At 68.8% G+C, this 53,409-nt stretch carries 66 protein-coding genes and 2 tRNA genes (2 of these 68 only partly in view); 47 read left to right on the forward strand and 21 right to left on the reverse strand.

Annotation, left to right across the window (positions count from 1 at the left end):
- Positions 1-213: the 5' end (the start) of a glycosyltransferase 61 family protein gene (locus tag Q0833_RS03475; protein WP_298430303.1), read on the reverse strand. 939 nt of this gene lie to the left of the window's left edge; only the first 213 of its 1,152 coding nucleotides appear in the window; the start codon lies at positions 211-213; its stop codon lies off the left edge, out of view.
- Positions 214-426: 213 nt separating this feature from the next.
- Between Q0833_RS03475 and Q0833_RS03480 the strand changes: the two genes are divergently transcribed.
- From Q0833_RS03480 to Q0833_RS03495, 4 genes are all read left to right on the forward strand, one after another.
- Entirely contained in the window at positions 427-1,164 is a 738-nt protein-coding gene (locus Q0833_RS03480) for a VTT domain-containing protein (protein WP_298434949.1), read from the forward strand.
- Positions 1,165-1,211: 47 nt separating this feature from the next.
- On the forward strand, positions 1,212-2,624 hold the full coding sequence (locus Q0833_RS03485) for an FAD-dependent oxidoreductase (protein ID WP_298434952.1): 1,413 nt from the start codon (positions 1,212-1,214) through the stop codon (positions 2,622-2,624).
- A gap of 67 nt (positions 2,625-2,691) precedes the next feature.
- Positions 2,692-4,074: a HAMP domain-containing sensor histidine kinase gene (locus tag Q0833_RS03490; RefSeq protein ID WP_298430305.1), complete on the forward strand. Its 1,383-nt coding sequence runs from the start codon at positions 2,692-2,694 to the stop codon at positions 4,072-4,074.
- A 59-nt stretch (positions 4,075-4,133) separates the two neighbouring features.
- Positions 4,134-4,210 (forward strand) — tRNA-Arg (locus tag Q0833_RS03495).
- A gap of 30 nt (positions 4,211-4,240) precedes the next feature.
- On the opposite strand, the gene Q0833_RS03500 is transcribed toward Q0833_RS03495, so the two are convergent.
- Together Q0833_RS03500 and Q0833_RS03505 are read right to left on the reverse strand one after the other, a co-directional pair.
- Complete coding sequence (locus Q0833_RS03500) at positions 4,241-4,510, reverse strand: DUF1289 domain-containing protein (protein ID WP_298430308.1); 270 nt, start codon at positions 4,508-4,510, stop codon at positions 4,241-4,243.
- 38 nt (positions 4,511-4,548) lie between these two features.
- A complete protein-coding gene (locus tag Q0833_RS03505; RefSeq protein ID WP_298430310.1) occupies positions 4,549-5,667 on the reverse strand; it encodes a class I SAM-dependent RNA methyltransferase in 1,119 nt (372 codons plus the stop codon).
- A 113-nt stretch (positions 5,668-5,780) separates the two neighbouring features.
- Here Q0833_RS03505 and Q0833_RS03510 point away from each other — a divergent pair, with 113 nt between their 5' ends.
- Positions 5,781-6,023: a hypothetical protein gene (locus Q0833_RS03510; RefSeq protein WP_298430312.1), complete on the forward strand. Its 243-nt coding sequence runs from the start codon at positions 5,781-5,783 to the stop codon at positions 6,021-6,023.
- A gap of 10 nt (positions 6,024-6,033) precedes the next feature.
- Here Q0833_RS03510 and Q0833_RS03515 read toward each other — a convergent pair whose 3' ends face one another.
- Positions 6,034-7,062, reverse strand: a complete 1,029-nt coding sequence (locus tag Q0833_RS03515; RefSeq protein ID WP_298430313.1) for a ribose-phosphate pyrophosphokinase — start codon at positions 7,060-7,062, stop codon at positions 6,034-6,036.
- A 111-nt stretch (positions 7,063-7,173) separates the two neighbouring features.
- On the opposite strand from Q0833_RS03515, the gene Q0833_RS03520 reads away from it, so the two are divergent.
- The 4 genes from Q0833_RS03520 (at position 7,174) to Q0833_RS03535 (ending at position 10,172) form a co-directional block, all read left to right on the forward strand.
- The gene (locus Q0833_RS03520; RefSeq protein ID WP_298430315.1) at positions 7,174-8,055 is read left to right on the forward strand and encodes an HNH endonuclease; all 882 of its coding nucleotides are present in this window, start codon (positions 7,174-7,176) and stop codon (positions 8,053-8,055) included.
- Positions 8,056-8,111: 56 nt separating this feature from the next.
- Positions 8,112-8,705, forward strand: coding sequence for a 2-hydroxychromene-2-carboxylate isomerase (locus tag Q0833_RS03525; protein WP_298430317.1), 594 nt, complete (start codon positions 8,112-8,114; stop codon positions 8,703-8,705).
- Positions 8,702-9,415 (forward strand): alpha/beta fold hydrolase, encoded by a 714-nt coding sequence (locus tag Q0833_RS03530; RefSeq protein ID WP_298430319.1) that lies wholly within the window; start codon positions 8,702-8,704, stop codon positions 9,413-9,415. The genes Q0833_RS03525 and Q0833_RS03530 overlap by 4 nt, the downstream gene beginning before the upstream one ends.
- A gap of 298 nt (positions 9,416-9,713) precedes the next feature.
- Positions 9,714-10,172 carry an MmcB family DNA repair protein gene (locus Q0833_RS03535; RefSeq protein WP_298430321.1) on the forward strand — a complete coding sequence of 153 codons (459 nt, stop codon included), beginning with the start codon at positions 9,714-9,716 and terminating at the stop codon, positions 10,170-10,172.
- On the opposite strand, the gene Q0833_RS03540 is transcribed toward Q0833_RS03535, so the two are convergent.
- Positions 10,169-10,354: a DUF6324 family protein gene (locus Q0833_RS03540; protein WP_298430323.1), complete on the reverse strand. Its 186-nt coding sequence runs from the start codon at positions 10,352-10,354 to the stop codon at positions 10,169-10,171. The two genes, Q0833_RS03535 and Q0833_RS03540, sit on opposite strands and share 4 nt — an antisense overlap.
- A 46-nt stretch (positions 10,355-10,400) precedes the next feature.
- Here Q0833_RS03540 and Q0833_RS03545 point away from each other — a divergent pair, with 46 nt between their 5' ends.
- Entirely contained in the window at positions 10,401-10,883 is a 483-nt protein-coding gene (locus Q0833_RS03545; RefSeq protein ID WP_298430325.1) for a GNAT family N-acetyltransferase, read from the forward strand.
- An 84-nt stretch (positions 10,884-10,967) separates the two neighbouring features.
- A tRNA-His gene (locus Q0833_RS03550) sits at positions 10,968-11,044 on the forward strand.
- A 32-nt stretch (positions 11,045-11,076) separates the two neighbouring features.
- Here Q0833_RS03550 and Q0833_RS03555 read toward each other — a convergent pair.
- A complete protein-coding gene (locus Q0833_RS03555) occupies positions 11,077-12,405 on the reverse strand; it encodes an AarF/ABC1/UbiB kinase family protein (RefSeq protein WP_298430327.1) in 1,329 nt (442 codons plus the stop codon).
- Positions 12,406-12,459: 54 nt separating this feature from the next.
- A complete protein-coding gene (locus tag Q0833_RS03560; RefSeq protein ID WP_298430329.1) occupies positions 12,460-13,644 on the reverse strand; it encodes a MalY/PatB family protein in 1,185 nt (394 codons plus the stop codon).
- A gap of 346 nt (positions 13,645-13,990) precedes the next feature.
- Between Q0833_RS03560 and def (Q0833_RS03565) the strand changes: the two genes are divergently transcribed.
- From def (Q0833_RS03565) to Q0833_RS03595, 7 genes are all read left to right on the forward strand, one after another.
- Positions 13,991-14,509, forward strand: coding sequence for a peptide deformylase (gene def, locus Q0833_RS03565; RefSeq protein WP_298430331.1), 519 nt, complete (start codon positions 13,991-13,993; stop codon positions 14,507-14,509).
- Entirely contained in the window at positions 14,502-14,942 is a 441-nt protein-coding gene (locus Q0833_RS03570) for a hypothetical protein (protein ID WP_298430333.1), read from the forward strand. The genes def (Q0833_RS03565) and Q0833_RS03570 overlap by 8 nt, the downstream gene beginning before the upstream one ends.
- A complete protein-coding gene (locus Q0833_RS03575) occupies positions 14,939-15,388 on the forward strand; it encodes a peptide deformylase (RefSeq protein ID WP_367274935.1) in 450 nt (149 codons plus the stop codon). Before Q0833_RS03570 ends, Q0833_RS03575 begins: the two co-directional genes overlap by 4 nt.
- Positions 15,385-15,861 carry a peptide deformylase gene (def, locus tag Q0833_RS03580; RefSeq protein ID WP_298430335.1) on the forward strand — a complete coding sequence of 159 codons (477 nt, stop codon included), beginning with the start codon at positions 15,385-15,387 and terminating at the stop codon, positions 15,859-15,861. Before Q0833_RS03575 ends, def (Q0833_RS03580) begins: the two co-directional genes overlap by 4 nt.
- Positions 15,862-16,009: 148 nt before the next feature.
- Positions 16,010-16,924 (forward strand): methionyl-tRNA formyltransferase, encoded by a 915-nt coding sequence (gene fmt / locus Q0833_RS03585; RefSeq protein WP_298430337.1) that lies wholly within the window; start codon positions 16,010-16,012, stop codon positions 16,922-16,924.
- 2 nt (positions 16,925-16,926) lie between these two features.
- On the forward strand, positions 16,927-17,163 hold the full coding sequence (locus Q0833_RS03590; RefSeq protein ID WP_298430339.1) for a hypothetical protein: 237 nt from the start codon (positions 16,927-16,929) through the stop codon (positions 17,161-17,163).
- 55 nt (positions 17,164-17,218) lie between these two features.
- A complete protein-coding gene (locus tag Q0833_RS03595; RefSeq protein ID WP_298430342.1) occupies positions 17,219-18,778 on the forward strand; it encodes a GMC family oxidoreductase in 1,560 nt (519 codons plus the stop codon).
- A gap of 8 nt (positions 18,779-18,786) precedes the next feature.
- Here Q0833_RS03595 and Q0833_RS03600 read toward each other — a convergent pair whose 3' ends face one another.
- Positions 18,787-19,257 (reverse strand): cytochrome c, encoded by a 471-nt coding sequence (locus tag Q0833_RS03600; RefSeq protein WP_298430344.1) that lies wholly within the window; start codon positions 19,255-19,257, stop codon positions 18,787-18,789.
- 139 nt (positions 19,258-19,396) lie between these two features.
- On the opposite strand from Q0833_RS03600, the gene ispH reads away from it, so the two are divergent.
- Together ispH and Q0833_RS03610 are read left to right on the forward strand one after the other, a co-directional pair.
- Entirely contained in the window at positions 19,397-20,347 is a 951-nt protein-coding gene (gene ispH / locus Q0833_RS03605; protein WP_298430346.1) for a 4-hydroxy-3-methylbut-2-enyl diphosphate reductase, read from the forward strand.
- Between the two features lie 138 nt (positions 20,348-20,485).
- The gene (locus Q0833_RS03610; protein ID WP_298430348.1) at positions 20,486-20,614 is read left to right on the forward strand and encodes a hypothetical protein; all 129 of its coding nucleotides are present in this window, start codon (positions 20,486-20,488) and stop codon (positions 20,612-20,614) included.
- A gap of 54 nt (positions 20,615-20,668) precedes the next feature.
- Here the strand turns inward: Q0833_RS03610 and Q0833_RS03615 are convergent, their stop codons facing one another.
- On the reverse strand, positions 20,669-20,908 hold the full coding sequence (locus Q0833_RS03615) for an excalibur calcium-binding domain-containing protein (protein WP_298430350.1): 240 nt from the start codon (positions 20,906-20,908) through the stop codon (positions 20,669-20,671).
- A 219-nt stretch (positions 20,909-21,127) separates the two neighbouring features.
- On the opposite strand from Q0833_RS03615, the gene Q0833_RS03620 reads away from it, so the two are divergent.
- The 17 genes from Q0833_RS03620 (at position 21,128) to recO (ending at position 33,175) form a co-directional block, all read left to right on the forward strand.
- Positions 21,128-21,583, forward strand: a complete 456-nt coding sequence (locus tag Q0833_RS03620) for a DUF3429 domain-containing protein (RefSeq protein ID WP_298430352.1) — start codon at positions 21,128-21,130, stop codon at positions 21,581-21,583.
- Positions 21,580-22,167 carry a bifunctional 2-polyprenyl-6-hydroxyphenol methylase/3-demethylubiquinol 3-O-methyltransferase UbiG gene (locus Q0833_RS03625; protein ID WP_298430354.1) on the forward strand — a complete coding sequence of 196 codons (588 nt, stop codon included), beginning with the start codon at positions 21,580-21,582 and terminating at the stop codon, positions 22,165-22,167. Before Q0833_RS03620 ends, Q0833_RS03625 begins: the two co-directional genes overlap by 4 nt.
- Complete coding sequence (gene rnhA, locus Q0833_RS03630; protein ID WP_298430356.1) at positions 22,160-22,624, forward strand: ribonuclease HI; 465 nt, start codon at positions 22,160-22,162, stop codon at positions 22,622-22,624. Before Q0833_RS03625 ends, rnhA begins: the two co-directional genes overlap by 8 nt.
- Positions 22,625-22,667: 43 nt before the next feature.
- Positions 22,668-23,291 carry a trimeric intracellular cation channel family protein gene (locus Q0833_RS03635; protein ID WP_298430358.1) on the forward strand — a complete coding sequence of 208 codons (624 nt, stop codon included), beginning with the start codon at positions 22,668-22,670 and terminating at the stop codon, positions 23,289-23,291.
- Between the two features lie 18 nt (positions 23,292-23,309).
- Positions 23,310-23,870, forward strand: a complete 561-nt coding sequence (gene folK, locus Q0833_RS03640; protein WP_298430360.1) for a 2-amino-4-hydroxy-6-hydroxymethyldihydropteridine diphosphokinase — start codon at positions 23,310-23,312, stop codon at positions 23,868-23,870.
- 86 nt (positions 23,871-23,956) lie between these two features.
- Positions 23,957-24,310, forward strand: a complete 354-nt coding sequence (gene rpoZ, locus Q0833_RS03645; RefSeq protein ID WP_298430362.1) for a DNA-directed RNA polymerase subunit omega — start codon at positions 23,957-23,959, stop codon at positions 24,308-24,310.
- A 19-nt stretch (positions 24,311-24,329) separates the two neighbouring features.
- Positions 24,330-26,477 (forward strand): bifunctional (p)ppGpp synthetase/guanosine-3',5'-bis(diphosphate) 3'-pyrophosphohydrolase, encoded by a 2,148-nt coding sequence (locus Q0833_RS03650; protein ID WP_298430364.1) that lies wholly within the window; start codon positions 24,330-24,332, stop codon positions 26,475-26,477.
- A gap of 25 nt (positions 26,478-26,502) precedes the next feature.
- A complete protein-coding gene (locus Q0833_RS03655) occupies positions 26,503-27,192 on the forward strand; it encodes a DUF2062 domain-containing protein (RefSeq protein ID WP_298430366.1) in 690 nt (229 codons plus the stop codon).
- Positions 27,193-27,271: 79 nt separating this feature from the next.
- A complete protein-coding gene (locus Q0833_RS03660; RefSeq protein ID WP_298430367.1) occupies positions 27,272-28,015 on the forward strand; it encodes a pyridoxine 5'-phosphate synthase in 744 nt (247 codons plus the stop codon).
- Positions 28,012-28,437, forward strand: coding sequence for a hypothetical protein (locus tag Q0833_RS03665; protein WP_298430369.1), 426 nt, complete (start codon positions 28,012-28,014; stop codon positions 28,435-28,437). Before Q0833_RS03660 ends, Q0833_RS03665 begins: the two co-directional genes overlap by 4 nt.
- The gene (locus tag Q0833_RS03670) at positions 28,434-29,027 is read left to right on the forward strand and encodes a LysE family transporter (protein WP_298430371.1); all 594 of its coding nucleotides are present in this window, start codon (positions 28,434-28,436) and stop codon (positions 29,025-29,027) included. The genes Q0833_RS03665 and Q0833_RS03670 overlap by 4 nt, the downstream gene beginning before the upstream one ends.
- Positions 29,024-29,425, forward strand: coding sequence for a holo-ACP synthase (acpS, locus tag Q0833_RS03675; RefSeq protein ID WP_298430373.1), 402 nt, complete (start codon positions 29,024-29,026; stop codon positions 29,423-29,425). The genes Q0833_RS03670 and acpS overlap by 4 nt, the downstream gene beginning before the upstream one ends.
- A gap of 79 nt (positions 29,426-29,504) precedes the next feature.
- Complete coding sequence (gene lepB, locus Q0833_RS03680) at positions 29,505-30,293, forward strand: signal peptidase I (RefSeq protein ID WP_298430375.1); 789 nt, start codon at positions 29,505-29,507, stop codon at positions 30,291-30,293.
- Between the two features lie 67 nt (positions 30,294-30,360).
- Positions 30,361-31,041: a ribonuclease III gene (rnc, locus tag Q0833_RS03685; RefSeq protein ID WP_298430377.1), complete on the forward strand. Its 681-nt coding sequence runs from the start codon at positions 30,361-30,363 to the stop codon at positions 31,039-31,041.
- Positions 31,042-31,090: 49 nt separating this feature from the next.
- Positions 31,091-32,011 (forward strand): GTPase Era, encoded by a 921-nt coding sequence (era, locus tag Q0833_RS03690; protein ID WP_298430379.1) that lies wholly within the window; start codon positions 31,091-31,093, stop codon positions 32,009-32,011.
- A gap of 112 nt (positions 32,012-32,123) precedes the next feature.
- Entirely contained in the window at positions 32,124-32,456 is a 333-nt protein-coding gene (locus tag Q0833_RS03695; RefSeq protein WP_298430382.1) for a DUF1491 family protein, read from the forward strand.
- Positions 32,456-33,175, forward strand: coding sequence for a DNA repair protein RecO (gene recO, locus Q0833_RS03700; RefSeq protein WP_298430384.1), 720 nt, complete (start codon positions 32,456-32,458; stop codon positions 33,173-33,175). The genes Q0833_RS03695 and recO overlap by 1 nt, the downstream gene beginning before the upstream one ends.
- 5 nt (positions 33,176-33,180) lie before the next feature.
- On the opposite strand, the gene Q0833_RS03705 is transcribed toward recO, so the two are convergent.
- Together Q0833_RS03705 and Q0833_RS03710 are read right to left on the reverse strand one after the other, a co-directional pair.
- Positions 33,181-33,561, reverse strand: a complete 381-nt coding sequence (locus Q0833_RS03705) for an META domain-containing protein (RefSeq protein WP_298430386.1) — start codon at positions 33,559-33,561, stop codon at positions 33,181-33,183.
- A 106-nt stretch (positions 33,562-33,667) separates the two neighbouring features.
- Positions 33,668-35,359 carry an acyl-CoA dehydrogenase family protein gene (locus tag Q0833_RS03710; RefSeq protein ID WP_298430389.1) on the reverse strand — a complete coding sequence of 564 codons (1,692 nt, stop codon included), beginning with the start codon at positions 35,357-35,359 and terminating at the stop codon, positions 33,668-33,670.
- A 136-nt stretch (positions 35,360-35,495) separates the two neighbouring features.
- On the opposite strand from Q0833_RS03710, the gene Q0833_RS03715 reads away from it, so the two are divergent.
- Positions 35,496-36,254 (forward strand): sulfite exporter TauE/SafE family protein, encoded by a 759-nt coding sequence (locus Q0833_RS03715; protein ID WP_298430391.1) that lies wholly within the window; start codon positions 35,496-35,498, stop codon positions 36,252-36,254.
- 3 nt (positions 36,255-36,257) lie between these two features.
- Here the strand turns inward: Q0833_RS03715 and Q0833_RS03720 are convergent, their stop codons facing one another.
- Both Q0833_RS03720 and Q0833_RS03725 read right to left on the reverse strand, forming a co-directional pair.
- Positions 36,258-36,776, reverse strand: a complete 519-nt coding sequence (locus Q0833_RS03720) for a DUF3859 domain-containing protein (RefSeq protein WP_298430393.1) — start codon at positions 36,774-36,776, stop codon at positions 36,258-36,260.
- A complete protein-coding gene (locus tag Q0833_RS03725) occupies positions 36,761-38,356 on the reverse strand; it encodes a phosphoenolpyruvate carboxykinase (protein WP_298430396.1) in 1,596 nt (531 codons plus the stop codon). The genes Q0833_RS03720 and Q0833_RS03725 overlap by 16 nt, the downstream gene beginning before the upstream one ends.
- Before the next feature lie 308 nt (positions 38,357-38,664).
- Here Q0833_RS03725 and Q0833_RS03730 point away from each other — a divergent pair, with 308 nt between their 5' ends.
- From Q0833_RS03730 to Q0833_RS03760, 7 genes are all read left to right on the forward strand, one after another.
- Positions 38,665-39,366 carry a response regulator transcription factor gene (locus tag Q0833_RS03730; protein ID WP_298430398.1) on the forward strand — a complete coding sequence of 234 codons (702 nt, stop codon included), beginning with the start codon at positions 38,665-38,667 and terminating at the stop codon, positions 39,364-39,366.
- A 32-nt stretch (positions 39,367-39,398) separates the two neighbouring features.
- Positions 39,399-41,114, forward strand: a complete 1,716-nt coding sequence (locus tag Q0833_RS03735; RefSeq protein WP_298434958.1) for a sensor histidine kinase — start codon at positions 39,399-39,401, stop codon at positions 41,112-41,114.
- Positions 41,115-41,132: 18 nt separating this feature from the next.
- Complete coding sequence (locus Q0833_RS03740; RefSeq protein WP_298430400.1) at positions 41,133-41,579, forward strand: serine kinase; 447 nt, start codon at positions 41,133-41,135, stop codon at positions 41,577-41,579.
- Between the two features lie 88 nt (positions 41,580-41,667).
- The gene (rapZ, locus tag Q0833_RS03745) at positions 41,668-42,588 is read left to right on the forward strand and encodes an RNase adapter RapZ (RefSeq protein WP_298430402.1); all 921 of its coding nucleotides are present in this window, start codon (positions 41,668-41,670) and stop codon (positions 42,586-42,588) included.
- Entirely contained in the window at positions 42,585-42,977 is a 393-nt protein-coding gene (locus tag Q0833_RS03750; RefSeq protein WP_298430404.1) for a PTS fructose transporter subunit IIA, read from the forward strand. The genes rapZ and Q0833_RS03750 overlap by 4 nt, the downstream gene beginning before the upstream one ends.
- A 22-nt stretch (positions 42,978-42,999) precedes the next feature.
- A complete protein-coding gene (locus Q0833_RS03755) occupies positions 43,000-43,269 on the forward strand; it encodes an HPr family phosphocarrier protein (protein WP_298430406.1) in 270 nt (89 codons plus the stop codon).
- 14 nt (positions 43,270-43,283) lie between these two features.
- On the forward strand, positions 43,284-44,144 hold the full coding sequence (locus Q0833_RS03760) for a lysophospholipid acyltransferase family protein (RefSeq protein ID WP_298434961.1): 861 nt from the start codon (positions 43,284-43,286) through the stop codon (positions 44,142-44,144).
- A gap of 3 nt (positions 44,145-44,147) precedes the next feature.
- Here Q0833_RS03760 and Q0833_RS03765 read toward each other — a convergent pair whose 3' ends face one another.
- Positions 44,148-45,026: a 3-hydroxybutyryl-CoA dehydrogenase gene (locus Q0833_RS03765; protein WP_298430408.1), complete on the reverse strand. Its 879-nt coding sequence runs from the start codon at positions 45,024-45,026 to the stop codon at positions 44,148-44,150.
- Positions 45,027-45,190: 164 nt separating this feature from the next.
- Here Q0833_RS03765 and Q0833_RS03770 point away from each other — a divergent pair, with 164 nt between their 5' ends.
- Entirely contained in the window at positions 45,191-46,009 is an 819-nt protein-coding gene (locus Q0833_RS03770; RefSeq protein ID WP_298430410.1) for a DUF6473 family protein, read from the forward strand.
- Positions 46,010-46,080: 71 nt separating this feature from the next.
- On the opposite strand, the gene Q0833_RS03775 is transcribed toward Q0833_RS03770, so the two are convergent.
- The 7 genes from Q0833_RS03775 to Q0833_RS03805 form a co-directional block, all read right to left on the reverse strand.
- The gene (locus Q0833_RS03775) at positions 46,081-47,007 is read right to left on the reverse strand and encodes an FAD-binding protein (RefSeq protein ID WP_298430412.1); all 927 of its coding nucleotides are present in this window, start codon (positions 47,005-47,007) and stop codon (positions 46,081-46,083) included.
- Positions 47,007-47,765, reverse strand: a complete 759-nt coding sequence (locus Q0833_RS03780) for an electron transfer flavoprotein subunit beta/FixA family protein (RefSeq protein ID WP_298430414.1) — start codon at positions 47,763-47,765, stop codon at positions 47,007-47,009. Before Q0833_RS03780 ends, Q0833_RS03775 begins: the two co-directional genes overlap by 1 nt.
- Positions 47,766-47,877: 112 nt before the next feature.
- Positions 47,878-48,741, reverse strand: a complete 864-nt coding sequence (locus Q0833_RS03785; protein WP_298430416.1) for a hypothetical protein — start codon at positions 48,739-48,741, stop codon at positions 47,878-47,880.
- A gap of 154 nt (positions 48,742-48,895) precedes the next feature.
- Positions 48,896-49,468 carry a cob(I)yrinic acid a,c-diamide adenosyltransferase gene (locus Q0833_RS03790; protein WP_298430419.1) on the reverse strand — a complete coding sequence of 191 codons (573 nt, stop codon included), beginning with the start codon at positions 49,466-49,468 and terminating at the stop codon, positions 48,896-48,898.
- Between the two features lie 4 nt (positions 49,469-49,472).
- Positions 49,473-49,676, reverse strand: a complete 204-nt coding sequence (locus tag Q0833_RS03795) for a twin transmembrane helix small protein (protein WP_298430421.1) — start codon at positions 49,674-49,676, stop codon at positions 49,473-49,475.
- 44 nt (positions 49,677-49,720) lie between these two features.
- Positions 49,721-50,542: an SDR family oxidoreductase gene (locus Q0833_RS03800; protein ID WP_298430424.1), complete on the reverse strand. Its 822-nt coding sequence runs from the start codon at positions 50,540-50,542 to the stop codon at positions 49,721-49,723.
- Positions 50,543-50,646: 104 nt separating this feature from the next.
- Positions 50,647-51,186, reverse strand: coding sequence for an SH3 domain-containing protein (locus Q0833_RS03805; RefSeq protein WP_298430425.1), 540 nt, complete (start codon positions 51,184-51,186; stop codon positions 50,647-50,649).
- Between the two features lie 151 nt (positions 51,187-51,337).
- Here Q0833_RS03805 and Q0833_RS03810 point away from each other — a divergent pair, with 151 nt between their 5' ends.
- A protein-coding gene (locus tag Q0833_RS03810; protein WP_298430427.1) for a DNA topoisomerase IV subunit A crosses the window boundary here: on the forward strand, positions 51,338-53,409 show its 5' portion. The gene runs 238 nt beyond the window's last position; only the first 2,072 of its 2,310 coding nucleotides appear in the window; its start codon is at positions 51,338-51,340; its stop codon lies beyond the right edge, outside the window.

Raw genomic sequence — 53,409 nt, forward strand, 5'->3', positions numbered from 1 at the left:
ACCGCCATAGAGCCAGCGGCCCGTGCGTCGGGGCAGGTGGCCGCCGGGCGGCGCACCGGGCAGGGTCAGCACCCCGATCCGGGCCCGCATATCGGCCAGCGCCACGCGCGCGCCCTGGCGGTCGTACACGCCCGCCACCTGCCGCATGCCCCGGCCCTCGCCGGGCTGCGTCGGGCGCAGGCGCGCCTCGTCGAGGATCAGGAGGTCCGACACGGCGCCGATGCTAGGGTGGGCGAGGCGGTCGCGAAAGGCCGCACTGTTACAGATCGCGCCGCACGGCCTGTAACATTCGCGCTCCGAGGGGCGCTTCCCCACACGGGCCGACACGTGCCCGTGAGGTGGGATATCCAGACGCGCTTCATCCGTTCATGTCGGATCCCAAGCGAGGTGCCGCACCCGGCGCCCATGGACAAACGGATGGATATCATGGCCGATCAAACGATGACCGACACCAACCACAAGGCGGGCTGGACCCGCTTTCTGCCGCTCGCCGCCATCGGCGCGGTGGCGCTCGCGGGGGCGTTTTTCCTGCGCGACTATCTCAGCTTCGAGGCGCTGGCCGAGAACCGCGAGGCGCTTCTGGCGTTCCGCGACGCCAACTACCTCCTGACGGTGCTGGCCTTCCTGGCGGCCTATATCGTCATCGTCGCCTTCAGCCTGCCGGGTGCCGCGATCGCGACGCTGACGGGCGGCTTTCTCTTCGGGCTCTTTCCCGGCGTCCTCTTCAACGCGGGCGCGGCCACCATCGGCGCGACGATCATCTTCCTTGCCGCCAAATACGGCCTCGGCGATCGGCTGGCCGCGCGGATGGACGCGTCGGGCGGGGCCGTCAAGAAGATCAAGGACGGCATCCGCGAGGACGAGACGTCCTATCTCTTCGTGATGCGCCTCGTGCCCGCCGTGCCGTTCTTCGTGGCGAACCTGATCCCCGCCTTCGTCGGCGTGGGCCTCCTGAAATACGTGGCCACCACCTTCTTCGGCATCCTGCCGGGCGGCCTCGTCTACACTTGGGTCGGCGCCGGGCTGGGCGAGGTGTTCGCCCGCGGCGAAACCCCTGATTTCGGAATCATCTTCGAGCCGCAGATCCTCGGGCCGATCCTCGGGCTGGCCGTTCTGGCGCTCCTGCCCATCGTCATCAAGAAAATCCGGGGGGCGAAGCAATGAATGCGCTGACCCGTCCCGACGAACTGCTGCGCGCGAAGGAGCCCGCCATGGAAGAGATCAAGACAGACGTGCTGGTGATCGGCGCGGGCTCCGGCGGGCTGAGCTTTGCGGCCGGCGCCACCCAGATGGGCGCCGACGTGACGCTTCTCGAAGGCCACAAGATGGGCGGCGACTGCCTCAACTTCGGTTGCGTCCCGTCGAAGGCGCTGATCGCCGCGGGCAAGCAGGCCCACGCGATGCGCCACGGTGCAAAATTCGGTGTCACGCCGGTCAAGCCCAAGGTCGATTATGCCGATGCCAAGCGTCACGTTCACGACGTCATCGCCACCATCGCCCCCGTCGACAGCCAGGAGCGGTTCGAGGGCATGGGCGTTCGCGTCATCCGCGAATACGGCCGCTTCGTCGATGCCGACACCGTCGAGGCCGGGCCCTACCGGATCAAGGCGCGCCGCGTCGTCATCGCCACCGGCTCCTCGCCTCTCGTGCCGCCCATCGACGGGCTGAAGGACGTCCCCTTCGAGACCAACGAGACGATCTTCGACCTGATGGAGAAGCCCGCCCACCTGATCGTGGTGGGCGGCGGTCCCATCGGGATGGAGATGGCGCAGGCCCATGTCCGTCTGGGCTCGAAGGTCACGGTGCTCGAAGGTCAGAAGGCTATGGGCAAGGACGACCCCGAGATGGCGGAGGTCGTGCTGAAGCGCCTCCGCGAGGAAGGCATCGAGATCGTCGAGGGCGCGCAGGTCGAGCGGGTGTCCGGCAAGGCGGGGGCCATCAAGGTCCACACGTCTTCGGGCGACTTCGCGGGCACGCATCTCCTGATGGCGGTGGGACGGAAGGCCAATATCGACCGGCTCGACCTCGAAAAGGCGGGCATCGCCCATGACCGCGCGATCCAGGTCGGCGCGGACCTGCGGACGACCAACCGCCGCGTCTATGCCATCGGCGACGTGGCGGGCGGGTTCCAGTTCACCCATGTCGCGGGCTACCACGGCGCGACCGTGATCCGTCCGATCCTCTTCGGTCTGCCCGCCAAGGCGCGCACCGATCACATCCCTTGGGCCACCTATACCGACCCCGAACTGGCGCAGGTCGGCCTGACCGAGGCGCAAGCCCGCGAGAAACACGGCGACAAGCTGGAGGTTCTGCGCTTCCCGTACCACGAGAACGACCGCGCCATCGCCGAGGGCAAGACCGAGGGCCTCATCAAGGTGATGGTCGTCAAGGGACGCCCCGTGGGTGCATCCATCGCGGGCGCACAGGCGGGCGAGCTGATAGGGCTCTGGGCGCTGGTGCTGGCCAACAAGCTGAAGATCGGGGCCGTCGCCGCGATGGTCGCGCCCTATCCGACGCTGGGCGAGATCTCCAAGCGCGCGGCCGGCCAGTACTACGTCCCCCGCCTCTTCGAGAGCGACATGGTCAAGCGGGTCGTGGGCTTCGTCCAGAAATACATGCCCTGAGCCATCGCCCCTGTCCCGAAGGCGGGGCAGGGGGCATAACGGCATCGCAACCACGAACGGCGCGACCATGCTCACCACCCTGTCCGGGCGATTTCTGATCCTTACCGTCATCTTCGTGATGCTGGCGGAGGTTCTGATCTTCGTGCCCTCCATCGCGCGGTTCCGTCTGGATTACCTGACCGACCGGATGGAGCGTGCGCAGATCGCATCGCTGGCGCTTCTGGGCGCGTCCGAGATGATCTCGCCCGATGTCGAGGCCGAGCTTCTGGACAACGCGGGCGTCCTCAATGTCGTGCTGCGGCGGGACTCCATGCGCCAGCTGGTGCTGTCCTCGGACCTGCCCGGCCCCGTCTCCCGCACCGTCGATTTGCGCGACCCGCCGGCCTGGGTGCTGATCCGCGACGCCGTCAGCCGCTATTTCATGCCCGGCGGCGATGTCATCCGGGTCATCGCCGAGCCCGCGCGCGGCGGCGGCATGCAGATCGAGGCGGCGCTCGACACCACCGACCTCAGGGCAGCGATGATCGATTACGGGATCAACATCCTGATGCTGTCGCTGGCCATTTCGATCATTACCGCGGTGTTCCTCTTCCTTGCCGTTCGCCGGCTGATGGTCCTGCCGATCCGGGGGCTCGTGGGTCAGATGAAGCGCTATGCGGAGGCGCCCGAGGATGCGCGCCGCGTGATCGAGCCGCGCTCGGGCATCCGCGAGTTGCACGAGGCCGAAACGACGCTTCGCGACCTCGAGACCCAACTCACCGGCAGCCTGCGGCAGAAGGAGCGGCTGGCCCAGCTCGGCGGGGCGGTTGCCAAGATCAGCCACGACCTGCGCAACATCCTGACGACCGCGACCCTCCTGGCCGACCGGATGGAGCGGGTGGACGACCCGACGGTCAAGCGTGTCGGGCCAAAGATCGTCGCCTCGCTGACGCGCGCGGTGAACCTGACCGAGGGCACGCTTGCCTTCGGGCGCGCCGAAGAGGCGCCGCCCGCCCTGACGCGCATCGACGCCCAGACATTCCTCGAGGAGGTGTGCGAGGCCGAGGCCCTCGCGGCGGGCGAGATCGACATCCGCTTCGACGCGCCGCCCGGCATGTGGTTCCGCGCCGACCCCGAGCAGATGTACCGCGTGGTCGGCAACCTCATTCGCAACGCCCGCCAGGCCATCGCCGCCACCGGCCAGCCCGGCGTGATCGAGGTGAAGGCCGCCGAAGACCCGACAGCCTGGCATATCCGCGTCTGCGACACCGGACCCGGCCTGCCGCCGCGCGCGCAGGAAAACCTGTTCCAGGCGTTCCAGGGCAATGTCCGAAAGGGGGGCACGGGCCTCGGCCTCGTGATCGCGCAGGAGCTGGTGCGGGGGCATGGCGGCGAGCTGGCGCTGGAGCGGACGGACGAGGCCGGAACGGTGTTTTGCATCCGCCTCCCGCGCGAACTCGACGGGGCGTAAGGCGGGATCGGAAAGCCCTTGCTCTCGCCTGCCGCCGGGGCTATCTGCCGCCCCGTAGTGCGCTGGTAGCTCAGTTGGATAGAGTACTTGACTACGAATCAAGGGGTCGGGGGTTCGAATCCTCCCCAGCGCGCCATATCCCCCAGATCGACGATCCGACGCGCCGTCAGTCCGCGCGCGTGACGACCTTTGCCGGGCGCCGCCCCTTCTTCGCGGCCCGTGCCAGATAGGCCGACCGCCAGTGGCCGTAGCGCCCCATCGCGGCCTGTTGCGCCATCACGAGGGCGATGAACCCCTCGCGCGCGGCCTTGGATTTCGCCTGTTTCGCCAGCGCCTTCTGAGCCTTCGTCATCGAGCAGGCGAGGCAGTGCCGCCCGGCTGGTCCGGCACGCCTATAGGTGCAGATGCCGAGGCAGGGGGACTGGGTCTTGGCCATGATGACACAGATGGATTGCGCGGCAGCTCTGCCCAGCCTCAGGTTTTCTGACCCAACGCTTCGGTTCGCCAGAGGCGCACGCGCAGGCCACCATGGGCGATGGGCGGGCCGGGGGACAGGAGGGGCAGGCCGGTCGCCTGCGCCAGCGACGCCTCGGTCGTCACGATCCCGACGCGCCAGCCCGCGAAACGGTCCATTAGTGCGGCGCCCAACGCGCCGTGCAGGCCGTAGAGCGGTTTGCGATCCCCGACCCGCCGGCCGTAGGGCGGATTGACGATCACGAGGCCGGGCGGCCCATCCGGGGGCGCGATCTCGGACACGGCGCGCTTCTCGAAGGACACGAGTTCCGCGACGCCCGCCCGCTCGGCATTGGCGCGGGCGGCGGTGAACGCGCCCGCATCCCGATCGGAGCCGTGGAACCGAACGGCTGGAACGGCGGCATCGGCGGGCGCGCGCATCGCCGACCAGGCGGCCGCGTCGAAGGTCGCGAGGTCTTCGAACGCGAAGCTGCGCGCGCGGCCGGGATGCAGGCCAGCCGCGATCTCGGCAGCCTCGATTACGAAGGTGCCGGAGCCGCACATCGGGTCGAGTACCGGCTCGGCCCCGCGAAAGCCGCATTCGCGCAAGAGGAGCGCGGCCATCGTCTCGCGCATCGGGGCCTTGCCGACGGCCTGCTTGTGCCCGCGCTTGTGCAGGCCCTCGCCGGAGGTATCGACGCTGAGGACGACGAGATTGTCGTCGATCCGCGCCTTGACCGTAACCGGGGCATCGGCGGCGATGGGGGCGCCCAGCTCCTCGGCGATGGCGGTCTCGATCCGCTGCTGGGCGGCGCCGGCATGGTAGATCTTGGACTTCCGGTTGGTCGCCACTTCGACCCGCACGGGCACATCGGCGCGCAACACGTCGCCCCAGGGAAACTTGCGCGCCCGCTTGTCGAGCTGTGCCAGGTGGAACGCCCGGAACGAGCCGATCCGCGCCAGCACACGGCCTGCGCCGCGAAGCACGAGATTGGCGCGCCAGATCTCCGGCCAGCCCCCTTCGATCGTGACGCCGCCCGGCACCGTCGCGGGCGCGTCGAATCCGGCCTCGGCCACCTCGGCGGCCAGCGCGGACTCCAGCCCCGGCGGGGCCATCAGAAAGATCTCGAACCGGTCCATCGCGTGGCTCTAGCCCGGATGCGGGATGCCGTCAGCGGCAATCGACCGATCGGGATGTGGACTTCGCGGCCATGCGACCCATTTCGACCCCGAGGATCTTGAGGGATGGACCGATGAAAGCCCATGACATGACCGAATGGCACCGCGCGCAACTGGACGCGCAGCAGGCCCATGCGCGGGACCATCTCGACCGCCGCACCGCCGCCGCGCGCCAGTTCGGCACCACCGCCCCCGCCGGCGATCCGGACGATCCCGAGATGAAGCTTTGGAACATCGGCGGCTATTGGGCGATGCTGTTCTGCATCTGGTTCGTGTTCATCGCGCCGATCGTCCTGGTCCTGACGCTCTGGGACTGACGGGCGGCCCTCAGCCGTCGAGTGCCAGCCCCGGATAGAGCGGCTCGTAGATCGGCTCCAGCGTCTGCGTGTCGAAGAGGCTCGAGACGCTCGTGCCGTTCCAGATGTTCAGGATCGCCTGCGTGAACATCGGCGCCGTCGGCACGATGCGGATATTGGCGCATTCCTTCACCGGCTCGGTCGGCGCGATGCTGTCGGAGATCACGAGGCTTTTCAGCTGCGACTTGGTGATCCGTCCCACGGCCGGGCCCGAGAGGACGCCGTGGGTGATGTAGGCATGGACTTCGGTCGCGCCCGCGTCGATCAGGACATCCGCCGCCTTGCAGAGCGTTCCGGCCGTGTCGCAGATGTCGTCGACGATGATGCAGCGCTTTCCCGCGACCTCGCCGATGACGGTCATCTCGGCCACTTCGCCCGCCTTCTCGCGGCGCTTGTCCACGATCGAGAGGGGGGCCTTGATGCGCTGGGCCAGTTCGCGCGCGCGGGCCACGCCGCCGACATCGGGGCTGACGACCATGACGTCGTCCATCGCGCCCTTGAAGTGGTGCAGGATGTCGAGCGCGAAGATCGGCGAGGCGTAGAGGTTGTCGACCGGGATATCGAAGAAGCCCTGGATCTGGGCCGCGTGCAGATCCATCGTCAGCACGCGCTCGATGCCGGACCCTGCGATCAGGTTGGCGACCAGCTTGGCCGAGATCGGCGTGCGCGCCTTGGTGCGGCGATCCTGCCGGGCATAGCCGAAATAGGGGATCACGGCGGTGATGCGCGCCGCCGAGGAGCGCCGCAGCGCGTCCGCCATGATCAGGAGCTCCATCAGGTTGTCGTTCGCCGGGTTCGAGGTCGACTGGACGATGAACATGTCCTCGCCGCGCACGTTCTCGAAGACCTCGACGAAGATCTCGCCGTCGTTGAACCGTTCGACCCGCGCGTCGACCAGCCCGACCTGAACCCCCCGATGCATCGACATCCGGCGGGCAATCCCCTTGGCCAAAGGTCGGTTGGCGTTTCCGGAGATGATCTTCGGGTCGGGGCTTGGCATGGGCGCTTCTCTCGAATCGGGGGCGCGAAGGGGTGACGTTCGCGTAGCACCCGGTGGGGCTTGGGCAAAGAAGGGCTTGTCCGACGGGTGCAATCCCGTGACGAATGGTCCATGGCCCACGCCGTCCTCATCCAGAACCCGATCTCGATCTACGACGACGCGCATGGTGAGCGGTATCACTTCCCGCGCCGCTATCTCGGGCGACTCGAGGCGTGCGTCGGCGACTGGGTGATCTTCTACGAAGGCAAGGCGGGCGCGCTGGGGTACACCCATGTCCAGAAGGTCGCCGGCATCCGGCCGGACCCGGCCGATCCCACGCATTTCTACGCCGATCTCGACCTGTCGACGCTGCTCGGGTTCGAGGCCGGGGTCGTGCCGCGACAGCGCCCCGATGGCCGGCGCTACGAGACGGGCCTTCCCGCATCGGGCGGCAGCAACGTCTCGGCGGTGCGCTCGATCTCGCAAGCGGAGTTCGCCGCGATCGTGGAGGCGGGCCTCGCGCCACGCGCGGATGCCGACGCGCATCCCCGCACCGGACCGCTCTTTGACGGGTTGCAGGACGTGCCGCAGGCGCGTCTGGCAGGCGATCGCCTCCAGGTCCTGACCTCCCGACCGCTCCGCGACGCGCAATTCGCGCGGATGGTGAAGCGGGCCTATGACGGGCGCTGCGCGATCTCCGGGCTGCGGCTGCGGAACGGTGGCGGGCGCGCGGAGGTGCAGGCCGCGCATATCCGGCCCGTGGCCGACGGTGGGCCGGATGTGGTGCCGAACGGGCTGGCCCTTTCGGGGACGCTGCACTGGATGTTCGACCGTGGCCTCGTCTCGGTGGCCGAAGATCACCGCATCCTCGTCAGCCACAACAAGGTCGACGCCGAGACGGCGCGTCGACTCTTTGCGCCGGACATGAGGCTGCGCCTGCCCGCCGACCCCCGGATGCGGCCGCACCCCGACTACCTCGCCTATCACCGCGAGGAGGTGTTCGGCCGGGCGTGATTGCCTGCGGCCCCGGGCGCGCCTACCGTCCGCGGGAGCCCAACGGAGCCCGTGCCATGCAGATCGACTATTACCTCGCGACCATCTCGCCCTTCACCTATCTTGCCGGGACCGATCCCGCCGCGATCGCGGCAAGGCACGGCGCGACGCTCAACTACAAGCCGCTCGACATCATGGGGCTCTTCGCGCGCACGGGCGGGACGCCCCCGAAGGACCGCCACGAGAACCGCAAGGCATATCGCCTGCAGGAGATCCGGCGCACGGCCGCGGCGCGCGACATGCCGATCAACCTGCACCCGGCGCATTGGCCGACCAATCCCGCGCCGTCGTCCTACGCGCTCATCGCGGCGATGGCGGATGGCACCGGCGATGTGGCGGCCCTTCTGGCCGGGCTGACCCGTGCCTGCTGGGCCGAGGAGCGCGACATCGCCGATGACGCGGTGATCGCCGACTGTCTCGCTGCGGCGGGCTTCGATCGGGCGCTCGCGTCGCGCGGGATGATGGCGGGGGCCGAGCAATACGCGCGCAACCTCGAGGACGCGGTCGCCGCCGGGGCCTTCGGCGCGCCGTTCTTCATCGTCGGAGAGGAGCGGTTCTGGGGCGTGGATCGTCTGGACCAGCTCGACGCGCATCTCGCCGCCACCGCGTGAGGGAGCCGATCCTCGCGCTTCACTGCATGCTGGCCTCGGGGGCGGCATGGCGCGGCGTGCGCGCGGCCCTGCCGGAGCGGATGATGATCTGCCCGGACCTGCCCGGCCACGGCGCGGACGGCTGGGACGGCACCGGCGCCTATATGGACGCGGCGCTGGAGGTGGCGCGGCGCGCCATGCCCGAGGGGGCCGTCGACGTGGTCGGCCATAGCTATGGCGGCTGCGTGGCCCTGCGGATGCTGGCCGAGGACTCCGGCCGCATCCGCAGCCTCACCCTGATCGAGCCGGTGATGTTCGCGGCCGCACCCGAGGCGGAGCGGCTTGCCCATGCGCGCGACATGGCCGGCTTTCACGCGGCACTGGATGCCGGCGCGCGCGAGGCGGCGGCCCGCCAGTTCACCGGCCTATGGGGCGACGGGCGCGCCTGGGACGCCCTGTCGGACCGCCAGCGCCTCTACATCACGGAGCGCATTCACCTGATTGCCGCGTCTGGACCGGGGATCGTCGACGACATCCACGATATCCTCGACCGCCTCCCGACTGCACCGCCGCCCGTGACGATCGTGACGCGTCAGGATCCGCCCCCGATCACCGACGGGATCGCACGCGGTCTTGCGGCCCAATTGCCCGGCGCGGTGGTCCGGCGGCTGGGCCATGGCCACATGATCCCGATGGAGATGCCGGCAGAGACGGCGGCGCTGCTGCGCTAACCTTGCCTGCCTGAAACGAACGACGCCCCCGCCCGGAGGCGGGGGCGCTGTGACGATGAACCGCGGCGACCGTCCGGCATTCATTCCCGAGGACCTGTATGTACAGGTGGGCGCCAGGTAGCATGACCAGGGCCATACCAGAGCCAGCTCCCTCGGAATTGCTTAAGGCCACCGGAATTTAGCCGTGATGACAAGAAGCGCAGAAGCATCGTCCCGACAGCATCTAGGCCTCGCCGGCCCCTCGGACAAGTCGGCGGACGGGCTGGACAGCAGTTCACCTTTCGTTCACGAAAGGGACATGTTGCTGCGCGAGACCCAGACCCCGCTCCAGCCCGGTCGCCTTCTGGCGCGGGGCGTGATGCGGCATCTGCGCGACCATGATTTCATGTGCCTCGAGGAGTTCGCGCCCGAGCGCGGCAAGCGCGTCGACGTGATGGCGCTGGGCCCCAAGGGCGAGGTCTGGGTGATCGAGTGCAAATCCTCGCGCGCCGACTTCACGAGCGATCTGAAGTGGCAGGGCTATCTGGAATGGGCCGATCGGTTCTTCTGGGCGGTGGACGGCGATTTCCCGACCGAGATCCTGCCCGATGAGACGGGTTTGATCCTTGCCGACGGGTTCGGCGCGGAGGTCGTGCGGACCCCGGAGGCAACCAAGCTGGCGGCCGCGCGGCGCAAGGCGCTGGTGCTGAAATTCGCGCGGTGTGCCGCCCAGCGGCTGCACTGGGCGCGCGATCCGATGCTGACGGCGGGGGGCTAGCGGGCCTTCGCGACCATCGCGGCGGCGGCGCGGATCTCCTCGGCGATCTCCATCGCCTCGTCGGTGTCGAAATCCATCGAGATCTCGGTCCCGCCGCTTTCCACGAAGATGCGGACCATGCCCGTATCGGTCGGCCCGATCTGCAGGTTCGCTTCGGCGTCGCTCTGGTCGTTGATACCCATGCCGAGCCTCTAGACGAGGCGGCGGGCGTCGCGCAAGCCTGCGCGCATGGACGGAATCAGCCTTCGCGATCTCGAACCCGGCGATGCGGGTTGGGTGACGATGCGCCATGGCGAGCTCTACTGGACGGACGAAGGCTACGACATCGCGTTCGAGGCGCTGGTGGCCGGTATCCTGTCGGAGTTCATCCGCGACCGCCGCCCGCCCGAGCGGGCATGGATCGCGACGGATGACGACGGGCGACGCGTGGGATGCGTATTCACGACGCGCCCGGCCGCCGACACCGCCAAGCTGCGCATGTTCCTCGTCGAGCCCGAGATGCGTGGAACGGGACTGGCGCAGCACCTTCTGGATACGCTGATCTCCCATGCCCGCGACACCGGTGCGGTGCGGGTCGTCCTCTGGACCCACGAGAGCCACCGCGCGGCGGGAAAGCTCTATCGTCGCAACGGGTTCCGTCTTCTGGACGAGACGCCGGTGGTGGCCTTCGGGCAGCCCACGCTCGAGCAGAACTGGGTGCTGGACCTCTGACGGCGCAGGGCGCCGCGGACGTCGCGACGGGCGCGCGCTCCGGGCTTGCACGAGCGCCGAGGGAGCGTTATTGCCGCGCCCAGTGCCGCCGTAGCTCAGTTGGTTAGAGCGCCTGATTGTGGATCAGGAGGTCCCCCGTTCGAGCCGGGGCGGTGGTACCACCTCTTTCCGATGCGCACCGACACGCGACGCCTCAGGCGTCCGGCAGATGCGTCGCGAGGAGCTTCGCCACAGGAACGCGCGCCCGCAGCTTCGCCGCGATCAGAAACAGCCCCGCCAGCTTTCGTTGCAGGAACAGCGCGTCGATCGGCAGGGGCGGCGGGACGAACCCGCTCTCGCCCAGCGCGAGGCCCTCGGCGCGCAGCCGCTGCATGATGGCGCGATCGCCGAAATCGTAGGTTTCGCCCCGAAGCGGAGCGAACACCATCTCCATCATGACGCGGATGCGGGCAGCGTCGGCAGGCGCGGTCTCCGCGTCGTAGAAGCCGATCCGCCGGGCCACGGCATCGACCCGCTCCGCGTTGCCCGCCAGCCCCGCGCGCATCAGGTCGGCATAATCGGCGACGATGCCGGGTTGGAGGGCCCGCGTCGCCCCGAAATCCAGGAGGATCAGCCGATCCGCGGCCGCATTGTAGCGGTAATTGGCGAGGTTCGGGTCCGTCTGTATCAGCCCGAATTCGAAGAGCTCCCGCAGAAGAAGCGCGATGAGCCGCGTCGCGACCCGGTCGCGCGTCGTCTGGTCCGCCGTCTCGAGCGCGTCGAGCGGCGCCCCGTCGAGATAGGTCATCGTCAGGATGCGCGGCGTACTCCACTCCGGGACGGGCGCAGGGATCGCAAAGGCCGCATCGCCCCGCAGCAGCGCCGCGAAGCGCGACATATGCGCGGCCTCGGCGGCGTAGTCCGTCTCGGCATGGAGCTGCAACCGCGCCTCCTCGACATAGGGGGCGAGGTCGAAGCCCGCGGGCATCAGGCCCGACATCTTCACAAGGGCCGCGACATTGGCCACGTCGCTGTCGATGCTTCGGGCGACGCCGGGATATTGGACCTTGACCGCGACACCGCGCCCGTCGGCCAAGCAGGCGCGGTGGACCTGACCGATGGAGGCGGCGGCGATGGGGAGCACGTCGAAGGACCGGAGCGTCTGAACCCAGCCGCGCGGCCATTCGGCGTCGAGGACGCGCTTGAGCTGCGCGGGCGGCATCGTGTCGGCCTCGGCCCGCAACCGGGCCATGATGGCCGCCATCTCGGGCGGCAGCAGTTCGCCCGCATCCATCGAGATGAGTTGACCCATCTTCATCGCAGCACCGCGCATCCGCGCCAGCTCGTCGGTGATGCGTCTGAGATTGCCCGGCGTCAGGAGAAGATCGCGCGACGTCGGGCGCCGCCCCCGCGCAAGGTCCGCCGCCCCGCCCATCGCCATGTTGCCCGCGACCCCCGCGACCATGGCACCCAGCCGCGTCATACGCGACAGGCGACCGGCGGGCACGGGGACGGGGCGGCCGAAGGACGGGCGGTCGGGCATGGGGCCTCCTGCAGGATGCCCGTCAGCTAGGCCGCATGCCGGGCCGGGCGAGGTCTATTGCAGGTCGGCGAACGCCGCCTGCATCCGCTCGACCGCCCGCACGACATTCGCCCGCGGCGTCGCGATGTTGAACCGCAGGAAGCTGTCGCCGCCCTTCCCGAAGGTCGGGCCATGGTTCACGGCGATCTTCGCGTCACGCTCGACCCGCGCGGTGAACTCCTCGCGCGCCATACCGGTGCCGGAGAAATCGACCCAGCTGAGATAGGTCGCCTCGAGCGGTACGGAAGCGACGCCGGGGATTGCCGCGATTCCCTCGTCGAACAGCGCCCGGTTGCCGTCGAGATAGACCATCAGGTCGTCCACCCAGGCCGCGCCTTCGGGCGAATAGGCCGCCTTGGCCATCACCAGACCGAACGAATTGGCCGAGATGCCCAGGCCCAGCATCCGGGCCGCGAACTGCGCGCGCAGATGCGGATCGTGGACGATCACGTTGCCCGTATGGCCGCCGGACAGGTTGAAGGTCTTGTTGGTGGAACTCATCATCACAAGCCGGTCCGCGATCCCGTCGATCGCGGCCATCGGGATATGCGTCTGACCCGGATAGACGAGGTCGTGATGGATCTCGTCGGAGACGAGGATCAGGTCGTGGCGCTTGGCGAAGGCGGCGAAGCCCTCGAGCTCGGCGCGCGTCCAGACCCGGCCGTTGGGATTGTGCGGCGAACAGAGGATCATCATCTTCGCGCCCGTGCCCTCGACCTGCGCGTCCCAGGCATCGAAATCCGTCTCGTAGCGCCCATCCGCGAAGGGCATCTCGCATTCCACGACGACGCGCTCGGCCCCGCGGATCACGCGGGCGAAGGCGTGATAAACCGGCGTGAACAGGACCACCCCGTCGCCCGGATCGGTCCAGGTGTCGACGCAGAGCGCCGTGCCGTTGACAAGGCCGTGGGTCGTGAAGATGGCATCCGCGTCGATGCTCCATCCGTGACGTTCCCGCATCCACCAGCGGATCGCCTCGCGGTAGGGGCCGTCGTCGCCGTAATATCCGAGCACACCGTGATCGATCAGGTCGCGCACCGCGGCGGTGATGAAGTCGGGGACACGGAAATCCATGTCGGCGACCCACATGGCAATGCCATCCTCCGCCGGCACGCCGTAGATCTGCTCCATCTTGTCCCACTTCGTGCAGTTGGTGCCGCGACGATCGATGATCTCGTCGAACCGGGGGTCTGCATTCATGTGAGGATCTCCTGGCGGGTTGCGGGGCAGATGTGCCACCGGGCCTCGCCGGTCGCAAGCCGATGATCGAAACCATGGCCTTGCGTTTCAAACGATTTTTCAGTTCGTCCGCGACCTTTGTACGTGCGAAGAACGCTGGCGGCTGGTTCTGCGAGCAAGCGCCCGCGACCTCTGGCTGTACCACCGGCTCGGTGCCGTCGGGTCCGACCCACGCCGAAGCTCACCGTCCATGCGGGCGGCCTTGTCGTCCGCCCTGCGCCCCGAGGTCGATATCGAAGCCTCCGGTCGACGGATCGACACCGCGTTCCGGTTGCGCGACCGGGCCGCGCGGCCTACATCCGCCGACGTGAAACGGCCTATCCTCCTCCACCCCGATCCGCGCCTGAAGAAGGTCGCCGAGCCGGTCCCCGACCTCTCGGACGCGCTCCGCGCGCTGGCCGACGATATGCTCGAGACGATGTACGATGCGCCGGGCATCGGGCTCGCCGCGCCGCAGGTGGGGCAGGGGGTGCGGTTGATCGTGCTCGACTGCATCAAGGAGGAGGGCGAGGCGCCCCGTCCTCTCGTCATGTTCAATCCGAAGATCATCGCCGCCTCGGACGAGATGTCGTCCTACGAGGAAGGCTGCCTGTCGATCCCCGATCAATACGGCGAGGTCACGCGACCGTCCGAGGTGACCGTTAACTGGATCGACCGCGACGGCGCCGAGCGGTCCGAGGACATGGCCGGGCTCTGGTCGACCTGCGTCCAGCACGAGATCGATCATCTCGACGGGACGCTCTTCATCGACCACCTGAAGCCGCTGCGGCGTCAGATGATCACCCGCAAGATGGTCAAGCTGAAGCGCGAGCTGGCCCGTGGCTGAGGTCTTCCGCCCCCGGACGCGCGCGCGGCTGGCGGATGGCGAGGTCTGGGGCGTGCCGGTGAAGATGCACTGGATCGACGCCGCGGGGCAGGACGCTCCTCCAGCGGGCCTTCTGGCCGATGCGTGGCGGGTGGTGGCGGACACGCTGCCCGACGCGATGGCGATCGAGGGCGGGGCCGAGGGCGCGGCCTTCTGCATTCTCCATCGCGGCGAACAGGGCATCTGGCTGCTTATGGATTGGTGGGCGCATGCCGACATCCTCTGCCAGCGGCTTGCCCGCGCGGATGTCGGGGCGACGCTCTTCGAGAGCGTGGACGAGCGCCCGCTTCTCGCCTGCGTCTGGGAACTGGAGGTCATCGAGGCCGAGCGCCTCGCGTGGATCGAGCACATGATGCGACCCTCCCCCAACCTCGCCGCCTGGCGCGCGGCGTGATCCTCGGGATTCGCCTGTATCCCGATCCGGTTCTCGCCGAGATCTGCACGCCGGTGACGGGTGACGTCACGGGGCTGGCCCGCGACATGCTCGACACGATGTATGCCGCACCGGGGCGGGGCCTCGCGGGGCCGCAAATCGGCGTGACCGAACGCATCTTCGTCATGGACGCGACGTGGAAGGAGGGACTGCCCGATCCGCGTGTCTTCGTGAACCCGGTGATCACGGGAACCGAGGGCGAGCAGATAAACGAGGAGGGATGCCTCTCGATCCCCGACACGCCGCGACGTGTCCTGCGCCCCCGGCGCGTCGTGCTGGAATTCGACGGCCCGGGCGGCATCCGTCGCGAGGAGGCGTTCGAGGGCTTCGCCGCCGCCTGCGTCGCGCACGAGATGGACCATCTCGACGGCATCCTGATCCTCGACCATCCCGAGGCTCCGGAATGAGTGGCTTCGTCCCTTGGCCCGACCCTCGGCTGCGTACGAAAGCGGCCCCGGTCGGAACGGTCGATGACGAGGTGCGCGCGATCTGGCAGCGGATGCTCGATGCGATGTACGCGATGCCGGGCGTCGGGCTGGCCGCGCCGCAGATCGGCATCCTGCGGCGGATCGCCGTGGTCGATGCGGGCGAGGGGCCGATCCGGCTGGCCGATCCGATCGTGCTCCATTCGAGCGTCGAGATGCGCGAGCACGACGAGGCCTCCCCGAACCTCCCCGGCGTGTCGGCCCGGGTGAAGCGGCCCCGCGCGGTCACCGTTACCTATCTCGACGAGACCGGCACGCGGGTCCGCCGCGATTTTGTGAAGCTGGAGGCGACGAGCGTGCAGCATCAGATCGACCACCTGGACGGTCGGATGTACTTCGACCGGCTCAGCCGGACGAAGCGCGACATGCTGCTTCGGAAGGCGCGCAAGGCGTGACGGTCCTATGCGCCCACCGCCCGCTGCCATGCGCCCGCCGGCGGGTTCCGGCGCGTCCGCTGTCGCGCCCGCCCGCGGCAGGCCCGGCGCGCCCCGCCGGTCCCTCGCCCTACCTCGCCCCGACACCTGACTTCGGAGAGATCGCCGCATGAGGATCGTGTTCATGGGCACACCGGATTTCGCCGTGCCGGTGCTGGACGCGCTGGCCGGGGCCGGGCACGAGATCGCCTGTGCCTACACCCAGCCGCCCCGTCCTGCCGGGCGCGGCAAGAAGGATCGACCCTCGCCGGTGCAGGTCCGGGCCGAGGCTCTGGGGATCGAGGTCCGCGCGCCGCGCTCGCTTCGGGACGAGGCCGCGCAGGCCGACTTCGCGGCCCTCGATGCCGATGTCGCGGTCGTCGTCGCCTACGGTCTAATCCTGCCGCAGCCCGTCCTCGACGCGCCGCGCCTCGGCTGCATCAACGTCCACGCCTCGCTCCTGCCGCGCTGGCGCGGGGCGGCGCCGATCCACCGCGCGATCATGGCGGGCGACGCGCGCACAGGCGTGTGCATCATGGCGATGGAGGCGGGGCTCGACACCGGGCCGGTCCTGATGCGCGAGGGCACCGACATCGCCCCCTCCGACACCAGCGGCGACCTGCACGAGCGTCTGGCGGAAATGGGCGCGCGGCTGGCCGTCGCGACCTTGCCGCAGATCGAACGCCTTTCGCCCGTGATCCAGCCCGAGGACGGCGTCAGCTACGCCGCCAAGATCGACAAGTCCGAGGCCGCGCTCAACTGGAGCTGGGGCGCGGATGTCGTCCGCCGCCAGATCAACGGTCTGTCGCCCTTTCCCGGCGCCTACGTCACGCGCGACGGCGCGCGCCTGAAGCTGCTGCGCGCCGCACCCGCGCGCGCCGTGGCCGAACCGGGATGCGTGGCCGACGCGCCGGGCCTCGTGATCGGCACCGGCGACGGCGCGGTCGAACTGCTCGAGGTGCAACCGGCCGGGCGCGGCCCGGTTTCGGGCGCCGATTTCCGAAACGGCGCGCGGCTGGCACCCGGCGACCCGCTGGAGGGCTGAGCATGTTTCCCACCCTGATCGGAACCGTCGTGATCGCGGGCATCGTCGGCTACATCTCCGAACGCTCGGGTTTCACCCATAACGGCTACCTGCAGAGCATCATCATCTGCATCGGCGGCGCGTTCCTGATGTATTTCGTGACGCTGATGTTCGGGATCGGGTTCCGCTCCTCGGGGCTCAATGCCATCGCGGCGTCGATCGGCGCGCTGATCATCGTGCCCTTCCACTGGCGGCGCTGACGCCCGCGCGACGCAGGGCTTTTCGCGCGTGCCCGCGCGTGATCCTCTGGCCGCCATGGATCACGACGTCATCATCGTGGGCGCGGGCACGGCCGGCTGCCTTCTGGCCAACCGCCTGAGCGCCGATCCCGCCACCCGCGTCCTTCTGGTCGAGGCGGGCGGGCGCGACACCTACCCGTGGATCCACGTCCCGGCCGGGTATCTCTACACCATGAACAACCCGCGCACCGACTGGTGCCTCCGGACGGCGCCGGTGCCGGGGCTGGCCGGGCGCGCGCTGGCCTATCCGCGGGGCCGCGTCCTCGGCGGCTGCAGCAGCATCAACGGCATGATCTACATGCGCGGGCAGGCCGCCGACTGGGACGGTTGGGCGCAGGCCGGGCATCGCGGCTGGGGCTGGGACGACATGCTGCCCCACTTCAAGCGGCACGAAGCGCATGTCGACGGCGGCGACGAGATGCATGGCGGGACGGGCGAGCTGGCCATCGACCGCCAGCGGCTGCACTGGCCGATCCTCGACGCCGTGCGCGACGCGATGGTGGCCACAGGCGTGCCGGAGACGCGCGACTTCAATCGCGGCGACAACGAGGGCGTGGGCTACTACCAGGTGACGCAGCGGGGCGGGCGCAGGCTTTCGGCGGCGGGCGCATTTCTCAAGCCCGCGCAGGGCCGTGCGAATCTCGCCATCTCGGTCGGCGCGCAGGTCGCGCGTGTGGTGATCGAGGGCGGCATCGCGCGCGGCATCGAACTCATGGACGGGCGGCGGATCGGGGCGGCCCGCGTGATCCTGAGCGCGGGGTCCATCGGCTCGCCGCACCTGCTGGAGCTTTCGGGCGTGGGGGACGGCGACCGGCTTCAGGCCCTCGGGATCGAGACGCGTCACCACAACCCGGCCGTCGGCGCCGAGTTGCAGGACCACCTCCAGATGCGACCGGTCTTTCGCGTCCGCGGCGCCGAGACGCTGAACGATCGCGCCGCGACGCTGATGGGCAAGGCGCGGATCGCGCTGGAATATGCGCTGCGGCGGCGCGGGCCGCTGTCGATGGCGCCCTCGCAGCTTGGCGCCTTCCTGCGGTCCGGCCCCGAGGTCGCGACGGCGGATCTGCAATACCACTTCCAGCCGCTCAGCCTCGAAGCCTTCGGCGAGGCCCTCGACCCGTTTCCCGCCGTCACCGCCAGCGTCTGCAACCTGCGGCCGCGGTCGCGCGGCCATGTCCGCGCCGTCAGCCCCGATCCCGCGACCCCGCCCGAGATCCAGCCGAACTACCTCGCCGACGAGGCCGACCGCATCGTCGCCATGCGCGCGATGGAGCGGACCCGCGCCCTCTTCCGCGCAGCACCGCTGGCGCCGTTCCAGCCCGAAGAGGTCCGCCCCGGCGACGTCCATACCGAACGCGAGGCGCTTCTGACCGAGGTCGCGCGCAACGCGTCGAGCATCTTCCACCCCGTCGGCACCTGCGGCATGGGGCGCGTCGTCGACGACCGGCTGGCGGTGATCGGGGTCGGCGGGCTGCATGTCGTGGATGCCAGCGTCATGCCGTCGATCGTATCGGGCAACACCAACGCGCCGACCCTCGCCATCGCCGAAAAGGCCGCGGCGATGATGACGGCGTGAGGACGCGGTCAGCGCTCGGTGTGGCGCGCGTCGATCTCGTCATGGGCGGCGATGATCTCGGCGGGCCAGGTCGACTTGATATAGGCAAGCGTCGCGGCGATCTCCTCGTCGGACAAGACGTCGCCGAAGCCTTGCATCGCGCTCCTGTAGCCGCCACCGACCAACTCCTCCGACCCAAGCCGCGTGATCGCAATCAACATCTCGGACGGATGGTGCCAGGTGTGACCGTTCTCGTCATGCGGGGGCGCGGGCAGAAGACCGTCCGCATCGCGAACGCGCCAGTCGGGTTGCCCTTCGAGGTCGGCGCCGTGGCAAGCGGCGCATTGCGCGTCGTAGATGACCTCTCCGCGCGCGACGACCTCCGGGTCGTCATACGCCAGCCGCGACCCCGCATCGACATCGGCCGGGACCGGGCGGAGCAGGAAGGCCGCGACCGCCGCGGCGGCGGCAAGGGCGATCAACAGAAGGCGGCGGGGCATGGCGATCTCCGGGTCAGGTGCGCGGCGCATCGCAACCTTCCCGCAGGGGAGGGGAAGTCACGACACCGTGAGCGGTGCCCGTCGCTTTACCCGATGCCGCGCATTGCCTACATCCCGAAGGGACCGACGGAGCGCCGCGATGAGTAAGCCCCCACTGACCCTCTACATGGCCGCGCCGCGCGGGTTCTGCGCGGGCGTCGACCGGGCCATCAAGATCGTCGAGATGGCGCTCGAGAAGTGGGGCGCGCCGGTCTATGTGCGCCACGAGATCGTGCACAACAAGTTCGTGGTCGACGGGTTGCGCGACAAGGGCGCGGTCTTCGTCGAGGAGCTGGACGACTGCCCCCCCGACCGCCCCGTGATCTTCAGCGCGCATGGCGTGCCGAAGGCGGTTCCGGCCGAGGCCGCAGCGCGCGAGATGCTCTTCGTCGACGCGACCTGCCCCTTGGTCTCCAAGGTCCATATCGAGGCCGCGCGGCATTCCGAGGCGGGGCTCCAGATGGTGATGATCGGCCATGCCGGCCATCCCGAAACCATCGGTACGATGGGCCAGTTGCCGCCGGGCGAGGTGCTGCTGGTCGAGACGCCCGAGGATGTCGCGACGCTCACGCCCCGCGATCCCGACCGGCTGGCCTTCATCACGCAGACGACGCTCTCGGTCGATGACACGGCCGAGGTCGTGGCCGCCCTCAAGGCCCGCTTCCCGGCGATCGTGGGTCCGCACAAGGAAGACATCTGCTACGCCACGACCAACCGGCAGGAGGCCGTGAAGGCCATGGCGCCCAAGGTCGACGCGATGCTGGTGGTCGGGGCCCCGAACTCCTCGAACTCAAAGCGGTTGGTCGAGGTCGGGGCGCGGGCAGGCTGCGGCTACGCGCAACTCGTGCAGCGGGCCTCCGACATCGACTGGCGCGCACTCGACGGCATCGCATCGGTCGGCATCACCGCAGGCGCGAGTGCGCCCGAGATCCTCATCGAGGAAGTCGTGCAGGCCTTCCGCGACCGCTACGACGTCACCGAGGACCAGGTTGTCACCGCCGAAGAGAACGTCGAGTTCAAGGTGCCCCGCGTGCTGCGCCAGGCGGGCTGAGGGTCGGGCGCGCGGAGCCTCACGCGCACCTCGCCGAGCCGTGACGGAACGTGGTTTGAACGTGTGGGGCGGGTGCGACATCTTGTCTGGCAAGAGCTCTGGCATCCCGCCGGGCACATCCCAGGAAAGGCACCTGCCATGCCCTATTCGCTTTGCATCCCCGCGCTCCTTCTCGGCGCGCTGCTTCTGACCACCATCGCCGTCCCGACGGTCTCCGTCCTCGCCGGAGCGCAGGCCCCGGCCGTGCGCATCGACATGCTGATGTGACGTCGTTCCCGGTTCTCGCCGCCCCCCGGCGGGGACCGGTAATGCCCGACCCGCCTAGCGCTCGCAGGCGATGCCATCGCCGTCGCGATCCAGACGATACTCGTCCCAACCCACGACCCGGACCGGCCCACGGACGTAATAGGGCCCGTTCCCGCTGCCGCCGGCACAGTCGACATCGCTGACGCCCGCCGGCACGCAGACCAGCTCGTAGCTGCTGTGACAGGACTGCGCGACCGTGCCGCCGAGCGGGATCGCGGCGAAGATCGTGGCCACAGCCATGCGTGCGAAGTTCATATTCATTAACGATTAGTTAATGGCGCGCGCGGGGCCAGAGAAGAGAGCCGTCGCGGATCGCTTGGAAACGAGCTGTTAACCATTTCCAGACGGTGCCGACGAGTTCACCCCGAAGAACCGCACCGCCAGAGGCCCGACTGCATCGCCCTGGATCGCGCTTACACCGCCGCGAACCGGCGCGGGGTTCCACGCCGCCGCGCCCCGTGGCATCCCGGCCCCATGTTCGAAGCACCGATCCCCCGATCCGCCCTGATCCTCGGCCTCGCCGGTCTGCTGCCGTTCTTCTGGGGCGTGGTCACGATGTTCGTCCCCGCCGCATACGCGCTGACCTACGAGTGGCTCGGCGGGCGGTTCGTGGCGCCGTTCGTTGGCCTGCAATACGGCACCATCATCCTGTCTTTCATGTCCGGCGTGCTCTGGGGCTTCGCGACCCGCGCCGAAGGGTCGGTCGCGGCCACGGGCTACGCGCTGTCGACGCTGCCCGCGCTTTGGGCGTTCTTCATGGTCGGCGGGGGTCCCGTCACGGCGGCCATCGCGCTGATCGCAGGGTTCGTCGGCCTCCTCGGGCTGGACTGGCTCTTCTGGAACCAGGGGCTCGCGCCGCGCTGGTGGATGGCGCTCCGGCTCCTTCTCACCACCGGGGTCGTGGCCTGCCTTCTGCCGGTGGCGCTGTGACCGACCGCGAAACCATCGCGGTCTACGACGCCAAGGCGGAGGCCTATGCCGATGCCTTCGGCGGCCCCGTGCCCCGCGATCTCGAGGAATTCGCGCGCCACCTGCCGTCCGGCGGTCGCGTGCTCGACCTCGGATGCGGCCCCGGCGCGATGGCCGGATGGCTGGCTGACAAGGGTTTCGCGGTCGAGGCCTGGGACGCCTCCGCCGAGATGGTCGGCCGGGCAGGGCTTTGGCCCGGAGTCGAGGCGCGGCAAGCCAGCTTCTCGGACCTGATGGCCGATGACGCCTTCGACGGCATCTGGGCGAGCTTTTCGCTGCTTCACGCCCGGCGCGCCGACCTGCCCGATCTGATCGCCCGCATCGCCCGCGCCTGCCGTCCAGGCGGCACCGTCTACGTCGCCATGAAGATCGGGACGGGCGAGGGGCGCGACGCTCTCGGGCGCTTCTACTCCTACGTCACGGAGCCCGAGCTGACCGGCTGGCTGACCGATGCGGGCCTGACCCTCGGGCCAGTGCGCACCGGCCGCGCCAAGGGTCTCGCCGGGACGCTCGACCGCTATATCACGGTGATCGCCCATGCCTGATCTCTTCGCCTATACCGACGGCGCATGCTCGGGGAATCCGGGGCCGGGCGGCTGGGGCGCGATCCTGATCGCCCGCGACGGTGACAGGGTCGTCAAGGAGCGCGAGCTCAAGGGCGGCGAGGCCGACACGACGAACAACCGCATGGAGCTGATGGCCGCCATCGCGGTGCTCGAAGCTTTGTCGCGGCCTTCGACCCTGACGGTCATCACCGACAGCGCCTATGTGAAGGGCGGGATCACCGGCTGGCTGCATGGCTGGAAGCGGAATGGCTGGAAGACCTCGACCCGGAAGCCCGTAAAGAACGAGGATCTGTGGCGCCGCCTGGACGAGGCGGCGGCGCGCCACGACGTGACCTGGGAATGGGTCAAGGGCCATGCCGGCCACCCCGAGAACGAGCGGGCCGACGCGCTGGCCCGCGCCGGAATGGCGCCGTTCAAGCCGGGACGTACGGGGTGAGCGCGCGCCGGGCCCGCCTGGGCAGGGCAGGGGCGAGGTCCGCGTGACCGCGCTCATCGCTCTCGATCTCGCCTCTGTCCTCGTCTTCGCGATCACCGGCGCGCTGACGGCGGCGCGCGCCCAGCTCGACCCGATCGGCTTCATCTTCATCGCCTGCCTGACGGCGGTGGGCGGCGGCACGACCCGCGACCTGCTGCTCGGGCGGGATCCGGTCTTCTGGGTGGCCGACCCGCTGCCCGTCGCGACCGCCGGGGTCGCCGCGATGGCGGTCTTCTTCACGCATCACCTGCTGGTGTCGCGGCTGACGGTGCTGATCTGGCTCGACGCCGTGGCGCTCTCGGTGGCGGTCGCGGCGGGCGTCGGCGTGGCCCAGGGGCTCGGGCACCCGATCTGGACGCAGGTCGTGATGGGGATCGTCACGGGCTGCATGGGTGGGCTCTTGCGGGACGTGGTCTGCAACGTGCTGCCGCTGGTCCTCAAGCAGGGCGAACTCTACGTCACCGCGGCCTTGGCGGGCGGCGGCGCGGCGGTGGCGGCGCGCGAGCTTACCGGCTCGCCCATTGTGGGGCTCGCAGCCTGCGTCGCGGTGACCTTCGCGCTCCGTGCCGGGTCGATCCGCTTCGGCTGGCGTCTGCCCAGCTTTCGCGCGCGACCGCCGCGACCCTGACGGCGAGGAGGGACCACAATGACGTTGCACCTCGTCGCGCTGGGCGCCAACACGGGCGCGACACCCGCTGCCAACGCCCGCGTCCTCTTGCGCGCCGTGGGCCGGATCGGCAGGGCTGTCGCCCTGTCGCGGGCCTGGGCCACGCCCGCCTGGCCGCCCGGCGCGGGGCCCGATTTCGTCAACGCCGCCGCGGTGATCCACGCGCCGATCCCGGCCGCCGCGATGCTGGCGCGGCTGGCCCGCGTCGAGGCGCGGGCGGGCCGGGTCCGGGACCGCCGCTGGGGGCCGCGCGTGCTCGACCTCGACCTCATTGCCTCGGGCCAGCTCGTGCGGCCCGACCCGGTCACGGTCCGGCACTGGATCGGGCTCGACCCGGATGCGCAGGCCCGCGACGCGCCCGAGACGCTGATCCTGCCGCATCCGCGCCTGCAGGACCGCGCCTTCGTTCTGGGTCCCCTCGGCGATGTCGCGCCCGACTGGTGTCACCCGCTGACGGGGCGCAGCGTGGCGGCGATGTGGGCCGCGCTGCCGGGCCACGCGCGCGCTGCCGCCCGGCCGATGCCCTGGCCCGGAGTTTGATGCGGCGACGGGGCCGCGGGGGCTTGCGGTTTTCCGAACATGCTCATAAGTCAAGCCCTCTCCGATCCGCTTGAGAAGGTGCTGCCATGGCCCGCGTTACCGTCGAAGACTGCGTCGACAAGGTTCCGAACCGCTTCGACCTCGTGATGCTCGCCGCGCATCGCGCCCGCGAGATCGCGACCGGCAGCCCGCTGACCGTGGACCGCGACAATGACAAGAACCCCGTCGTGGCCCTGCGCGAGATCGCCGAGGAGACGCAATCCGCCGAGGACCTGCGCGAGCGCCTGATCGAGTCGAATCAGACCCAGATCGAGGTCGACGAGCCGGAGGAGGAGAGCATGTCGCTGCTGATGGGCGTCGAGAAGGACGCCCCCGCTCAGGACGACATGTCCGAGGAGAAGCTGCTGCGCGCGCTGATGGAGGCGCAAGGCCAGCAATAACGACCGGGAGGCGCGCGCGATGATCGAGGTCGAGGACCTGATCGCGCTGGTGCGCGCCTACAACCCCCGGACGGATACCGCCTTGATCCGCGCGGCCTATGATTACGGCCGCGAGATGCACGAGGGTCAGTTCCGACGCTCGGGCGAGCCCTATTTCACCCATCCCGTCGAAGTCGCGAGCCTGCTGACCGAGCAGCGGCTCGACGATGCGACCATCGTGACCGCGCTGCTGCACGACACGATCGAGGACACGCGCGCCTCCTATGCCGATGTCGCCGACCGGTTCGGCGACGAGATCGCCAAGCTCGTCAACGGCGTCACCAAGCTGACCGGGCTGGAGCTGACCTCGTCGGAAACGAAGCAGGCCGAGAACTTCCGCAAGCTTTTCATGGCGATGTCCGAGGACATGCGCGTGATCCTCGTCAAGCTGACCGACCGGCTGCACAACATGCGAACGATCCGGCACATGGAGCCGCACAAGCAGGCGCAGAAGGCCCACGAGACGATGGAGATCTATGCGCCGCTGGCCGGTCGCATGGGCATGCAATGGATGCGCGAGGAGCTGGAGGACCTGGCCTTCGCCGTCCTCAATCCCGAGGCGCGGACCTCGATCCTGCGCCGCTTCGTCTCGCTCCAGAAGGAATCCGGCGACGTCATCCGCCGCATCACCTCCGATATCGAGCTTGAGCTGGAACGCGCGGGGCTCGAGGCGAACGTCATGGGTCGCGCCAAGCGCCCGTTCTCGATCTGGCGCAAGATGGAGGAAAAGGAGATCGGCTTCAGCCGCCTCTCGGATATCTGGGGCTTCCGGATCGTCACCACCTCCGAGGGCGACTGCTATCGTGCGCTGGGCGCTGTCCACCAGCGCTGGCGTGCCGTACCGGGTCGCTTCAAGGACTATATCAGCCAGCCGAAATCGAACGGCTACCGCTCGATCCACACCACCGTGTCTGGCCGCGACGGCAAGCGGGTCGAGGTCCAGATCCGCACCCGCGAGATGCACGAGGTCGCCGAACGCGGCGTCGCGGCGCACTGGTCCTACCGCGACGGCGTGCGGGCCGAGAACCGCTTCGCCGTCGATCCCGCCGAATGGCTGGCGCATATGACCGAGCGGTTCGAGGAAGCCGCCGACCATGCCGAGTTCATGGAATCGGTGAAGCTCGAGATGTATACCGACCAGGTCTTCTGCTTCACGCCCAAGGGCGACGTCGTGAAGCTGCCGAAAGGCGCGACCCCGATCGACTTCGCCTATGCCATCCACACGCGGATCGGTCACCGGACGGTGTCGGCGCGGGTCGACGGGATGCGGGTGCCGCTCTGGACCCGGTTGCGCAACGGCCAGTCTGTCGAGGTCATCACCGCCGAGGCCCAGAGCCCGCAGGCCACCTGGATCGACATCGCGGTCACGGGTCGTGCCAAGTCCGCGATCCGCCGTGCCCTCAAGGCCGAACGTCGTGGCGGGCATGTGCGGCTGGGGCGCGAGCTGGCCCGCGCGGCCTTCGCCCATGCCGGCAAGCGCCTGTCCGACAAGGCCACCGACACTGCGGCGCGCGCCATGGGCCACGAGGATGGCGAGGACCTGCTGGCGGCGATCGGCGCGTCGGAGGTCAGCGCGCGATCGATGATCGATGTCCTCTTCCCCGAACTGTCGCAGACCCGGCCCATCCCCGATGTCGGGCCCGAGAAGGCGATCGTCGGCCTCGACCCGCGTTCGCATTACGACCGCGCGCCCTGCTGCCAGCCGCTTCCGGGCGAGCGGATCGTCGGCATCACCAATCGTGGCCGGGGCGTCACCATCCATGCCATCGACTGTCCGCGCATGACCGAATTCGAGGACCAGACCGAGCGCTGGGTCGACATCCATTGGTCGCCCGGTCACCACGCGGCGCGCAATGCGGTGACGCTCGACATGACGATTTCGAACGATCCGGGCGTGCTGGGACGAATCTGCACGTTGATTGCCGAGCAGAACGCCAATATCTCGGACCTGCGCTTCAAGGACCGCAAGCCCGACTTCTTCAGCCTGCTGATCGATGTCGAGGTCCGCGACAGCGAGCATCTGCATGCCGTCATCATGGCCTGCGACAGCGACAACGATGTGGCCCAGGTCCGGCGGCATCGCGCGCATTCGACCCGCCTGGCGACCGACAAGTCCGTCCCCGCCTGAGACCGAGGAGGCCGCGGAGAGCCCAGTGTTCAAGCGCCGTGACAGATTGCCGGTCTGGCAGACCGTTCTCCATGCGCTCTGGCCGCGGGGGGGATGGAAGCGGGCGGCGCTCTACGTCAAGCACCGGCTGCGCCGCCTGCCGGACACGCCGCGCAAGATCAGTCGGGGCATCATGGCGGGCGTCTTCACGACGTTCACACCGTTCTACGGGCTGCATTTCGTCGTGGCCGCGCTCGTGGCATTCATCCTGCGCGGCAACATCATGGCGGCGCTTCTGGGGACGTTCTTCGGCAATCCGCTGACCTATGTGCCGATCGGGGTGGTGTCGCTCAACCTGGGGCACTGGATGCTCGGAACCGAGATCCGGGGCGAGGTCGATGAGAATATCTTCGGAAAGTTCCTCCGCGCCGGCGAGGACTTCTTCTGGAACGCCTGGTACGCGCTGCGCGGAATCCCGGTCGACTGGACCGCGACGCAGATCTTCTGGAACGACATCTTCTTTCCGTGGCTCGTCGGCGGTCTGATCCCCGGCATCTTCACCGGCATCGCGGCCTATACGGTCAGCTTGCCGCTGATCGAAGCCTATCAGCGCCGGCGGCGCGGCGCGTTGAAGAAGAAGCTCGACGAAATCCGCCGCAAAGCCGCTGCCCGCGCCGCCGAGAAGGCCGCCGCCAAGGGCGCCAAGGGCGAAAAGCCGGGGCAGGGCGCTTCCTGAGACGGGGGCTGCGAGCGCGCGGGCCCCTTTCCCCTCGCGCCGCGCCCGCTATGGTCCGGTGCAAAGACCGGAGACGCCCATGCCCCCCCTTCGCCTCGGCATAAATATCGACCACGTCGCCACGGTGCGGAACGCGCGGGGCGGCGACAACCCGGACCCGGTGCGCGCCGCCCGCATGGCCGAGGCGGCCGGGGCCGACGGCATCACGGCGCATCTGCGCGAGGATCGGAGACATATCCGCGACGCCGACATGGCCGGCATCCGCGCCGCGATCGGCATCCCGCTCAACTTCGAGATGGCCGCCACCGACGAGATGGCGCGCATCGCGACCGAGACCCGGCCCCACGCGATCTGCCTCGTCCCCGAGAAGCGCGAGGAGCGGACCACCGAAGGCGGGCTCGAGGTGGCGGGCGACGCGACCCATCTGACCGCCTATATCGCGCCCCTGGCCGAGTTCGCGCGCGTCTCGCTTTTCGTGGCCGCCGATCCGCGCCAGATCGAGGCCAGCGCCCAAGTCGGCGCCGCCGTGGTCGAACTCCATACCGGCGCCTATGCGGATGCCGTGGCCGAGGGCGCCCATGACGTCGCCGCCGCCGAGCTGGAGCGTCTGACCGCCGCCGCGGCACAGGCCCACGACCTCGGGCTCGAGGTCCATGCCGGGCACGGGCTGACCTATGACAACGTCGCCCCGATCGCCGCCATCCCCGAGGTGGTCGAGCTGAACATCGGGCATTTCCTGATGGGCGAGGCGATGTTCGTCGGCCTGCCCGCCGCCATCGCCGAGATGCGCCGCCTGATGGACCTCGCGCGGGGCGCGGCATGAGGGCGGGCGTCCTTGGCGGGCTCGTCGCGCTGGCCCTGATCGCCCCGCCCGCCGCCGCACAGGTGGTGGGCGATTGCGACAGCTGGATCGCCAGCGCCCGCAACGTCGTCTGGGACGACGCCACGCGGACCTTCGCGAATGGCGCCATCCGGCTGGTCCTGCTCGACACGACCGAACCCGCCGCCGCGGCCTTCCACATCATGGTGACCTTCCCGCCGCCGGACGACCCGTTCCTCGACTGTCGCCTCGTCTCGGCAGGCGAGGGTCTCGGCTTCACCAGCCTCTCGCTGGAGCGGGCGCACGCGACCTACGATCCCGCGCGCGGCCTGACGGTCGAGGTCCCCGGACTGACCTACGAGGGCGACGCGCTCCTCGTGACCTTCACTGTCAATCAGGCCGCCGGCACCGTGACCGTACCATGACCGCGATCCTTCTGGCCTTCGCGCTCGTCACCTACGCTCCCGGTCCCGCCAATCTTGCCGTTTCCGTGCTCGCCATGGGGCAGGGGACGCGCCCGGCGATCCGCATGGCGTTGGGGCTGGCGCTCGGACTGGCCGCCTGGGGCGTTGCGGCGGCGCTGGGTCTCGGCGCAATTCTCGCGGCCTCCGAAGTGGCGATGACCGCCCTGCGGCTTGCGGGCGGCGCGATCCTCCTCTGGCTCGCGTGGTGCGGCCTTCGTGGCGCGCGTGGCCCTGCCGCGGCGCCCGCGGCGATCCGCGCGCCGCTTCGCACGGGTCTTCTGCTCAACCTCTCGAACCCGAAGGCCGTGCTCGCGTGGCTCGCGGCGCTTGCCGTCGGGCTCGATGCCTCGGCGGGCGCGGGCCCGCTGGTCCTCGCGACCGTGGCCTGCGCGGCGATCGGTCTTTCGAATTATCTCTTCTGGGCGCTCCTGATGTCGCACGATATTCCCCGCCGTCTCTACGCCCGCGCCCGCCGGGGCATCGAGACGGGCGTGGCGCTGATCTTCGGCGCGGCCGGGGCCGAACTGATCCGGCAGGGGGTCACGCGATGATCCTCGGGATCGGCACCGACCTCGCCAATATCGAGCGCATTCAGGGCGTGCTGGACCGCTTCGGCGACCGCTTTCGCAACCGCGTCTTCACCGCGACCGAGCAGCGCAAAGCCGAAGGGCGCAAGGACGTGGCCGGCACCTATGCCAAGCGCTGGGCCGCCAAGGAGGCGTGCTCCAAGGCGCTGGGCACCGGCCTGCGGATGGGGATCGCGTGGAAGGACATGCACGTCACCAACCTGCGCACCGGCCAGCCCGTGATGCAGGTCACGGGCTGGGCCGCCGAGCGGCTGGAGCGGATGACACCTGACGGCTACGAGGCGGTAATCCACGTCTCGCTGACCGACGACCACCCCTGGGCGCAGGCCTTCGTGGTGATCGAGGCGCGCCCCTACGCCTGATCCGTCGCGTTCACGCTGCGGCCCGGTTGACATCCCACGGCCCCGAAGGCACCCCCGAAGCCATTCGGAGGAACGCGCGATGGCAGCCAAGGCAGAGAAGAAGGAAGGCATCCTCGAGACGGTCAAGACCGTGCTCTGGGCGCTGGTGATCGCGGGGGTCTTCCGTACGCTCTTCTTCCAGCCGTTCTGGATTCCATCGGGCTCGATGAAGGATACGTTGCTGATCGGCGACTTCCTCTTCGTCAACAAGATGGCCTACGGCTATTCGCGCCATTCCTGCCCGTTCTCGATGTGCCCGATCTCGGGACGCATTCTTGGCTCCGAGCCGCAGCGTGGCGACGTCATCGTCTTCCGCCATCCGGTCAACGGCACCGATTTCATCAAGCGGCTGATCGGCCTGCCCGGCGACACCGTCCAGATGCGCGACGGCGCGCTCTGGCTGAACGGCGCGCCGGTTCCGACCGCGCCGGTCGAGCCCTTCATCGAGATCAAGGCCCCGCAAGGGCCGCAGCGCCTGACGCCGCGCTGCGCCAACGAGCCGGTGGGCCTGGGTGGCGACTGCATCAAGGCGCGCGCCCTCGAGAGCCTGCCCGGCGCCGACGAGGCGCATCCGATCCTCGATATCGGCACCAGCCAGACCGACACCACGCCCGTCTTCACCGTCCCCGAGGGGCAGTATTTCTTCATGGGTGACAACCGCGACAACTCGCGGGACAGCCGTGTGCCCCGCTCGGTCGGCGGCGTCGGCTTCGTCCCCTACGAGAACCTGATCGGTCGCGCGGATCGGGTGATCTTCTCATCGGCGGGCTCGCGGATGCTGTTCTTCTGGACGTGGCGGATGGACCGCTTCTTCGAGAAGATCGTGTGACCGCCGTGGTGGCCTCGGTCGCCGCGCGCTCTGTGGGGCTGCCGGACCTCGGCAGGACGGTCGCGCCGTGAAGCTGTCGCGCGATCTCGCCGCGTTTCAGGACCGGCTCGGATACGCGTTCACCGACCGCGAACTCCTCATCCGTGCGATGACCCATGCCTCCTTCGGCTCCGAGACGCGACCCGACAACCAGCGGCTGGAATTCCTCGGGGATCGGGTGCTCGGGCTCGTGATGGCCGAGGCGGTGATGGCCCAGGACGACACCGCGGCCGAGGGCCAGCTTGCGCCGCGCTTCAACGCGCTTGTCCGCAAGGAAACCTGCGCCGAGATGGCGCGCACCATCGATCTGGGTGCGGTCCTCAAGCTGGGCAAGTCCGAACAAGTCACTGGCGGGCGGCGCAAGCTGGCGCTTCTGGGCGACGGGATGGAAGCGCTGATCGCCGCGATCTATCTCGACGGCGGACTGGCCGCGGCGCGCGAGGTGATCCTGCGCCTCTGGGGCGACCGCGTGGCCACCGTCGAGGATGACGCCCGCGACCCGAAGACCACGCTGCAGGAATGGGCGCAGGCGCGCGGCATGGCCCCGCCCGATTACGAGGTCGTGGATCGCACCGGGCCCGATCACGCCCCGGTCTTCCGCATCCGTGCCGTGCTGGAAGACGGTCAGGCCGCCGAGGGCGAGGCCACGGCCAAGCGCGCGGCCGAACAGGACGCCGCGCGCCACCTGCTCGCGACGCTGAAGGACTGAAGGCGCGGTCCCCGTTCCATTCGGCGCGCAGGCGGCCTACATGGCCCCCATGACAGATCAGACCAAACGCGCGGGCTTCATCGCCCTCATCGGCGAGCCGAATGCCGGCAAGTCCACGCTTCTCAACCGGATGGTGGGGGCGAAGGTCTCCATCGTGACCCACAAGGTCCAGACGACCCGCGCGCGTATCCGCGGAGTCGCGATGGAGGGCGCGGCCCAGCTCGTCTTCGTCGACACGCCCGGCCTCTTCCGGCCGCGCCGCCGTCTCGACCGGGCGATGGTGGCCGCCGCGTGGTCGGGTGCGGCCGATGCCGATGTTGTCGTCCTCCTGATCGAGGCGCATCGCGGCCTGACCGAAGGCGTCGAGGCCATCCTTGCGGGCCTCGAGGCGCGCGCGCCCGACGCGCCGGTCCTCCTGGCGGTCAACAAGATCGACCGGGTCCAGGCCGAGGTGCTGCTGGCGCTGACCCAGAAGATGAACGACCGCTATCCCTTCGCGGGCACCTTCCTCATCTCCGCCGAAAAAGGGCACGGGGTCGCGGACCTCCGCGCCGACCTCGCCGAGCTCGTCCCCGAGGGGCCGTGGTTCTACCCCGAAGACCAGATCGCCGATGCGCCGCTGCGCTCTATCGCGGCCGAGATCACGCGCGAGAAGCTGACCCTCCGCCTCCACCAAGAGCTGCCCTACCAGCTCACCGTCGAGACCGAGGGCTGGGAGGATCGGCCAGACGGCTCCACCCGGATCGACCAGGTGATCTATGTCGTGCGCGACGGGCACAAGGGCATCGTGCTGGGCAACAAGGGCGAGACGACCAAGGCCGTCGGCAAGGCGTCCCGGCTCGAGCTGGAGGAATTCCTCGGCCACCGCGTCCACCTCTTTCTGCAGGTCAAGGTCCGGCCCAACTGGCTCGACGAGGCCGAGCGCTTCGACGCGATGGGTCTCGACTTCAAGGATGGCGGCACCGCGTGACGGCGCGTCGCATATCCGGTGGGCCGGCTCCCGAGGGGGTGCCATCGATGTTCGTCAAATATGCCGGGGGGCGCGGGGGGCTGGCCCCCCGCCGCGCCGCCGCGCGCCGTCCGTGACCCCGCGCCTCACCGCCGCCTTTTGGGTCGCCGCCTATCGCAAGCGGCTGGACCTGCACGGCATCCCCTGCTTTGTCACGCGGCATGGCGACGACAGTTCGGGCTCGGTGCTCGTCAAGCTCAACACGCTGGACGGGCGGGCCTCGGTCCATCAGCGCAGCTTCGACCTGATGACGGGGAACCGCGCGTGGATCGTCCTCGCCGAGGGGGCCGAGGCCGAATGCGACGCCGCCTGCGCGCGCCAGGTCGGCTTCGACCCCGACCTCTGGGTGCTGGAGGTCGAGGACCGGGCCGGGCGGCACATGCTCGATGCCGAGGGCATGGGCTGATGGAATGGCGCGACGAAGGCATCGTCCTCGCCGCGCGCCCCCATGGCGAGACGGCGGTGATCCTCGAGCTGTTCACCCGCGCCCACGGCCGCCATCTGGGCGTCGTGCATGGCGGCGTGTCGCGGCGGAAGGCGCCGATGCTGCAACCGGGCAACCAGCTCGACGCCGTCTGGCGCGCCCGGCTCGACACCCATATTGGCACCTGGACGGTTGAGCCGACCCGCGCCCGCGCGGCCGCGATCCTGACCGATCCGCTGCGCCTGTCCGCCCTGACATCGGCCTGCGCGCTCTGCGCCTTCGTGCTGCCCGAACGCGAGGCGTTGCCCGACTTTCAGGCCCGCACCGAAGCGCTCTGCGACGCGATCGCGGACGGCGAAGGATGGCTGCGCGATTACGTCTTCTGGGAAATGGCGCTGCTCGACATCTCGGGCTTCCGCCTCGATCTGTCGGCCTGTGCGGCCGGCGGCGGAGCGAACGATCTCGCCTATGTCAGCCCCAGGTCGGGCCGGGCAGTCAGCCGGGCAGGGGCGGGCGAATGGGCCGACCGCCTGTTGCCGCTGCCCGAGATGATGATCGGTGGCATGGCGAGCCTCGACGGCGTGCGCGCGGCGCTGGACGTCACGGGGCATTTCCTCGCGCAGCGGCTGGCACCGTCGCTGGGCGAGAAGCCCCTGCCGCCGGCGCGTGCCCGCTTTCTCGACGCGCTGACCCGCGCCTGACCGCGCTACTCCGCCTCGAACGCCGCCAAGAGCCCGTCCTCCCCCGAGAGAAGCAGCACGTCGCCCGCCACCTCGACCAGCGTGGCCGCCCGGAGCATGGCGAAATAGGCCGCCTCGATCTCGAGGTCGGCACAGGCGCGCCGCGTCGCCGCGATCTCGCCGATCTCGATCCACGGATAGGCGATCCCCTGGGACGCGCGAAAGCCGTTGCACGGCCCGTCGCCGGTCACGACGCCCTCTTCGGGAAAGCGCAGCGTGGCGCGGGCCGACGGATCGACGCCACCCATCTCGACCAGCACATAGGTCGCGGACCGGTCGGCATAGCCCGAGATCGTCTCGTCCGGGCAAAGCCCGATCGGAACACCGAAGGCAAGAAAGCACAGCATGGGCGTTATCTAGCGGAACGGCACGCGCACGCCCATGACGGGCCAATCACGGCTGCGTCAGGGCAGGGCGCGGAGGCGGGCATCCACCGGGCGCCCGCCGAAGTTCCTAGGCCAGCAATCGGCGGGCGATGACCTGCGCCTGGATCTCCGCGGCGCCCTCGAAGATATTCAGGATGCGGGCGTCGCAGAGAAGGCGGCTGATCGGATATTCCAGCGCGAACCCGTTGCCGCCGTGGATCTGCAGGCCATTATCGGCTGCCGCCCAGGCCGTCCGCGCGCCCAGAAGCTTCGCCATCCCGGCCTCGATGTCGCAGCGCCGGTCGGCATCCTTCTCGGCGGCCGAATAATAGGTGAGCTGCCGCGTCACCATGATCTCCACCGCCATCATCGCCAGCTTGTCGGATACGCGCGGGAAGGCGATCAGCGGCTTGCCGAACTGGTTGCGCGTCTCGGCGTAGGCGAGTGCGGCGTCCAGCGCCGCCTGCGCCACGCCGATGGCCCGCGCAGCCGTCTGGATGCGCGCGCTCTCGAAGGTCTGCATAAGCTGCTTGAAGCCGTTCCCCTCGGCCTCGCCCAGCAGGTTGGCGCCATCGACGCGGAAATCGTCGAAATTGACCGTGTATTCCTTCATTCCGCGATAGCCGAGCACCTCGATCTCGCCACCCGAAATGCCCGGATCCTGCCACGGGGCGTCGTCGGTGCCCGGCGTCTTCTCGGCGAGGAACATCGACAGGCCGCGGTAGTCGTCGGTGCCCGGAACGGTGCGCGCCAGCACCGTCATCACGTGGGTTCGCGCGGCGTGGGTGATCCAGGTCTTGTTGCCGTTCAGCACCCAGTCGTCCCCGTCGCGCACCGCCTTGGTGCGCAGGCTGCCGAGGTCGGAGCCGGTATTCGGCTCGGTGAAGACGGCCGTGGGCAGCGTCTCGCCCGAGGCCAGCTTCGGCAACCAATGCGCCTTCTGCGCGTCCGTGCCGCCCGCCAGCACCAGTTCGGCCGCGATCTCGGAGCGGGTCCCAAGGGAGCCCACGCCGATATAGCCGCGCGACAGCTCCTCCGAGACGACGCACATCGCGGCCTTCGGCAGGCCCAGCCCGCCGAACTCCTCGGGGATGGTCAGTCCGAACACGCCCATCTCGGCCATCTCCTCGATGACCTCCATCGGGATCAGCTCGTCCCTGAGGTGCCAGTCATGGGCATGGGGGGCGACCCGGTCCTGCGACCAGCGGCGGAACTGGTCGCGGATCATCTCCAGCTCGTCGTCGAGGCCGGTCGCCCCGAAGGTCGCGTTCGCCGTCCCGTCGCGCATGAGGGCCACGAGACGGGCGCGCGCGGCGGGGCTGTTCGCTGCGGTGCAGAGCGTTTCGACGGCCGGTGTGACCCAGCCGTCGCGCGCCTCGGCGCCGAGGCCCAGGTCGCCCAGCCGGACGATTTCGCCCTGACTCATAGGCAAGCCACCCCGGATCTGCGCGAGGTACTCGCCGAACGCGATCTGCAGAAGCAGCCGCTCCATCTCATCCAGCGTCCCCGCCGCATCCAGCCGGTCGGCCCACTGCTGCATCTGCCGCAACGCCTGCCCATAGGTCGCGAGCCACGCAAATCCGTGGGTCGCGGCCTGTTCGGCCTCGAGCCGCGCGGGGTCGATCCGGCCATCGACCGTGACCCGCTCCGCGACCGCGATCCGGGCCAACGCCACCAGCGCCTCGACCGCCGCGGCACCCTCGGATGTCAGGGCGAGCAGGTCGGGCAGCAGCACGGGGTCGGCGGCATCAAGGGGCATGGTCTGGCCATCATGGGGCATGGGGATCTCCGCCGCGCAGGGAATCTTTTGTTTGCAGTTGCAGCGTAACTTAATTCCAGCGCGGAACGCCATCAAGGAATAATATGTCTAGCTGTCGGCGCTGGCGACGGCGCGTGCGGCGGCGTAGAGGAAAGGCATGGACGCCCTCACGCCCTTCCTCTGGACCATCGCCGTGGCGATCGCCTTCGGGGCGGGGCTCATCAAGGGCTCGATCGGGTTCGCCCTGCCGCTCGTGATGGTATCGGGCCTCTCGACCTTCCTCGATCCGCGGCTGGCGCTGGCCGGGCTGATCCTGCCGGTCCTCCTGACGAACGGAATGCAGGTGCTGCGCGCGGGTCTCGCGCCCGCTCTCGAGGCGACGCGGCACCATTGGCGCTATGTGCTGATGGTGGTGCTGGCGATCCTGATCGCGGGGCAGGCGGTGACCCTGATCCCCCGACAGGTCTTCTACTTCGTGCTCGGCATTCCGGTGGTGATCCTCTCGATCGTGCAACTGGCCGGATGGGTCCTGACGATCCCGCCCGCGCGGCGCGTGGCGGCGGAGTGGGGCGTCGGGCTGATCTCGGGGACACTGGGGGGCCTCGTGGGGACATGGGGGCCCACGACCGTGCTCTACCTCATGGCGATAGAGACGCCGAAGGCCCGCCAGATGGTTGTGCAGGGCGTCATCTACGGCATCGGGTCCATCGCGCTTCTGGCGGCGCACCTGGCCTCGGGCGTGCTCAACAGCCGGACGATCTGGTTCTCGGTGGCGATGCTGGTCCCGGCCGTGATCGGCATGGCGCTGGGCTTCCGGATCTCGGACCGGATGGATCAGGCGCGCTTTCGCAAGGTGACGCTCGTGGTGCTGGTGGTCGCGGGGCTGAATCTGATCCGCAAGGGGTTCGGGTTCTGACCGTCAGGACATGAACTGGAAGCAGACCTGTTCGACCGGACCGCGCGCGCCCTCGTCGGTCACCTCGAACGGCACCGATACGACCGGCACGCCATCGATCTCGATCGCGAAGGTCCAGGGGCCGGTGACCTTCTCGTAGTCATGCTCGAAGGTGAAGAGGTTGAGGTTCGTCGTCCCCGCGACGATCGTGTCGGTCCACTCCTCGCGCTCGACCCCGCGCGGCCCCATCGGCGGATGCGTCACGACAACGGTGACCACCTGTGTCAACGCGCCGTCCTTCAACGCCGTGCGGAACCCGAAGCTCAAATCGTCCATCGTCGGCACGCGCCGCGCGTTCAGGTCGAAAGCGGTGCCGTACTCGATCTGTCGGATGACGCCCGCCTCGGTGCCCGGCGCTTCGATCAACTCGCCGGTGGTGATGCGGGGGCAGACGATCCCCGCCTCGACGAGGCGGACCTGTGCCGCCGCGGCCGAGCCCGAAAGGGCCAGCGCGGCGGCAGCTGCGATCACCCGATGGCGCATGCCGCGACGTCGTCATCGATATGGGCGACATACTGGCCGAAATTCTCGGCGAACATCTCGACCAGCTTGCCGGCCTGCATGTCGTAGGCGTCCGCATCAGCCCAGGTTCCGCGCGGGTCCAGCAGGGCCGCGTCGACGCCGGGACAGGCGACCGGAACCTCGAAGCCGAAATTCGGATCGCGGCGAAACTCGCCCTGCGCCAGCGTGCCGTCCAGCGCCGCCGTCAGAAGCGCGCGGGTCGCCTTGATCGGCATCCGGTTGCCTGTGCCATAGGCGCCGCCCGTCCAGCCGGTGTTCACAAGCCAGCAATCGGAGCCATGGGACGCGATCTTGGCCTGCAGGAGCTTGCCGTAGACCTCGGGCCGGCGTGGCATGAAGGGCGCGCCGAAGCAGGTCGAGAAGGTGGGCTCGGGCTCCGTCACGCCGCGTTCGGTGCCCGCGACCTTGGACGTGAAGCCCGACAGGAAGTGATACATCGCCTGCGCCGGCGTCAGGCGCGCGATCGGGGGCAGCACGCCGAACGCGTCGCAGGTCAGCATGACGACATTGCGCGGATGGCCCCCCAGTGCCGTGTCGGAGGCGTTGGAGATGTAGTCCAGTGGGTAGGCGCAGCGCATGTTGGCCGTCAGGCTGTCGTCCTCGAAATCCAGCGCGAACGTGTCGGGGTCGAAGACCATGTTCTCGATCACCGTGCCGAAGCGGGTCGTCGTGTCGTAGATCTCCGGCTCGGCCGCGCGGCTGAGATTGATCGTCTTGGCGTAGCACCCGCCCTCGAAGTTGAAGATGCCGGTCTCCGACCAGCCATGCTCGTCATCGCCGATCAGCGTCCGGTCCGGCGCGGCCGAGAGCGTCGTCTTGCCCGTGCCGGACAGACCGAAGAACACCGCGGAGTTGTCGGGGTCGCCCGTCGCGTGGTTGGCCGAGCAATGCATCGGCATGACGCCCTTCTCGGGCAGGATGTAGTTCAGGAGCGTGAAGACCGACTTCTTGTTCTCGCCCGCGTATTCCGTGCCCGCGATCAGGATTTCCTTGGCGTCGAGGTTCATCGCGATGACGACCTCGCTCCGGCAGCCGTGGCGGGCGGGGTCGGCCTTGAAGGACGGGCAGTTGATGACGGTGTAGTCCGGCACGAACCCGGCAAGCTCCGAAGCATCGGGGCGACGCAGAAGATGGCGGATGAAGAGATTGTGCCACGCCAGTTCAGTGACCACGCGCACGTCCAGCCGATGCGCCGGGTCAGCCCCGGCATAGAGGTCCTGCACGAAGTAATCGCGCCCCTTCATATGCGCCAGCATGTCGGCCCGCAGCGCGGCAAACCCGTCCTCCGACATCTCGGCGTTGCAATCCCACCAGATCGTGTCGGCCGTGCCGGGCGTCCGGACGATATGTTTATCCTTGGGCGAGCGACCGGTGAACGTGCCCGTCGTCACAAGGAACGAGCCGCCCTGGCCCAGCGTGCCCTCGTCGCGGGCGAGGGCCTCCTGAATGATCGCGGGCTCCAGCAGGTTGTAATAGACGCGCCCGAGCCCCGTGATGCCGTGGGCCTCAAGCGTATGCTCGGGATTGACGCGCTGGGTCATGGTCCTGCTCCTCCCGAACCCGTGTCGGATGACCGCGCGGCATGAACGCAACCGGTCGGGGACGGGTTCCTCGGCCATCCCCTAGCATCGACGGCCCGAGGGGGGCAGTGGTCGTTAGCGCAACCATCTCATCCGATAGCGTAAACATGCCGCGCCGGCGCTCGGCGGTTTAACGCTGCCTTAATTGCACGAGGGCCACAGTCGTGCCTGCGAATCGGGTGATTCGCGAAAACCCTTGATTCTGTCGGCCCTATGGGGAGAGTTGGAAAAAAACACGGCAGTATAACAGGCAAAATGAGGATATTGGCATGTCGCGGATCGCGCTCGTCGACGACGACAGGAATATCCTGACGTCCGTTTCCATGACTCTGGAGGCCGAAGGCTTCGAGGTCGAAACCTACAATGATGGCCAGTCGGCGCTTGACGCCTTCTCGAAGGAATTGCCCGATCTGGGCGTCTTCGACATCAAGATGCCCCGCATGGACGGCATGGACCTGCTGCAGCGGTTGCGCCAGAAATCCAGCGTGCCGGTGATCTTCCTGACCTCCAAGGATGACGAGATCGACGAGGTACTCGGCCTGCGCATGGGGGCCGACGACTACGTCCGCAAGCCCTTCTCCCAGCGCCTGTTGGTCGAGCGGATCCGCGCGATCCTGCGCCGCCAGGAGGCGATCGCCTCCGACGAGACGGACACGCCCGAAGATACGCAGGTCATGCAGCGCGGCGAGCTGACGATGGATCCGCTGCGTCACGCGGTGAAGTGGAAGGGCAACGACGTCACCCTGACCGTGACCGAGTTCCTGCTGCTGCAGGCGCTCGCCCAGCGGCCCGGCTTCGTCAAGTCGCGCGACCAGCTGATGGACGTCGCCTACGATGACCAGGTCTATGTCGACGACCGCACCATCGACAGCCACATCAAGCGCCTCCGCAAGAAGATGCGTACGGCGGACGCGGAGTTCTCGGCGATCGAGACGCTCTACGGTATCGGCTACCGCTACAACGAAGAATAGGGCGGGGCGCGCGCGTGGCCTCGGTGACCGATATGGACATGGCGCCCACGCCGACCCGTCGCACGAAGCGTCGCGGCGACAGCGAGGTCGTGCTCGGCGAGGACTGGGAACGTCCCGAGGGCACGGTCGAAGCCGAACTGTCCGAAGCGCGCGAGCGGCGGGGTCTCTTCTCGCTCGACCGCTCGCCGCTGGCGCGCAAGATCATCCTCTTCAACCTCCTCGCGATCCTGATGCTGGTTGCGGGGGTCCTCCTCCTGAACCCGTCCCGCGACAGTCTGGTGGTCCAGCGCGAGCAGGGACTGGTGACCGAGGCGCGGCTCATCGCCGACGTGCTCGAAGCGTCTCTTCCCGCGGGCGCACCGGTCAACTTCGCCGCCGGCGACGGGGTTGACGTGCCTGCGTTGCTCGGCGCGATCGAACTGCCGCGCGGGGTCGAGGTCCATGTCTTCGACCAGTCGGGCGCCCTGATCGCGCAAGCCATCGGAAGCACACCGGCTGAGGCCGTCGCGGGCCTCAATGCCCCCGCCGAGAAGACCACCATCATCACCAACGCGCTCAACGCCGTCTGGGAGGCGCTGTCGGCTGTCTTCAGCCGCACCGGGGGCGACCCGCCCAGCCCGGTCGACGTCGCGCGCGCCATGGTCTCCGAACTCGGGGCCGGGCAGACCGCGATCCGCGGCTATGCCGGCGAGGCGGGGCAGCTCTATACGGTGGCCACGCCCATCGCTTCGGCCTCCGCGGCCATGGGCACGATCGCCGTGACCACCCGCGCGGGTGAGATCGACGCCCTTGTCCGGGTCGAGCGCGAGCAGCTTCTCCAGATGTTCGTGATCGCGCTTCTGGTGTCGATCGTCCTCAGCCTCGTGCTGGCCTCGACCATCGCCAACCCGCTTTCGGACCTGTCGGCCGCCGCCGAACTGGGTCGCGACCGTCATGCCCGCAAGATGTCGCCCCAGCGGGTCCGCATCCCCGACCTCACCGCACGCCCCGACGAGATCGGGCGCCTGTCGGGCGCGCTGCGCGGCATGGTCGCCGCACTTTACGACCGGATCGACTCGAACGAACAATTCGCCGCCGACGTCGCCCACGAGATCAAGAACCCGCTGGCCAGCCTACGCTCCGCCGTCGGCACCATGCGGCTGGCCAAGACCGACGATCAGCGCACGCGCCTGCTCGAGGTGATCGAACACGACGTGCGCCGCCTCGACCGGCTCGTCTCAGACATCTCCAACGCCTCCCGCCTCGACAGCGAGCTCGTCAAGGAGGAGGAAGAGCCCTTCGACCTCGTCAAGATGATCACCAACCTGACCGTTTATCACGGGCAGGAGGCCGAGGCCGAGGGCATCGACTTCATCACCGACCTCCCGAAGGAGCCGATCGTCATCATGGGCCTCGAGGCCCGGCTGGCGCAGGTTTTCGTCAACCTCGTCACAAACGCGCTCTCGTTCTGCGAGGAGGGCGATGCCGTTCGCGTCTGGATGCGTCGCCGCGACAACCGCGTCCTCGTCGTGGTCGAGGATACCGGCCCCGGCATCCCCGAGGCGGCACTGACGAAGGTCTTCAACCGCTTCTACTCCGAGCGTCCCGTCAAGCAGTTCGGCAACCATTCCGGCCTCGGCCTCGCCATCTCCAAGCAGATCGTGGAAGCCCATGGCGGCGTCATCTGGGCCGAGAACATCCGCCCGACCGACATGGACCTGACCTCCGAGCCGCTGGGCGCCCGCTTCGTGGTCGGCCTGCCGGTCTGATCGCGCCGGGGGCCGCGCATGTCGTCCCCGCCCGCCGAACTCCCCCGCCTGTCGCCCGCCCCGGACGGCGCGCTCTCGGTGCATGGCAGCGCCGTGCGGATCGGGGCCCGCGGCCTTCTGATCCTCGGGCCCGCCGGGGCCGGGAAGTCCGGGCTCGCCGCGGGCCTCATCGCGCTCGGGGCCACGCTGATCGCAGACGATTTGACGCTGATCCTGCCCGGCGGCGGCGCCCCGATCCTGCGCGCGCCCGCCCGCGCGCCTGTCCGGCTGGAGCTGCGCGGGCTCGGCCTCGTCTCGCCGCCGACCTCCCGCGAGGCACCGTTCGCTGCCGCACTCCTCCTCGCGCCCTCGCGCGCCCGATTGCCCGAACCCGACACCTGGCCGGTCCACGGGGTCGAGATCCCGCTCCTTCGGCATCCGGCCCAGCCGGACCTCGCCGCGAAGATGCATCTATGGCTCAGCTGATCACGCCCGCGCGACATCCTGTCGGCCTGCCTTACATTCGCCCACGGCACCTCCTAGATTCCGGGCCGATCGTCCTTCGAAGGTTGCCATGACCCGCGCCGACCGCCCCATCGACATCGTTCTCGTCACCGGTCCCTCCGGCGCCGGGCGTACGACGGCGCTCAACGTGCTCGAGGATGCGGGCTTCGAGGTGGTCGACAACCTCCCGCTCGACATGATGCGGATGCTCGCGGGGCCGGACCGCGCGGCACCGCTGGCGCTCGGGCTCGGGGTGCGCAACGCGGGCTTCTCGCTGGGCGCGGTCGAGGCGCTCGCGACCGACCTGCGCGCCGATCCGCGGTTCCACGTCCAGCTCGTCTACCTTCAGAGCGACCGCGAGACCCTCGTCGCCCGCTACTCCGAGACCCGCCGCCGCCACCCCCTCTCGCCGCGCGAGGATGCGGAACTGGGTGTCGCCCGCGAACTGGAGCTGCTGGCCGCCCTCGCCGAAAGCGCGGATCTCGTGATCGACACCGCCGGGATGAACGTCCACGATCTGCGGGCCGAGATGACCCGCCGGTTCGATGGCGATACCGGGACGCTCTCGGTCTCGATCCAGTCCTTCAGCTACAAGCGCGGGCTGCCGCGGGGCCTCGACCTCGCCTTCGACGTCCGCTTTCTCGCCAATCCGCACTGGGTGCCGGGTCTGCGCGATGGCACCGGCCGCGACGCGGACGTGCGCGCCCATGTCACCGCCGACCCGCATTTCGACGGGTTCGATCGTCGTGTTCGCGACCTGGTGGAGTTCCTTCTGCCGCGCTACCGCGACGAGGGCCGGGCCCATCTGTCGATCGGATTCGGGTGCACCGGGGGCCAGCATCGTTCGGTCGCCGTTACGGAAATGCTGGCCGACGCCCTTGCGGCGGATGGATGGCAGGTGTCTAAACGCCATCGGGAATTGGATCGCCGGGCAGCGGCGGCCATCGGCACGGGGTCGCGCAACGCGGCCCTTGGGGGAACCGCCGCATGATCGGCATCGTCATCGTGGCCCATGGGGGTCTCGCCGAGGAGTATCGCCGCGCGGTCGAGCATGTGATCGGCCCGCAAGACGGCGTGCGCTCCATCGCGGTCGGCGCGACCTGCGACCGCGCCAGCAAGGAAGCCGAGATCTGCGACGCCGCCGACGCGGTCGATGTGGGCGATGGCGTGGTGGTGGTGACCGACATCTTCGGCGGCTCGCCCTCGAACCTGTCGATGAATGCCTGCGCCCCCGCGGACCGCGTCATCTTCTACGGGGCGAACCTGCCCGCGCTGATCAAGCTGGCCCGCAGCCGGGCCCGTCCGCTGGCCGAGGCCGTGGCGTTGGCCAAGGCCGCCGGAACGCGCTACATGGACGTCGCCCAAGGCCCTGTCGCCTGAGATCGGGGCACGGGGAGAACGGATGCCGACGCGGAACCTGGATATCGTGAACGAGAAGGGCCTGCACGCGCGCGCCTCCGCAAAGTTCGTCGAAACCGTCGAGCGGTTCGATGCCCGCGCGACCGTACGTCGTGACGGGCTGGAGGCCGCGGGCGACAGCATCATGGGCCTTTTGATGCTGGCCGCCGCGCGCGGCACCTCGATCGAGGTCGAGACCGGTGGCGCCGATGCCGTCCCCCTGATGGATGCGCTTGCGGAACTGGTGGCCGACCGGTTCGGAGAGGGGATGTGAGCGACGCGGCCTTCCTGCGACGCGCACCCGCCACCACCAATACCGCCGATCCCGACTACAAGCCCTATGATCGCGGCAAGCTGAGCTATGCGGCGACCTTCACCGATCCGCGCCGCGCCGCCGCGATTCGAGTGCTGGAATGGCTGACGGGCAAGGCGCGGCTGCTCTATCTGATCCGCAAGTTCGAGCGCGAGGGCGTCGAGGAGGGGCCGGCCTTCTTCAGCCACGCGCTGCGGGTGATGGGGATCCGCGTCGACACACCGCCCGAACAGATCGCCCGCATCCCCCCGCGCGGGCCCTGCGTCCTGGTGGCGAACCATCCGCACGGGCTGGTCGACGGTATGGTGCTGGCCGAGCTGATCGGCCGCGTCAGGTCGGATTTCAAGATCCTGACCCGCAGCCTGCTGACCGGCGTCCCCGAGATCGCCGACCACATGATCGCCGTCCCGTTCCAGCACGAGCCGGACGCGCGCGAGCGCAATCTCGCGATGCGGCAGGCGGCGATGGAGCACCTGCAGGCCGGCGGCATGGTCGTGCTGTTTCCATCGGGCGGCGTCGCGGCCTCCGAGACGTGGTTCGGCCCGGCGATTGAGGCCGACTGGAATCCCTTCACGGCCAAGATGATCCGACGTTCCGGCGCGACGATCCTGCCGGTGCATTTCGAGGGTCGGAACTCGCGCGCCTACCAGATCGCCAATCTCGTCTCGCCGACGTTGCGCCAGGGGCTCTTGCTGCACGAGGTGGTGCACGCGCTCAACCGGCCGCAGATGCCGGTCATCGGCACGCCGATCGGCCCCGAAGAATGGCAATCCCGCTCGGGGAATGCGACGGAATTCATGGCGTGGCTGCGCGCGCGGACGCTGTCCTTGCGCTGAGGATCAGCGGGTGGGAACAGGCTCGCCCTCGCCGCGATAATCGTAGAAACCGCGCTGCGACTTTCGGCCCAGCCACCCGGCCTCGACGTATTTCACCAAGAGTGGGCAGGGGCGGTATTTCGTATCGGCCAGCCCGTCATGCAGGACGTTCATGATCGCGAGGCAGGTGTCGAGCCCGATGAAATCCGCCAGCGCGAGCGGTCCCATCGGATGGTTCGCCCCGAGCTTGAGCGACGTGTCGATCGAGGTCACGGTACCGACCCCCTCATAGAGCGTGTAGACCGCCTCGTTGATCATCGGCATCAGGATGCGGTTGACGATGAAGGCCGGAAAATCCTCGGCCGTGGCGGCCGTCTTTTCCAGCCGGTCGACCACGCCGCGACAGGCCTGGTACGTCTCCTCGTCGGTGGCGATGCCGCGGATCAGCTCGACCAGCTGCATCACCGGGACCGGGTTCATGAAGTGGAAGCCCATGAACTTCTCGGGCCGATCGGTCCGGCTGGCGAGCCGCGTGATCGAGATCGACGAGGTGTTCGAGGTCAGGATCGTGTTCGGCTTCAGATGCGGCAGCAGGTCCTCGAAGATCGCCTGCTTGACCGTTTCGCGCTCGGTCGCGGCCTCGATCACGAGGTCGGTGCCGCCCGCGTCCGCCAGCGTCATCGTCGCGCGGATGCGCCCCATTGCCGCGTCCCGCTCGGCCTGCGCGATCTTCTCGCGCGAGACCTGGCGGTCCATGTTGGCGGCGATCAGCGCGGTGGCCGCGTCGAGCGCGTCCTGGCTGACATCGGTCAGCACCACGTCGTAGCCCGCGAGCGCGCAGACATGGGCGATTCCGTTGCCCATCTGGCCGGCACCCACGATGCCGATACTGCCGATCTCCATGACGCTCTCCGATGCCGTTCGCGGCGACAATAGCAGCGGCGCGAGGGGGCACAAGCGAGCCGGCGACCCTGACAATTCGCCACGAATACGCGGTTCAACCAATCGGTAAGGACGGGCTGCGACGCTTGGGATCGACACTCCGAATCGACCGATGGGACCGGGCTATGAGCTTTCACGCGCGCGAGCCGGCGCTCGATTACTATCCGTGCCGCTATGGGCGGTGCCGGATCACGTTCCGTGGCCCCCGCGCCGCGCTTCGCCCGCCCTATACCGTCGTCGTGGGCGGGGCCGAGACCTTCGGCAGATATGTCGAGGACCCGTTCACCGAGCAGTTGGCCGAACGAACGGGCCGTCGGATCATCAACCTGGGCATCCTGAACGCGGGCATCGACGCGTTCCTCAGGGACGACGCGCTGATGGAGATCATTCGCGGGGCCGAAACGGTAGTCGTGCAGGTGATGGGCGCGCATAACCTGTCGAACCGGTTCTATACCGTGCATCCCCGGCGGAACGACCGGTTCCTGCGGCATTCCATGGCGCTGGCCAGCCTCTTTCCCGAGGTCGATTTCAGCGATTACGCTTTCACCCGACACATGCTGGCCGGTCTGCGCGCCGCGCGACCCGAGGCATTCTCCCTCGTGGTGCAGGAGTTGCGGGCCGCCTGGACGGCGCGCACCCGGCTCTTCCTGTCGCACATCCCGGGCTGCAAGATCATGCTCTGGATCGAGAATTCCGGCCGGACGACCTTCGGACCCGAGCCGCCTTTCGTCGATATCGACATGTTGCAGGCCATCGAGGGCGAGATCGACAAGTTCGTGCACTGCGATGTCGGCGACGACATGACCGATGCGGGCCTCGACGAGATGGTCTTCCCAGATGGCGAGCGGGCAGGGGCCGAGATGATGCTGCGCCCCGAGGCCCATGCCCGGATCGCGCGTCACCTGTCCCGCGCCGTCGGCATGCGCAGCGGCATCGCCGCGTGATGGTACGCGCGAATGAAAACGCGCGGCCCCGGTGACCGGAGCCGCGCGCGAAGATCGTCACGTTGCGAGCGTCAGAGCTTTTCGGTCAGCTCCGGCACCGCGGTGAAGAGATCGGCGACGAGGCCGTAATCGGCGACCTGGAAGATCGGCGCTTCCTCGTCCTTGTTGATCGCGACGATCACCTTCGAGTCCTTCATCCCCGCGAGGTGCTGGATCGCCCCCGAGATGCCGACCGCGACGTAGAGATCGGGGGCCACGACCTTACCGGTCTGCCCGACCTGCCAGTCGTTGGGCGCATAGCCCGAGTCGACCGCCGCGCGGGACGCGCCGACGGCGGCGCCCAGCTTGTCGGCCAGCTTCTCGATCATCGCGAAGTCCTCTTCCGAGCCAACGCCGCGCCCGCCCGAGACGACGATGCCCGCCGAGGTCAGTTCCGGCCGGTCGCTTTCGGCCAGCTTGTCCTCGACCCATTCCGACAGGCCCGGATCGGCGGCCGCCGACACCGTTTCGACCGGGGCCGATCCGCCGTCGCCGGCCAGATCGAAGGTCGAGGTGCGGATGGTCATCACCTTGACCGGATCGGACGACTTGATGGTCTGGATCGCGTTGCCGGCGTAGATCGGACGCTCGAACGTGTCGGCATCGACCACGGCGGTGACGTCCGACATGATCATCACGTCCAGCAGCGCCGCGACGCGGGGCATCACGTTCTTGGCGTCCGTCGTCGAGGGCGCCAGGATATGGCTGTAATCGCCCGCGAGCGACACGATCAGCGCGGCCGTCGGCTCGGCCAGGCGGTGACCCAGCGACGGATCCTCGGCCACGAGCACCTTCGACACGCCATCGAGCTTGGCCGCAGCCTCGCCCGCCGCAGAGGCCGACGCCCCGGCGCAGAGCACCGTCACGTCGCCCAGCGCCTTGGCCGCGGTCAGCGCCTTGGAGGTCGCATCGACGGCCAGCTCGCCATCCGTCACTTCACCGATCAGAAGAACCGCCATCAGACCGCCCCCGCTTCCTTGAGTTTCGCCACCAGCTCGTCGACATCCTTGACCATCTCGCCCGCCTTGCGGGTCTCCGGCTCGGAGGTTTTCACGATCTCGAGCCGCGGGGCGATATCGACGCCGTAATCGGCGGGCGTCTTCTCATCCAGCGGCTTCTTCTTGGCCTTCATGATATTCGGCAGCGACGCGTAGCGCGGCTCGTTCAGGCGCAGGTCGACGGTCACGATCGCGGGCATCTTCACCTTGATCGTCTGCAGACCGCCATCGACCTCGCGGGTGACCAGCGCCTGATCGCCCTCGATCTTGACCTCGGAGGCGAAGGTCGCCTGGCTCCAGCCGGTCAGCGCGGCCAGCATCTGGCCCGTCGCGTTCATGTCGTTGTCGATCGCCTGCTTGCCGGCCAGCACGAGGCCCGGCTGCTCCTCGTCGATCACGGCCTTGAGGATCTTGGCGACGGCCAACGGTTCGATATCCTGGTGGACGTCGTCGGTCGCAATCACGAGGATCGCGCGGTCCGCGCCCATCGCCAGCGCCGTGCGCAACGTTTCCTGGTTTTGCTTGACGCCGATCGAGACGGCCACGACCTCCTCGGCGGCGCCGGCCTCCTTGAGGCGGATCGCCTCCTCGACGGCGATTTCGTCGAAGGGGTTCATGGACATCTTGACGTTGGCGAGGTCCACGCCCGACCCGTCGGCCTTCACGCGCACCTTCACGTTGTAGTCGATGACCCGTTTGACGGGCACGAGGATTTTCATGGCTCACTCCCTGAGACGCAGTTTCGAGGGAGTAGTTAGCGCAGGGTCAGGCGGGGCGACAGGCGGAAAACGACCCTGTGCGACGGAGTGACGTACCGTTCTGACGTGAACGTCACGCCGCCTCGGACGGAACAGCCGCGCGCGCCAGATCGTCCATCTCGGGTGTTCCGATCAGGCCGTGGCGCCGTCCCAGCGTGTCAAGAAGCGTGCCCTCGGGCGGAATTCCGGCATATTCCTTCAGCAGGCGGTCGCGGATGCGGCGCCCGTAGAAATGGATCGACATCGTCTCGTTCGTGCAGGCGCGCAGCGTGACGCGGGCCCGCTTGAAGATGCGCCGCCGCTCCGGGTAGCTCAGCGGATAGAGCGTCACGGCATCCATCGCGTGCTCCAGCTCGCCGGTCATCCGCAGGATCCATGTGATCGCGTTCGGCCCCCACGCGCCCCACGGGTATTCTGCGACATGGATCGGCTCGCCGTCGCGTGCGGCGCGGCACGCCTGGTCGAGGAATTTCGGCGGCATCCAAGGCAGGATCGCGAACTCGTCCTCGGTCCAGGCGAGAAGCTCCTTCAGGGTCTCGGATTCAGGCGGCAATCCCAGCACGCCATTCGCCACCAGCCGTTTCTTCTCGTCTCCGAAGGCCACGAACCAGCCGTCGCGCGGCACGAAGGGGCGCAGGCAATAGGCGTCGGTATCGGCCCAGATGATGCCGGGACGCTTGGACAGCAGGTGATAGCGAAAGCGATCCGCGAAGGGGGCGGGCGACTGGGTGCGCGCGTGGGTGGTGATCGTCTGGGGTTGCTCGAGGATGTCGGCGGCGTCTCCGGTCTCGACGCCGTCGGGCACGCCCTCGACAGGCCCGTAGCTGAAGAGGATCGTCCGGTGGCCCGCATCGACGAAGGATTTCAGGCACAACCGCTCGACCAGCGACAAGGGATCGCCCGTCCAGAAGCTGGCGATGACGGGAAGGTCGGACATGGCGCGGCTCCGTTCGATTCGGGCGGTCGGTCGGGGCGCCCCTGCGGCGCGACTGGTGCCATCCGAATGGGGCATCATTCGGGCGGCATGCCATTGGCGCCGAACTGGAAACGATCCTACCCCGCGGCGTTCGATCTGTCCAAACGAAGGCTTGTCACCGATTGGCGCCGGGCACCCAGAGGACATCCGCCCGCCCGTCGTCATTGGCGATGCGCGATGCGACGAAGAACCAGTCCGAAAGGCGGTTGAGATACTTCACCGCCGCCGCGTTCACATCGTCCGTTTCGGCCAGTGCGACGCAGAGCCGTTCGGCCCGCCGCGTCACCGTGCGGCAGAGATGCAGATGCGCCGCCAAGGGCGACCCGCCCGGCAGCACGAAGCTCCGCAACGGCTCGAGCGCATCGTTCATCGCGTCGATCTCGGCCTCCAGCCGGTCGATCTGCGCGGGCAGCATCCGCAGCGGCGGATACTCGGCCTCCGTGTCCTTCGCCATGTCCGGGCGGCAGAGATCGGCCCCGAGATCGAACATGTCGTTCTGGATCATGGCCAGGCGTTCGGCCATGTCGGCCTCGGCATGGAGGCGGGCCATTCCGATCGTGGCATTGGCCTCGTCGACGGTGCCGTAGGCCTCGACGCGGGCAGAGGTCTTCGGGACGCGGCTGCCATCGCCGAGCGCGGTGGTCCCTGCATCGCCGGTGCGGGTGTAGATCTTCGACAATACGACCATCGTGTTAGCCCCTCGACCTGATCCAGACGAACCCGAGCAACAGCATCACCGCGACGAACTGGGCGATGATGCGCCAGCGCATCAGGCGATTGGCGTGCTTGCGGTTGAACTCGCCGCCCTTGGCGAAGCCGCCGACACCGACGAGCAGGATCAGCAGCACCACGAGGCAGGCGCCTGCCACGACATAGAACAGGGGGTCGTCTCTCATCAGGGGGTCCTTCCGGCGGTTGCCCCGTCACCTAGCGGCGCGGGTCAGGATTTCGACAGGATTCGGTCCATCATCCGCGTCGGCAGCAGCCGCTTGGCCGCGCCGCCCAGATGGGTCGGCACCGTGACGTAGTAGCGGGCGCGGGGGCGGGGGGCCTCGACCGCATGGATGAGCTTGGCGGTCACGGCCGAGGGCGGCATCTCCCAGCGATCGGGCGTCTTATCCTCGAAACGGGCCAGCAGGCGCTCGTATTGGGCGCGATGCGGCGAGGCGCGCCAGTCGATCCAGCGCTCGAACTGGCGGCGCCCGTTGATGCGGAACCGCGAGGTGATGGGACCGGGCTCGATCAGCGAGACCTCGATGCCAGTGCCCGCCAATTCCAGCCGCAGGGTATCCGTCAGACCCTCCAGCGCGAACTTGGTCGCATTGTAGGCGCCGCGCCACGGGGCCGCGGCGAAGCCGAGGACGCTGGAACATTGCACGATGCGCCCCGCGCCCGCGGCGCGCATCACGGGCAGCACGCGGCGCGTCAGGTCGTGCCAGCCGAAGAGATTGGCCTCGAAAATCGCGCGCAGGGCGTCGACCGGCAAATCCTCGAGCAGGCCGGGGATCGCGTAGGCGCCGTTGTTGTAGAGCGCGTCCAGCCGGCCGCCCGTCGCGTCCAGCACCTCGGCCAGCCCGGAGGCGATACTGTCGCCGTCTTCGTAGTCGATCCGAGGGCTGATGAGGCCCTCGGACTGAAGGCGCGCACAATCCTCGGCCTTGCGGCAGGACGCGAAAACGGTCCAGCCACGCGCCTTGAGGTTATGGGCCGCGTCATGGCCGATCCCAGAAGAGCAGCCGGTGATGAGGATTGAGCGCGTCATGGGCGACGGGCTAGGCGCATCGCGGGGCGATGACAATCGCCGCCATCACGAAAGAGGCGCGCCGGTGTGGCACGCCCCCTCCGGGTTCGGTCCTGTGGTCTGGGTCAGGCCGGGTCGAGGAAGCGCGATGCCATCCAGCCGGTCTGGCCCGTGGCGACGTCGCGGATCTGCTGCCAGCCGTTCTGCGGTGCCCCGAGCGGCTCGGTCAGGGTGCCCTGCGGCAGGCTGTCGACGACGCGGTTCCCGGTCGAGGGACCGGCGCGCATGTTCACACGGCTGCCATTGACTACCAGCATCCCGGCCTCGGCCTGGGGTGCTGCCTCGGCGGAGGCGGTGAGGGCGGCGGGCTGCAGCAGGTTCACGACGACCGGCTCGCCGATCAGGCGGGGGGCCGAGAAGATGGGGTTCGGCGCGGGTGCCGAGGCGGCGATCACGGCGGCATCGGGCACGACGGAGTCGTTGCGCGTGACGGCCGGCTCGGAGGAGGCGTTGGTCAGGATCACGGGGCGATCGTAGTTGGCGGCGGCCATGACGACGGGCGTCGCGGCCTCTGCCTCGGCGGCGGCCATGCCATCGGTCGGCTGGCCCCAGATCACGAATCCCGCATAGAGGGCCGCGGCAAGAGTAAACGTAAGCTTCAACATAATTGGCAGTCCCCATTGGGAATTTGCATTCCCACACACAACGGTCGTCCCTGGCAGGGGGTTCCCGTCAACCGCACGATAACACGGATTTCCTCGATCCCTTAGTCCCGAGTTCTTGTGTGCCCGAGTCCCCAAAGATACATCATCGTCCATGAGTGACCCCAACGACACGGATGACGCCCGCGGCGAGGTGGTCTCGGAGCCCCTGAGCCGGGCGATCGGCGACCGCTACCTGACTTATGCGCTCTCGACGATCATGCACCGCGCGCTGCCCGATGCGCGCGACGGGCTGAAGCCGGTCCACCGCCGCATTCTCTACGCCATGCGCGAGCTGCGGCTGGCCTCGACCGGGGGCTTCCGCAAGTCGGCCAAGATCTCCGGCGACGTGATGGGCAACTACCACCCCCATGGCGACGCCGCGATCTACGACGCGATGGCGCGGCTCGCGCAGGATTTCAACGTCCGCTACCCGCTGGTCGACGGGCAGGGGAACTTCGGCAATATCGACGGCGACAATCCCGCCGCCGCCCGCTACACCGAGGCCCGCATGACCGCCGCTGCCGAGGCGCTGCTGGAAGGGCTCGACGCCGACGCGGTCGATTACCGCGACAATTACGACGGCACGCTGCAGGAACCCGTCGTCCTGCCCGCCGCCTTCCCGAACCTTCTGGCCAACGGGGCGGCGGGTATCGCGGTCGGCATGGCGACCAACATCCCGCCCCACAATCTCGACGAGCTGATCGCGGCCTGCCTGCATCTCATCAAGGCGCCGAACGCCCGCGACGAGACGCTGATCGAGCATATTCCCGGGCCCGATTTTCCGACCGGCGGCGTCATCGTCGAGCCGCGCGAGAGCATCCTCGAAACCTACCGCACGGGTCGCGGCGCCTTCCGCCTGCGCGCCCGCCACGAGGTCGAGGATCTTGGCAAGGGCCAATGGCAGATCGTCGTCACCGAGATCCCGTACCAGGTGCAGAAGGGCAAGCTGATCGAGAAGCTGGCCGAGCTGGTGCTGGCCAAGAAGGTCCCGATCCTGGCCGATGTGCGCGACGAGAGCGCCGACGATATCCGCATCTTGCTGGAGCCGAAATCGCGCAACGTCGACCCCGACGTGCTGATGAACACGCTCTATCGGCTCTCGGACCTCGAGACGCGGTTCTCGCTCAACATGAACGTGCTGATCGACGGGGTGACGCCGCGCGTCTGTTCCCTGCGCGAGGTCTTGCAGGCCTTCCTCGACCACCGGCGCGACGTGTTGATCCGCCGCTCGCGGCACCGGATGGCCAAGATCGACCACCGGCTCGAGGTGCTGGAGGGCTTCATACTCGCCTATCTCAACCTCGACCGCGTGATCGACATCATCCGCTACGACGACGCCCCGAAAGAGGCGCTGATGTTCGAGCCTTGGGGCGACGGCTATATACGCGCAACGGACGAGGGCGACTACCGCTCGCCCTTGCCGTCCGACGGTCAGGCGTCGCTGACCGACGTGCAGGCCGAGGCGATCCTGAACATGCGCCTCCGCGCCCTGCGCCGGCTCGAGGAGATGGCGCTTCTGAAGGAGCGCGACGCCCTGATGGAGGAGCGGGCAGGGCTCGAGGATCTGCTCGAGAACGAAACCGTGCAATGGACCACCATCGCGTCCGAGCTGCGCGAGGTCCGCAAGGCCTTCGGCAAGTCCACCGATCTCGGTCGCCGCCGTTCGACCTTCGAGGACGCGGTCGAGGTGGCCGACGTGCCGCTCGAGGCGATGATCGAGCGCGAGCCGATCACCGTCGTCTGCTCGAAGATGGGCTGGGTGCGCGCGCTGTCGGGCCATCAGCCGCTCGACAAGGAGCTGAAGTTCAAGGACGGCGACGGGCCCGCCTTCCTGTTCCACGCCGAGACGACCGACAAGCTGATCGTCTGGGGCAGCGACGGGCGCGCCTACACGATCGGGGCCTCGACCCTGCCCGGCGGGCGCGGCATGGGCGAGCCGCTGCGCTTGATCGTCGACCTGCCCAACGAGACGGGCATCGTCGACATCCTGATCCACCGGCCGGGCCGTCGCCTGCTGCTCGCGTCCACGGCGGGCGACGGCTTCATAGTCCCCGAGGAGGAGATGGTCGCCATGCGCCGCGCGGGCAAGCAGGTGCTCAACATGCGCCCCGGCATCACCGCGCTGCGGCCCATCGCGGCCGAAGGCGACCACGTCGCCTGCATCGGCGAGAACCGCAAGATGCT

The organism is uncultured Jannaschia sp. (assembly GCF_947503795.1).
In the GTDB taxonomy this organism is placed as follows: Bacteria; Pseudomonadota; Alphaproteobacteria; order Rhodobacterales; family Rhodobacteraceae; genus Jannaschia.

Bases quoted from the DNA above. Each gene is read 5' to 3' on its own strand.
- Q0833_RS03480 (WP_298434949.1), top strand. From the start codon at position 427: ATGGCCGATCAAACGATGACCGACACCAACCACAAGGCGGGCTGGACC.
- Q0833_RS03485 (WP_298434952.1), top strand. From the start codon at position 1,212: ATGGAAGAGATCAAGACAGACGTGCTGGTGATCGGCGCGGGCTCCGGC.
- Q0833_RS03490 (WP_298430305.1), top strand. From the start codon at position 2,692: ATGCTCACCACCCTGTCCGGGCGATTTCTGATCCTTACCGTCATCTTC.
- Q0833_RS03500 (WP_298430308.1), bottom strand. From the start codon at position 4,510: ATGGCCAAGACCCAGTCCCCCTGCCTCGGCATCTGCACCTATAGGCGT.
- Q0833_RS03505 (WP_298430310.1), bottom strand. From the start codon at position 5,667: ATGGACCGGTTCGAGATCTTTCTGATGGCCCCGCCGGGGCTGGAGTCC.
- Q0833_RS03510 (WP_298430312.1), top strand. From the start codon at position 5,781: ATGAAAGCCCATGACATGACCGAATGGCACCGCGCGCAACTGGACGCG.
- Q0833_RS03515 (WP_298430313.1), bottom strand. From the start codon at position 7,062: ATGCCAAGCCCCGACCCGAAGATCATCTCCGGAAACGCCAACCGACCT.
- Q0833_RS03520 (WP_298430315.1), top strand. From the start codon at position 7,174: ATGGCCCACGCCGTCCTCATCCAGAACCCGATCTCGATCTACGACGAC.
- Q0833_RS03525 (WP_298430317.1), top strand. From the start codon at position 8,112: ATGCAGATCGACTATTACCTCGCGACCATCTCGCCCTTCACCTATCTT.
- Q0833_RS03535 (WP_298430321.1), top strand. From the start codon at position 9,714: ATGTTGCTGCGCGAGACCCAGACCCCGCTCCAGCCCGGTCGCCTTCTG.
- Q0833_RS03540 (WP_298430323.1), bottom strand. From the start codon at position 10,354: ATGGGTATCAACGACCAGAGCGACGCCGAAGCGAACCTGCAGATCGGG.
- Q0833_RS03545 (WP_298430325.1), top strand. From the start codon at position 10,401: ATGGACGGAATCAGCCTTCGCGATCTCGAACCCGGCGATGCGGGTTGG.
- Q0833_RS03555 (WP_298430327.1), bottom strand. From the start codon at position 12,405: ATGCCCGACCGCCCGTCCTTCGGCCGCCCCGTCCCCGTGCCCGCCGGT.
- Q0833_RS03560 (WP_298430329.1), bottom strand. From the start codon at position 13,644: ATGAATGCAGACCCCCGGTTCGACGAGATCATCGATCGTCGCGGCACC.
- def (WP_298430335.1), top strand. From the start codon at position 15,385: ATGAGTGGCTTCGTCCCTTGGCCCGACCCTCGGCTGCGTACGAAAGCG.
- fmt (WP_298430337.1), top strand. From the start codon at position 16,010: ATGAGGATCGTGTTCATGGGCACACCGGATTTCGCCGTGCCGGTGCTG.
- Q0833_RS03590 (WP_298430339.1), top strand. From the start codon at position 16,927: ATGTTTCCCACCCTGATCGGAACCGTCGTGATCGCGGGCATCGTCGGC.
- Q0833_RS03595 (WP_298430342.1), top strand. From the start codon at position 17,219: ATGGATCACGACGTCATCATCGTGGGCGCGGGCACGGCCGGCTGCCTT.
- Q0833_RS03600 (WP_298430344.1), bottom strand. From the start codon at position 19,257: ATGCCCCGCCGCCTTCTGTTGATCGCCCTTGCCGCCGCCGCGGCGGTC.
- ispH (WP_298430346.1), top strand. From the start codon at position 19,397: ATGAGTAAGCCCCCACTGACCCTCTACATGGCCGCGCCGCGCGGGTTC.
- Q0833_RS03610 (WP_298430348.1), top strand. From the start codon at position 20,486: ATGCCCTATTCGCTTTGCATCCCCGCGCTCCTTCTCGGCGCGCTGCTT.
- Q0833_RS03615 (WP_298430350.1), bottom strand. From the start codon at position 20,908: ATGAACTTCGCACGCATGGCTGTGGCCACGATCTTCGCCGCGATCCCG.
- Q0833_RS03620 (WP_298430352.1), top strand. From the start codon at position 21,128: ATGTTCGAAGCACCGATCCCCCGATCCGCCCTGATCCTCGGCCTCGCC.
- rnhA (WP_298430356.1), top strand. From the start codon at position 22,160: ATGCCTGATCTCTTCGCCTATACCGACGGCGCATGCTCGGGGAATCCG.
- folK (WP_298430360.1), top strand. From the start codon at position 23,310: ATGACGTTGCACCTCGTCGCGCTGGGCGCCAACACGGGCGCGACACCC.
- rpoZ (WP_298430362.1), top strand. From the start codon at position 23,957: ATGGCCCGCGTTACCGTCGAAGACTGCGTCGACAAGGTTCCGAACCGC.
- Q0833_RS03650 (WP_298430364.1), top strand. From the start codon at position 24,330: ATGATCGAGGTCGAGGACCTGATCGCGCTGGTGCGCGCCTACAACCCC.
- Q0833_RS03660 (WP_298430367.1), top strand. From the start codon at position 27,272: ATGCCCCCCCTTCGCCTCGGCATAAATATCGACCACGTCGCCACGGTG.
- Q0833_RS03665 (WP_298430369.1), top strand. From the start codon at position 28,012: ATGAGGGCGGGCGTCCTTGGCGGGCTCGTCGCGCTGGCCCTGATCGCC.
- Q0833_RS03670 (WP_298430371.1), top strand. From the start codon at position 28,434: ATGACCGCGATCCTTCTGGCCTTCGCGCTCGTCACCTACGCTCCCGGT.
- acpS (WP_298430373.1), top strand. From the start codon at position 29,024: ATGATCCTCGGGATCGGCACCGACCTCGCCAATATCGAGCGCATTCAG.
- lepB (WP_298430375.1), top strand. From the start codon at position 29,505: ATGGCAGCCAAGGCAGAGAAGAAGGAAGGCATCCTCGAGACGGTCAAG.
- era (WP_298430379.1), top strand. From the start codon at position 31,091: ATGACAGATCAGACCAAACGCGCGGGCTTCATCGCCCTCATCGGCGAG.
- recO (WP_298430384.1), top strand. From the start codon at position 32,456: ATGGAATGGCGCGACGAAGGCATCGTCCTCGCCGCGCGCCCCCATGGC.
- Q0833_RS03705 (WP_298430386.1), bottom strand. From the start codon at position 33,561: ATGCTGTGCTTTCTTGCCTTCGGTGTTCCGATCGGGCTTTGCCCGGAC.
- Q0833_RS03710 (WP_298430389.1), bottom strand. From the start codon at position 35,359: ATGCCCCATGATGGCCAGACCATGCCCCTTGATGCCGCCGACCCCGTG.
- Q0833_RS03715 (WP_298430391.1), top strand. From the start codon at position 35,496: ATGGACGCCCTCACGCCCTTCCTCTGGACCATCGCCGTGGCGATCGCC.
- Q0833_RS03720 (WP_298430393.1), bottom strand. From the start codon at position 36,776: ATGCGCCATCGGGTGATCGCAGCTGCCGCCGCGCTGGCCCTTTCGGGC.
- Q0833_RS03725 (WP_298430396.1), bottom strand. From the start codon at position 38,356: ATGACCCAGCGCGTCAATCCCGAGCATACGCTTGAGGCCCACGGCATC.
- Q0833_RS03730 (WP_298430398.1), top strand. From the start codon at position 38,665: ATGTCGCGGATCGCGCTCGTCGACGACGACAGGAATATCCTGACGTCC.
- Q0833_RS03735 (WP_298434958.1), top strand. From the start codon at position 39,399: ATGGACATGGCGCCCACGCCGACCCGTCGCACGAAGCGTCGCGGCGAC.
- Q0833_RS03740 (WP_298430400.1), top strand. From the start codon at position 41,133: ATGTCGTCCCCGCCCGCCGAACTCCCCCGCCTGTCGCCCGCCCCGGAC.
- rapZ (WP_298430402.1), top strand. From the start codon at position 41,668: ATGACCCGCGCCGACCGCCCCATCGACATCGTTCTCGTCACCGGTCCC.
- Q0833_RS03750 (WP_298430404.1), top strand. From the start codon at position 42,585: ATGATCGGCATCGTCATCGTGGCCCATGGGGGTCTCGCCGAGGAGTAT.
- Q0833_RS03755 (WP_298430406.1), top strand. From the start codon at position 43,000: ATGCCGACGCGGAACCTGGATATCGTGAACGAGAAGGGCCTGCACGCG.
- Q0833_RS03765 (WP_298430408.1), bottom strand. From the start codon at position 45,026: ATGGAGATCGGCAGTATCGGCATCGTGGGTGCCGGCCAGATGGGCAAC.
- Q0833_RS03770 (WP_298430410.1), top strand. From the start codon at position 45,191: ATGAGCTTTCACGCGCGCGAGCCGGCGCTCGATTACTATCCGTGCCGC.
- Q0833_RS03775 (WP_298430412.1), bottom strand. From the start codon at position 47,007: ATGGCGGTTCTTCTGATCGGTGAAGTGACGGATGGCGAGCTGGCCGTC.
- Q0833_RS03780 (WP_298430414.1), bottom strand. From the start codon at position 47,765: ATGAAAATCCTCGTGCCCGTCAAACGGGTCATCGACTACAACGTGAAG.
- Q0833_RS03785 (WP_298430416.1), bottom strand. From the start codon at position 48,741: ATGTCCGACCTTCCCGTCATCGCCAGCTTCTGGACGGGCGATCCCTTG.
- Q0833_RS03790 (WP_298430419.1), bottom strand. From the start codon at position 49,468: ATGGTCGTATTGTCGAAGATCTACACCCGCACCGGCGATGCAGGGACC.
- Q0833_RS03795 (WP_298430421.1), bottom strand. From the start codon at position 49,676: ATGAGAGACGACCCCCTGTTCTATGTCGTGGCAGGCGCCTGCCTCGTG.
- Q0833_RS03800 (WP_298430424.1), bottom strand. From the start codon at position 50,542: ATGACGCGCTCAATCCTCATCACCGGCTGCTCTTCTGGGATCGGCCAT.
- Q0833_RS03805 (WP_298430425.1), bottom strand. From the start codon at position 51,186: ATGTTGAAGCTTACGTTTACTCTTGCCGCGGCCCTCTATGCGGGATTC.